This is a genomic window from Carboxylicivirga sp., from assembly GCF_982718395.1.
Genome location: NZ_CEXQWX010000003.1, coordinates 66,220 through 123,884, shown reverse-complemented (window position 1 = coordinate 123,884; position 57,665 = coordinate 66,220). Strand labels below are relative to the sequence as shown.

The 57,665-nt window shown below is 37.3% G+C and carries 37 protein-coding genes and 2 tRNA genes; 5 read left to right on the top strand and 34 right to left on the bottom strand.

Annotated elements, in window-relative coordinates; all coding sequences use genetic code 11:
- On the top strand, positions 1–188 hold a 188-nt coding region (locus AC4MRQ_RS01455; protein WP_491195854.1), incomplete at its 5' end, for a [Fe-Fe] hydrogenase large subunit C-terminal domain-containing protein.
- Between the two features lie 438 nt (positions 189–626).
- On the opposite strand, the gene AC4MRQ_RS01450 is transcribed toward AC4MRQ_RS01455, so the two are convergent.
- Complete coding sequence (locus AC4MRQ_RS01450) at positions 627–2,009, bottom strand: sigma-54-dependent transcriptional regulator (protein WP_491195853.1); 1,383 nt, start codon at positions 2,007–2,009, stop codon at positions 627–629.
- A gap of 22 nt (positions 2,010–2,031) precedes the next feature.
- On the bottom strand, positions 2,032–4,113 hold the full coding sequence (locus tag AC4MRQ_RS01445) for a tetratricopeptide repeat protein (RefSeq protein ID WP_491195852.1): 2,082 nt from the start codon (positions 4,111–4,113) through the stop codon (positions 2,032–2,034).
- Positions 4,114–4,349: 236 nt separating this feature from the next.
- Here AC4MRQ_RS01445 and AC4MRQ_RS01440 point away from each other — a divergent pair, with 236 nt between their 5' ends.
- The gene (locus AC4MRQ_RS01440; protein ID WP_491195851.1) at positions 4,350–5,123 is read left to right on the top strand and encodes a hypothetical protein; all 774 of its coding nucleotides are present in this window, start codon (positions 4,350–4,352) and stop codon (positions 5,121–5,123) included.
- A 74-nt stretch (positions 5,124–5,197) separates the two neighbouring features.
- Here AC4MRQ_RS01440 and folK read toward each other — a convergent pair whose 3' ends face one another.
- The 10 genes from folK to AC4MRQ_RS01390 all read right to left on the bottom strand — a co-directional run bounded on the left by folK (position 5,198) and on the right by AC4MRQ_RS01390 (position 18,058).
- Positions 5,198–5,584, bottom strand: a complete 387-nt coding sequence (gene folK / locus AC4MRQ_RS01435) for a 2-amino-4-hydroxy-6-hydroxymethyldihydropteridine diphosphokinase (protein ID WP_491195850.1) — start codon at positions 5,582–5,584, stop codon at positions 5,198–5,200.
- A complete protein-coding gene (locus AC4MRQ_RS01430; RefSeq protein WP_491195849.1) occupies positions 5,581–5,931 on the bottom strand; it encodes a FolB domain-containing protein in 351 nt (116 codons plus the stop codon). Before AC4MRQ_RS01430 ends, folK begins: the two co-directional genes overlap by 4 nt.
- 34 nt (positions 5,932–5,965) lie before the next feature.
- Entirely contained in the window at positions 5,966–6,685 is a 720-nt protein-coding gene (locus tag AC4MRQ_RS01425) for an SDR family oxidoreductase (protein ID WP_491195848.1), read from the bottom strand.
- Positions 6,685–7,143, bottom strand: coding sequence for a GAF domain-containing protein (locus AC4MRQ_RS01420; RefSeq protein WP_491195847.1), 459 nt, complete (start codon positions 7,141–7,143; stop codon positions 6,685–6,687). Before AC4MRQ_RS01420 ends, AC4MRQ_RS01425 begins: the two co-directional genes overlap by 1 nt.
- Positions 7,144–7,219: 76 nt before the next feature.
- Complete coding sequence (locus AC4MRQ_RS01415; RefSeq protein ID WP_491195846.1) at positions 7,220–7,720, bottom strand: RNA polymerase sigma factor; 501 nt, start codon at positions 7,718–7,720, stop codon at positions 7,220–7,222.
- A 258-nt stretch (positions 7,721–7,978) separates the two neighbouring features.
- The gene (locus tag AC4MRQ_RS01410; RefSeq protein WP_491195845.1) at positions 7,979–11,893 is read right to left on the bottom strand and encodes a T9SS type A sorting domain-containing protein; all 3,915 of its coding nucleotides are present in this window, start codon (positions 11,891–11,893) and stop codon (positions 7,979–7,981) included.
- A 17-nt stretch (positions 11,894–11,910) separates the two neighbouring features.
- Complete coding sequence (locus AC4MRQ_RS01405) at positions 11,911–12,321, bottom strand: hypothetical protein (RefSeq protein ID WP_491195844.1); 411 nt, start codon at positions 12,319–12,321, stop codon at positions 11,911–11,913.
- Between the two features lie 121 nt (positions 12,322–12,442).
- A complete protein-coding gene (locus tag AC4MRQ_RS01400; RefSeq protein ID WP_491195843.1) occupies positions 12,443–13,222 on the bottom strand; it encodes a hypothetical protein in 780 nt (259 codons plus the stop codon).
- A 27-nt stretch (positions 13,223–13,249) separates the two neighbouring features.
- A complete protein-coding gene (locus tag AC4MRQ_RS01395) occupies positions 13,250–14,869 on the bottom strand; it encodes a RagB/SusD family nutrient uptake outer membrane protein (protein WP_491195842.1) in 1,620 nt (539 codons plus the stop codon).
- A gap of 18 nt (positions 14,870–14,887) precedes the next feature.
- Positions 14,888–18,058, bottom strand: coding sequence for a SusC/RagA family TonB-linked outer membrane protein (locus AC4MRQ_RS01390; protein WP_491195841.1), 3,171 nt, complete (start codon positions 18,056–18,058; stop codon positions 14,888–14,890).
- Between the two features lie 523 nt (positions 18,059–18,581).
- Between AC4MRQ_RS01390 and mutS the strand changes: the two genes are divergently transcribed.
- The 3 genes from mutS to AC4MRQ_RS01375 all read left to right on the top strand — a co-directional run bounded on the left by mutS (position 18,582) and on the right by AC4MRQ_RS01375 (position 21,536).
- Complete coding sequence (gene mutS / locus AC4MRQ_RS01385; protein WP_491195840.1) at positions 18,582–21,203, top strand: DNA mismatch repair protein MutS; 2,622 nt, start codon at positions 18,582–18,584, stop codon at positions 21,201–21,203.
- Between the two features lie 165 nt (positions 21,204–21,368).
- Positions 21,369–21,444 (top strand) — tRNA-Gly (locus tag AC4MRQ_RS01380).
- Between the two features lie 5 nt (positions 21,445–21,449).
- Positions 21,450–21,536 (top strand) — tRNA-Leu (locus AC4MRQ_RS01375).
- 325 nt (positions 21,537–21,861) lie between these two features.
- On the opposite strand, the gene AC4MRQ_RS01370 is transcribed toward AC4MRQ_RS01375, so the two are convergent.
- The 22 genes from AC4MRQ_RS01370 to AC4MRQ_RS01265 all read right to left on the bottom strand — a co-directional run bounded on the left by AC4MRQ_RS01370 (position 21,862) and on the right by AC4MRQ_RS01265 (position 57,626).
- Positions 21,862–23,004 carry a type II secretion system F family protein gene (locus AC4MRQ_RS01370; protein ID WP_491195839.1) on the bottom strand — a complete coding sequence of 381 codons (1,143 nt, stop codon included), beginning with the start codon at positions 23,002–23,004 and terminating at the stop codon, positions 21,862–21,864.
- A gap of 17 nt (positions 23,005–23,021) precedes the next feature.
- The gene (locus AC4MRQ_RS01365) at positions 23,022–23,507 is read right to left on the bottom strand and encodes a hypothetical protein (RefSeq protein ID WP_491195838.1); all 486 of its coding nucleotides are present in this window, start codon (positions 23,505–23,507) and stop codon (positions 23,022–23,024) included.
- A gap of 1 nt (position 23,508) precedes the next feature.
- Positions 23,509–23,853, bottom strand: coding sequence for a type IV pilus modification PilV family protein (locus tag AC4MRQ_RS01360; RefSeq protein WP_491195837.1), 345 nt, complete (start codon positions 23,851–23,853; stop codon positions 23,509–23,511).
- Complete coding sequence (locus AC4MRQ_RS01355; protein ID WP_491195836.1) at positions 23,837–25,084, bottom strand: hypothetical protein; 1,248 nt, start codon at positions 25,082–25,084, stop codon at positions 23,837–23,839. Before AC4MRQ_RS01355 ends, AC4MRQ_RS01360 begins: the two co-directional genes overlap by 17 nt.
- Positions 25,081–25,986, bottom strand: a complete 906-nt coding sequence (locus AC4MRQ_RS01350; protein ID WP_491195835.1) for a toxin-antitoxin system YwqK family antitoxin — start codon at positions 25,984–25,986, stop codon at positions 25,081–25,083. The genes AC4MRQ_RS01355 and AC4MRQ_RS01350 overlap by 4 nt, the downstream gene beginning before the upstream one ends.
- Positions 25,987–25,988: 2 nt before the next feature.
- On the bottom strand, positions 25,989–26,510 hold the full coding sequence (locus AC4MRQ_RS01345; protein ID WP_491195834.1) for a hypothetical protein: 522 nt from the start codon (positions 26,508–26,510) through the stop codon (positions 25,989–25,991).
- The gene (locus AC4MRQ_RS01340) at positions 26,497–26,901 is read right to left on the bottom strand and encodes a hypothetical protein (RefSeq protein ID WP_491195833.1); all 405 of its coding nucleotides are present in this window, start codon (positions 26,899–26,901) and stop codon (positions 26,497–26,499) included. The genes AC4MRQ_RS01345 and AC4MRQ_RS01340 overlap by 14 nt, the downstream gene beginning before the upstream one ends.
- Positions 26,898–27,416 carry a hypothetical protein gene (locus tag AC4MRQ_RS01335; protein WP_491195832.1) on the bottom strand — a complete coding sequence of 173 codons (519 nt, stop codon included), beginning with the start codon at positions 27,414–27,416 and terminating at the stop codon, positions 26,898–26,900. Before AC4MRQ_RS01335 ends, AC4MRQ_RS01340 begins: the two co-directional genes overlap by 4 nt.
- The gene (locus AC4MRQ_RS01330) at positions 27,413–28,645 is read right to left on the bottom strand and encodes a PilN domain-containing protein (RefSeq protein ID WP_491195831.1); all 1,233 of its coding nucleotides are present in this window, start codon (positions 28,643–28,645) and stop codon (positions 27,413–27,415) included. The genes AC4MRQ_RS01335 and AC4MRQ_RS01330 overlap by 4 nt, the downstream gene beginning before the upstream one ends.
- 3 nt (positions 28,646–28,648) lie before the next feature.
- Positions 28,649–30,574 carry a type II secretion system protein GspD gene (locus AC4MRQ_RS01325; RefSeq protein WP_491195830.1) on the bottom strand — a complete coding sequence of 642 codons (1,926 nt, stop codon included), beginning with the start codon at positions 30,572–30,574 and terminating at the stop codon, positions 28,649–28,651.
- A gap of 2 nt (positions 30,575–30,576) precedes the next feature.
- Positions 30,577–31,992 carry a GspE/PulE family protein gene (locus tag AC4MRQ_RS01320; RefSeq protein ID WP_491195829.1) on the bottom strand — a complete coding sequence of 472 codons (1,416 nt, stop codon included), beginning with the start codon at positions 31,990–31,992 and terminating at the stop codon, positions 30,577–30,579.
- Positions 31,989–32,516 (bottom strand): hypothetical protein, encoded by a 528-nt coding sequence (locus AC4MRQ_RS01315; RefSeq protein WP_491195828.1) that lies wholly within the window; start codon positions 32,514–32,516, stop codon positions 31,989–31,991. The genes AC4MRQ_RS01320 and AC4MRQ_RS01315 overlap by 4 nt, the downstream gene beginning before the upstream one ends.
- Positions 32,516–32,932 carry a type IV pilin protein gene (locus AC4MRQ_RS01310; RefSeq protein ID WP_491195827.1) on the bottom strand — a complete coding sequence of 139 codons (417 nt, stop codon included), beginning with the start codon at positions 32,930–32,932 and terminating at the stop codon, positions 32,516–32,518. Before AC4MRQ_RS01310 ends, AC4MRQ_RS01315 begins: the two co-directional genes overlap by 1 nt.
- The gene (locus AC4MRQ_RS01305; protein WP_491195826.1) at positions 32,929–33,345 is read right to left on the bottom strand and encodes a PEGA domain-containing protein; all 417 of its coding nucleotides are present in this window, start codon (positions 33,343–33,345) and stop codon (positions 32,929–32,931) included. Before AC4MRQ_RS01305 ends, AC4MRQ_RS01310 begins: the two co-directional genes overlap by 4 nt.
- Before the next feature lie 2 nt (positions 33,346–33,347).
- A complete protein-coding gene (locus tag AC4MRQ_RS01300; RefSeq protein WP_491195825.1) occupies positions 33,348–33,902 on the bottom strand; it encodes a hypothetical protein in 555 nt (184 codons plus the stop codon).
- 106 nt (positions 33,903–34,008) lie between these two features.
- Positions 34,009–34,710 carry an SIMPL domain-containing protein gene (locus tag AC4MRQ_RS01295; protein ID WP_491195824.1) on the bottom strand — a complete coding sequence of 234 codons (702 nt, stop codon included), beginning with the start codon at positions 34,708–34,710 and terminating at the stop codon, positions 34,009–34,011.
- Positions 34,711–34,726: 16 nt separating this feature from the next.
- Positions 34,727–35,431, bottom strand: a complete 705-nt coding sequence (locus AC4MRQ_RS01290; RefSeq protein WP_491195823.1) for a porin family protein — start codon at positions 35,429–35,431, stop codon at positions 34,727–34,729.
- 922 nt (positions 35,432–36,353) lie between these two features.
- Positions 36,354–36,914 (bottom strand): hypothetical protein, encoded by a 561-nt coding sequence (locus AC4MRQ_RS01285; protein ID WP_491195822.1) that lies wholly within the window; start codon positions 36,912–36,914, stop codon positions 36,354–36,356.
- A 1,385-nt stretch (positions 36,915–38,299) separates the two neighbouring features.
- The gene (locus tag AC4MRQ_RS01280) at positions 38,300–38,614 is read right to left on the bottom strand and encodes a transposase (RefSeq protein ID WP_491195821.1); all 315 of its coding nucleotides are present in this window, start codon (positions 38,612–38,614) and stop codon (positions 38,300–38,302) included.
- A 260-nt stretch (positions 38,615–38,874) separates the two neighbouring features.
- Entirely contained in the window at positions 38,875–39,267 is a 393-nt protein-coding gene (locus AC4MRQ_RS01275; RefSeq protein ID WP_491195820.1) for a hypothetical protein, read from the bottom strand.
- A 5-nt stretch (positions 39,268–39,272) separates the two neighbouring features.
- On the bottom strand, positions 39,273–43,169 hold the full coding sequence (locus AC4MRQ_RS01270; protein ID WP_491195819.1) for an RHS repeat domain-containing protein: 3,897 nt from the start codon (positions 43,167–43,169) through the stop codon (positions 39,273–39,275).
- Complete coding sequence (locus AC4MRQ_RS01265; protein ID WP_491195818.1) at positions 43,170–57,626, bottom strand: leucine-rich repeat domain-containing protein; 14,457 nt, start codon at positions 57,624–57,626, stop codon at positions 43,170–43,172.
- Positions 57,627–57,665: the final 39 nt, after the last annotated feature.

Sequence of the window (57,665 nt, the reverse complement as noted above, 5' to 3'; positions counted from 1 at the left end):
AGAAAAGCATACGTCTGTTAAAGTCTTTACTAAAGAAAAAAGCAACGGACGCTTCCTTTTATGAGGTAATGGCTTGCGATGGAGGTTGTATCAATGGTCCAGTTAATATATCTCCGCTTAAAGTGAGTCAAACTAAACTTAAAAAAGCGATTCAGGAAGCCACCACTAAAGAAACTGTTTTAGCATAAGCGACTGGAGTAATTGCTAACGAGCATATTATAACTCCAATCGATTATTTTTTATACATTCCTTTTGGTTATATCGAACCCATCTGTTTTCCACATAACGGGTGGGTTTGATTTTTATAGGTGATCCTTTATAACTGTGAACCCGGAGAAGCTTCATTAATCCGTATAACATGCCAACAAATGTTTAAGGCTTCTTCTATAAATTGACCTTTCATCAAATGATTAAGACCATCTTTTTCGTTGGACAAGCTTTCATTAAATGATTAAAGCCTGTTTTTTCCAAATGTCAGCCTTTCATTAAATGATTAAGACCATTTTTTTCATTGGACAAGCTTTCATCAAATGATTAAAGCTCGTTTTTTCCACGGGCGACCTTTCATTAAACGATTAAGGTCTTTCCTTTACAATTGACGAGTTTACATTAAATGATTGCAGGTATTAAAGCCCCTTAACAATCTCAATACCAAACTTCTTAATCTTCCGTTTCAATGCATCACGGCTGATTCCCAATAAAGTTGCCGCTTTGGTTTGATTAAAATCTGCTTCTTTTAAGGCGGCTTCAATAAGTAACTGCTCGTTCTCATCCATATTCAGACTGCTTATTTCAGGCTTTACAACTGAACCGGAGTCTTCACCCCTCAAAGGAAAATCTTCGGATAAAAGCACATCGTTATCTGACAGAATCATGGCACGTTCGACCATATTACGTAATTCGCGTACGTTGCCAGGGAAACTATACTTCTGCAATTTTTTAACCAGGTCATTGGATAACTCAGGTATAGGCTTTCGTTTTTTGTTAGCAATGCTTTTTACAAAATGCTTTAACAGTGGTAACACATCCTCAGGCCGCTCTCGCAGTGGCGGAATATTTATTTCAATAGTGTTGATACGGTGAAATAAGTCAATCCGGAATTGCTTTTCGCTAATCAAGTCCTCAATATTTTTATTGGTAGCGGAGATAATACGCACATTAACCGGAATTTCTTTATTACTACCTACCCGTTTAATACGGTTCTCCTCAATAGCTCGTAATAACTTAGCTTGCAAAGCATAGGGCATATCGGCAATTTCATCAAGGAATAAAGTTCCCTGGTTAGCCAACTCAAAATAGCCTTTTTTCTCATCGCGAGCATCTGTAAAGGCTCCCTTCACATGACCGAAAAACTCGCTTTCGAGCAAGGACTCAGGAATAGCCGAACTGTTGACCGGTGCAAATACCTGCTTCTTGCGTGGACTTCCAAAGTGTATGATGCGAGATATGATCTCTTTCCCTGTTCCGTTTTCTCCGGTAACCAACACATTTACGTCACCATCTTCAGCCGCTTTTAGGGCCATTTGCAGGATGCGTTTAATTTGTGGACTTTCGCCGACAAAGTCTTTTTCAATCATTCCTTCCAGCTCTTTTGAAACCAGAACACCACGGTTTTCGGCGGCCTCCAGTTTTGACTGCATCATCAAAAACTTTTCAGTTCGCTCAATGGCCAGTTGAATATCCATAATCTGAAAAGGCTTGCGAATAAAGTCAGAAGCACCCTGCCGCATGGCCTGAATCACCATGTCCATATCACCATAACCGCTGATCATGATAATCTCCAGATTGGGATAATCCTGCTTCACCTTCTCCAGAATATCCAAGCCATTCATACCGGGTAACATCACATCTAGTATCAATACCCCAGGCCGCTTCTTTTCTAAAAGCTCAAAGCCCTCATTGGGTGTATTGGCCGTAAAAACTTTAAATTTTCTCTTTTCAAGGTGATATTTTAATTTCTCGGTAATACGAGATTCATCGTCGAGTATTAATACTTTTAAGTCGTTCATTCAATTTTGGTTTCTAGTTAGTTTATGCAACCGGCAATATTACAATCATTGATGTCCCTTTATTGGGTTCACTACTCACTTCGATTCGCCCTCTCATTTCCTTAATTAAACTATAGGAAATAGACAATCCCAATCCGGTCCCTTTACCCAATTGTTTACTGGTCACAAATGGCAGAAAAATATCGGTTTTGCGGGTAGGTGAAATGCCAACCCCGTTATCCTTAATACACAAATAAACATGCTGATCCTTAAAGTAAGTCTCAATGCTGACCTTCATATTTAAGTCTTCATCTTTCTGCTTTTGTTCTTCCACTGCATCTTTAGCATTTGACAACAGGTTATGAATCACCTGTTCAAGCTTATGAGGATTACCTAATACAGCTGGCAAATTGTCCGACAGGTTCATATCCAGATCAATATGATGATTCGCATATTGATTACCGATCATTGAGGTGGCAGCTTTCACACATTCGCTTACATCAAACTCTTCTTCCACTTCATCTTTTTGCCCACTGCTAAATATGCGAATATGATCCACAATTTGACGCACCCGTACAATATCTTCAAAAATTTCATTCACCGATTGATCAAGGAATTCTTTGTTAGCCTCTTCCTCAGCCAATTCATATTTAATACTTTCTGCCGAAAGCGATATATTCTGAACCGGCTGATTAATCTCATGCGCAATTCCAGCCGCCAACTCTCCTAAAGATGTCAAGCTGCTTTGATGCATAATTATCTGTTGTTGCTCTTCTTGTTTCTTAAGGGCTTCTGAAATACGTTCCTCAAGGTTCTTATTCTCCTGCCCTTTTAGATAGTAACGATAATAGATGATGAAAACCAAAAGAGACATGATAATAATCGTAAATCCGAACGATAAGCGCCAACGAACCAGGTTCTCTTTATCCAATTCAAGCAAGTAATTTTTGTTTTTAGCTTGCAGAATCTCATTTTCGCGCTGCTTTTCTTCCAGAGTCTGAAGCGCTAATGCATCCACAAAACTGGCAATGTTCTCTTCCATCACAATGGCTTCTGATAAATCGGAATGCAAAATTCGATACTCATAAGCTTTCTTGAATTCACCAAGTGATTCATAAGCTTCTGATAAAACCAGGTAATTATCGCGAAGCAGGTCATTGGCTTCTGCCACCTTCGCCAAACGTACACTTTTGTTATAGCTTTTAATTGCCTTTCGGAGATTGCCCTTTTGTGCTTCAATCATTCCAATGCGCATCTGGCTCATCGATGCTTCCCAATGGTTATTCTGGTCGATGTGCATCTTCAATGCATCCTGATAATATTTGAAGGATTCTTCCAGATCACCCTTAGAAAAGTAGGCATTGGCTATATTGCTCAATAGTATCGAGATATTTCTTTCGTCACCAAGTTCTTCGAGCATGTGTTGCATCCGGGTAAAATAGATTAAAGCTGTGTCATACTCTTTCTGAAAAAACCAGATCTGTCCGATTTGATCCAACAGGCGTATCACCTCCCCCTTAGACTCATCCCCTTCTCCTTCCTCAACAATCTTCAGCGCTTTTTCATAAAACCTTAAAGCAAGTGGATAATCGGCTATTCCTTTATAAACATCTGCCATGTTTTTATAAGTTTCAGCAATTTTTTCCCAGTTCTTTTCTTTGATATATAGATTCAGTGAGCGCTTGTAGTTTTTTAAGGCTGTTTCTGACTGCTTTAAACGAAAATAGGTAGATGAAAGTGTTGACATGCTCTGGTTATCGCCAATGGCACGATATGTTGATAATGATTTACGATACGATTCCAGCAAACTCTTGTAATCGTTGATGAAATAGTAACCCAAACCAAGGTTATTATAAGCTTCTGCCATACCTCGTTTATCTCCGATTCGATTGGCTATTTGCAGAGCTTGTTCTGCATATTTTATAGCGCGTTGTGGGTCATTATAGATATAAGATTTAGATAAATGGTTATAGATACTAACCTCTTCTTTGGTTGAAGCATTCTGCAGCTTTTGCAACAGTTCTTTCTGACTCTCATCCTGCGCATACATCACATTACTTCCTATCAATATGAAGAACAAAAGGCTAACAATCAAAGAAGATTTAGATACAGGTTGCTGATTCATCTATGTAATATTTGTTGTTTAAAAGTAGAAAAGATTTTATAAACATGATGATCCATCCATCATAAGTTTATCAAAGACAAAAAGTCTTTCCAACACTGGCTCCACGCATTGTTAAATTAGCATTTATTAACACAGCGATTTTAATCATGTTTTTGCCCGTTCAAAGTCATTGTTTTCAGGTTATTTAGCATACTATTTTTGCCGCGATTTTATCATTCATGTAATTAAGGAACGCAATGAAAAGAATAGTATTGATAGCTTTTGTGGTTATCATTGCGCAACATTTAAAAGCACAGGGCAAACTAAGCCTTGACTGGGGTAATACCACAAACTACATTGCTCATGGCCGGACACTAAGTGCCAATCAGGCATGCTTCCAACCTGGAGTTTATTATCACATTGACAAAGGGCCTACTGTGATGGCTTGGTTTAGTATTCCATACGATCGGAAATTTCATGCGTTGGATGAGTGGGATATTATCGTTGATCACAGCGTAAACCTGTATAAAAAGCCTCAAAACTGGAATATTAACCTGCATGGGTACGTCAATTACTGGTATTTGCCGGTCAATGAGGATACAGATAAACAAGATTATTACCAAGGCATGAAATATAATGCTGGTATTCACTTTCCGTTGGTTATTTCAGAAAGTACCGGTTTAAAAATAACAAGTGGCTATGATTTCTATTATTATCACCAACTTGGACGTGATGTAGGTATCAGAGCTGCCGGTATTCATGAATTTTTAATAAAGTTTAACAGAAAATACAAAAAATTAAACATAGAAGCTAAGTCAGTGATTAGCAACAACCAAGGAGCTGTGAGTTACGCTATCGAACCGGGTTGGGGATTCTTTTCACAACATTTGTCATGTTCTTTTGATGTGAAGCTAATAACTTTGTCGACCAGTGTAAACTACCAGAGAACATTAGATGCCCTGCTTCCGGCAGGGATGGATGAAAACCTTGTTTGGTTCTCACTTAATATTGGTAAAAGTATTAAACTGTAATTTCTTTTCATACCTAGCAAAGGTTAGGTTAATAATGGTGATAAAGGTGTAGAGTTGGTTCTGGCGAGCCAACTCTATTTTTTTGTCTGCAACTGATCTACAAGTTCTTGTAGGAAATCGCGAGAATAATAATCGTCATCAACAATTTCTCCATTATAAACCACCACATCTAAATCTATTTCCCGTGGACCAAATTTAGGACGACTACGATCCCGCCCTAACTTATCTTCAATTGCCTTAAGCTTAAAGGTCAAATCCTGCAAAGATAGAGAGACGCTTAACAGCACAGCAGCATTTGAAAAATCTTCCTGATCTGTAATACCAATAGGTTTTGTAACAAGTATTTCAGACATCTTGACCAGTTCCCCAATCATTTTTAGTTCTCTAACTGCAGCCGGAATATATTTCTCCGCCTCAATATTAGAACCAATTCCAATAATTACCTGTTCAATCGAATTCATTTCTCAGCTGATAATGTTATGGATACACTCTCTGAAAAGCGTAAGGCATGAAGTTTATCTATTTCAACCTCGGCTGCTTGCACGCGTTCATATGTCATTATAGTATCAAGAACCATTCGAGCCAATGCCTCTAACAGGTTAAAACGACTGTTCTCAACTTTTCCAATAAGTTCTTTGGTGATTGTCCTGTAATCAAGAGCATCCTCCGGTTTATCACTTTCCTCTTCTTTACCTGAAAGATAATCAATTGATATATTCAGCATGAGATCCTGACGCTTGCCAATCTCGTGAGGATTAAAGCCGACATAGCTTCGCAACAAGAGGTTTTTTATCCTTAATTTTCCCATGGTATTCTGTTTGGTATAAGGATAAAACGAACAATTACAGCAAATGTTGACCAGAGTCACAATAGATTATCTGACCAGTTATGTTTTTATTTGCTAATAAATAATCAATACTTGAAGAAATACTGTTTAATTCAACTTGTGTTTTAAGCGGACTTGAATCTACAACTTTATTAAAATCGCTTTGACTTTTAGTCTCGACAGGTAATACAGGACCAGGTGCAATTGCATTAACTCTTATTTCAGGAGCCCATTCCAATGCGGCCATTTTAGTATACTCAGCCAAAGATTTCTTTGCTAATAAATACATTCCATGATGGCTTGCATTCGAAACGATTGCGGTATCTAGAATTGATATTACTTGTCCTTTCTCACCTTTCTTACGTAACTCTCGGCCAATCACCATTGGTGAAAAGAGATGAATAGCCATCATCGCTTCCATATCCTCTTCTGAGGTATTAATCAAATCTTTCTCCAAATAATAACTTGCATTGTGAATAATTAAGTCTGGCGTACCAATTTGATCAAACAAATCATTAACAGGCTGGCTAAGCACTTTCCAATTCCTTAGATCATACTTAAAAACCTCGAATTGTTGAGCAGGATAGCTATCTTTCAATGAGGCCTGCAACTTGTGTGCTTCATCCTCACTATTATTAACATGCATTATGACGCTGTAACCCAACTTTGCAAAATGATGTGTCAGGTATTGCCCAATTCGCCTTGCAGCTCCTGTTATGAGAACTTCATTATTCATTAATTATATATCAAATTAACAATTTTCTCTAGTCCAACACGATCTGTTTCATCGAAAGAGTTTAACTCTTTACTATCAACATCGAGTACGGCCACAACTTGATCACCGTTAAACACGGGTACAACAATTTCAGAATTACTAGCTGATGAACAAGCAATATGGCCAGGGAAATCGTGAACATTAGGCACCACCACAGTCTCTTTTTGATTGATTCCTGCCCAGCATACTCCAGTATCTTTCTTGAGCTTTAAGCAAGCTACCGGCCCCTGATATGGACCAACTAACAACTTTCCATTAATTAACTCATAAAAACCTGTCCAATAATAATAGTTGAATTTATGGTGTAAAACGGCATTTATGGTTGCCATCCGTGATGCCGGATTATCCGTGGCTTCAATTAATTGCTTTATCTGATCATAAACTCTTAGATATCGATTTGCTTTACTATGCTCTTTCATCAACAATGTATTTAAAAATGAAAACCGGTGCAAATTACAAAATTACACCGGTTAACGTTATCCCTATCAACTAAAACTATTTGTCTTTTAGCATTTCCTGCAACTTCTTTCGAGTGAAAAATATACGGCTTTTTACAGTTCCTATCGGCAAATGCAACTTCTCAGCAATTTCCTTATACTTAAAGCCTTGTGTATGCATTTTAAATGGAATTCTAAATTCATCTTCTAATTTTTCTACTTTAGAATTCATTTCCATCACCGCATATACATTTTCAGGTGTTTCGGATGCATAATTCCTTTTATAGGCCGAACGAATAGCATCTTCAGTACTATCGAAAGTGTTGCGCGTTTTCTGGTCCCTGCGGTAATTGTTAATAAAAGTGTTCTTCATAATTGTGAAAACCCAAGCTTTAAAGTTGGTATTATTTACAAACTGATCGCGATATGTCAAAGCTTTTAACGTGGTTTCTTGTAACAAATCACGGGCATCTTCATCATTAGCAGTTAAGCTCAAAGCAAAGTACAAAAGCTTATCCTGCATACTTAATAATCTTTGGTCAAATTGTACTGCGGTCATATCATTGTGTTTTATTTAATTACAAAATTATTGAACAAATATAGCTTAAAAGTTTGTCCTGTACAATATTTTAAGATATTTTTATCTTTTATTTATTTTAAACTTCTAAATAAGATTATAGATATTCATCTCAAATACAGACTACTAAAACACCACTAATTGTTCATTCTAAATAGTTAGGTAATCATGCCTTAAAAAATATGTTTTAACAAGAAAGGGGGAGCAAATGCTCCCCCTTTCATCAATATTATGATATTACTATTTTATTAAAACTTTCTTTTTAAAAATCTTGTCATTAATTGAGATGGTTAAAATCTTCATGCCTGGCTTCTGATCACCAATTTCTATTCTTTGATTCCAATTCGTTCCTTGCTTATAATAATCTTTCAAAACTAATGTCCGTCCAGACAAATCGTATAATGCAACTCTGATCTCACCTTTATCTGGCGATTCCAGTTGGATATCCATGTATGTCGAAGCCGGATTAGGACTTACTTTAAAAGAATCATTTGACTCATTTTCCAAACCTGTTGATGTACCAGTCTCTTGTATTATTATATCATCTATTATCCATCCCCATCCCACAGTATACATATCTGAATATAAACGGAATCGTACTAAGATTATATCTCCCGCTTCGAAAGTATCATGCAGATTGATCGTGTGCTCTACAAAAAGATCTTCAGAATCTGGCGTTTCTCCAATTTTACTATAGTTATTATCTGCATCCGCAAAATCCCTCCACGCTGATACTTTATCAACATCATACCCATCGGCTAAAGGCAACCACGTTATACCATCTTTTGTTCCTTCTACAATTACATAATCCCAATATTCATCATCACCATACTTGGTACCTTCTTCTCCAGGTTCAACAAGTGCTATATCCCGATACGATAATAAAGCCTCACTCTCATTGTCACCAACAATGATCGGATGCGTTAAGGTATATATGATGTCCTTAGCTTCAGCATATGGATGGTCAGTATGTATGGCCCAATCGCCAAATAACTCTTTTGAAATTCTAAAACCAGAGCCAATAAAATCATACTTTCTTGTTGTGAATGGGTTCATATACTTCTCAATTGGTTCTTCATATGCAGGATTCGCAATCCACATATAATTTGAAATATCAAAAGATTCACCATTAAAAGCCTTAATATAACTTGATAATTCACTTTTCGATGATTCATGCTGAATTTCTATATTTAATACACCAGTTGAAACATCTTCAATATTGCTTTTTAACTGATCATCAATATAGATTTCGACATTGCCATAATCTTTAAAAAATTCTATTTGATAGTTAAAAGAACCTGTAGGCGTTTTCCCAGCATTCTTAATCAAGGGTTTTTTATCTACAACTATCTCCGGAATATCAAGTGTCCAAACACCCAAACCATGCGTTGCAACTACCATCTGTTGACTAACAATTTTCATGTCCCAAATACATACAGCAGGTAATCCATTATTAGCGTAGTGCCATGATTGCCCCCCGTCTGTCGATTCGAAGATACCAATTTCAGTTCCTGCCCAAATAATATCAGTGTTATATGGCATAACTGCCAAAGAATAAACCGCTACATTTGGGAAACCATTCTCACTCTCTCCACTATCAAACTGTGTCAAATCAGACCAGGTATTACCCAGATCATCACTATAAAGAATTTTCGGATGTTGGTTTTGTGCAAATAATACAAAAACAGCATTCTCATTCGTTGGATGGGCAATTATTTCAGAAATAAATGCTCCAATACCAGGTGGTTTTGTCACCGTTCCAAAAGTTTTTCCGCCATCTGATGATAATGCAATATCATTAGCACTTGATATTGCATTACCAGCCCAAACATATTTACTGTTTGCTGAACTTATTGCCACATGCGGATAGCTACTACCATAATTCCATGTATCTGATGGCATAGTAACAAGATTCCAGTTTTTTCCAAAATCAATTGATCGCCACACACCACTTTTTCCTCCAACAAACATTAAATCAGGATTGGAAGGGTCATTAGCAATTCTAGTTACAAAAGGTGCATCTTCTCCAGTATCGCCAATACCAGCAGTACTCCATGTTTGCCCCCCATCATAAGTGATATTAATTTCATTATTATAAATCGACATAGCCATCTTGTCTGGGTCAGCAGCATTCCATGCTGTTTCAAATCCATCACCTCCCCAAGTTTTAATCCAATCACTCATTTTATCGGGATTCTCAGGAGACAGCCAAGTGCCATTATCCTGAGCTCCAGAAAGATAAATATTTTTATCTGGATGTCTCGAAATACCATAAAACTGAGTAGTAACATACCCGCTTATACGTTCTTCCCAATTAATACCTCCATCATCGGAAATAAACACGCCCCCATCATTACAATTAACAATTCGAAACGGTTCTCCTACTCCTTCTATTACAGCCATATTGTGATGGTCGGCATGAGAGTAATTTGAGGCTGTACTTGGATGCCAAACTGTTTGCTTAACTGATGTAATCTTTGTTTTCTTAAGATCGTATTGATCAAACAAAATAGATGCCTCCGGAAGGTTTTCTGGATCCCAGGTATAACCATCAGCTAACACAGGATTCATTCCTAAAACCTTATTAAATTCGATCCCTTCTTCCCCACTTATTTCTATTGAAGCGTCTGTATCATTATAATCAACGATATGAATAAAAACCTGCTCTATTGTTGAAGTACCAATATCAAACTGACCATCTTCGTTCTCATCAATAAATGAAATCATCAGTTGCTGATTGTTTGTTTTATCCATTACTGTAAAAGGAACTTCAACATAATCCTGATAGGTCGGATCTCCTTCCATTGGTTGAGTAAAACGATGAGCCTTTTGTGTTTCCCCATTTCCGAATGTGAGTTCTATATCGGTAAAAAGGCTGGAATTAGCTTCATTCATTAATACTCCACCAGCTAAATACTGCCCATTCATGTCTTTCCATGATAGAAAATCGGTATTAGTTAATGTGATATCATATACTGAAGTTGCTGTTTCATCTTCTTCTGAGCCAAAGGTGACTTTATATTGGTCAACCCCACCGACAAAAAGGATATTCTCATTTATTGGATGAGCCACCATTGTATTATTATACCATCCCTGACTACTCAAGAATTCAACCTTTGTGCCTTGAGAGGTCACCTCCCAATTATCACCACCATCGTGCGAATAGTAAAGATTCGACACTGAAGTCAACGCATACAGATGTTTTGGGAAGTTTTTAGATGTAACTAATTCAATTCGTCCCTGCTTTATGCTTTTAACTAATTTCCAATTTTCTCCAGCATCAACAGATGACAAAATTCCAATGTTATTTTCACTGGCAAATAACTCATTAAAGTTACCCGGCTTAATCACCACATCCTGAATTCGGCCTTCAGGAATATACTTCTGATCCCAGGAAGTACCGCCATCTACGGACTTAAATATGCCACTATTTGTTACAGCGATAACAATATTCTCATTTTCTGGATCAACAACCAAACGATTCACATAAGCAAAGTTTTCAGAAGTAGCCGTCGACTCTAGCTGAATCCAATTGTTTCCACGATCAGTTGTCTTAAATATCCCATTACCTTTAATCGCATCAAGGTTCCCAAAACCTTCACCCGTTCCTGCATACATTACGTCATGGTTTGATTGTGACATCGCAAGAGAACTAACCGACAAATTTGGCCAATCTAACGTCAGGCTTGTCCAATTTACTCCTCCGTCCACAGTTTTCCATACTCCACCACCAACAGGTCCTGTATACCAAGTATTCCCACTTGTATCATCGGGATCAATAATCAAACCACGAGTACGGCCTCCAACATTTCCCGGACCTCTTTGTATCCAGTTTAATGTCTTAGCTGATTTTAAACTTGGCTCAGACAACTTTGCCTTGCTCAATTCTGCTAATGCGTTATTAGTCGCATAATTATTTTCAGGTATGCCTCCTGTTTTTAATGTATGGATATACTCTAGAAATTTATCTGGTTTATCTGGTTTAGCATATCCAGCTTTCCGACGTTCAATCTTATTTTCAATTTGCTTTCGGATCAAGTTTTCTGAAGTCGGTAATTCTTTTCTATTCTGATTCGGTTGTTTACCCTTCCTGGTAATAACAAAACCAAGCACGATACATGCTGTTAAAAAAGTGATAACGTAGTTCTTTCTCATTTTAAAGGTTTAAATTATTAATTGGGTTGTTCTGATGTCTTTTCCAATGTTTGAGTATTTATATAATACTCACGCATCAGTTTATCCTCTTCGGGATTCAACGATTTCACTCCTGGTCTGGAATTAACAACAACATGCGTGTTATTATACCATCCAACGCGAGCATTATACTTTTGTTCGCGATAAACCAAAGCCTTTTTCTCCATATTGAATATCCCAAATTCCAAGGCATTCACCGGGTTTTCCATATCGGGCTTTTTTTCAGTAACAAATATGGCAAATGTCTTTTCTGTATTATACTTGATATTGACATTTTTTCCAAAAACATCTTGGGCTATCTGTTCAATTGATTTCTCATCAGTTGTTTGTTTTATACTCTGACACTGAACAAACAGAAGAGCCAGACAGATTAGGCTTAACACTTTCATAAACATTAATTTGATATATAATAAAGGTGCATAAAGGTAGAAAAAATTAGGAAAGATGAAAGAAACAATAAGATACAAAAAAAGCTGCCCTAAGGCAGCTTTTCTTTATTATTAATTAAATCTAATCTATTGTATAAGTATCATCTCCTGACCCAAAAGAACCTGCATCAACAGTCCATTTTCTGGTAAAAGTAAAGGTCTTCGTTGCTTCGTCATATGTTGCCGCTTCGGTCGTAGCACTCACCATACCATAAGTACTGTGTACATAGCCTGACTCAACTTTTTCAGGTATTGGAGTAATTTCATTAGCTCCATCCCACTCAAATACAAAATGATACCCTTCGGCTAACAAATCACGGAATCGATATTGTTCATTTGCGGGAGAATACTCTAAGTCGTGTGTCCAACTGGTTTCAGTCCACCAACTAGTGTAAGTTCCTGTCTCTGCGGTTTCCCAGTCTGAGATATATACACTCCCGTAATAGGCTGAATATTCGGGTAAATACGGATTGGTTTGTGCATCATCAAACTTAAGGGTAATTGGCAGTGCTTTTCCTTTTGGTGCATCATCAGTCATAACAATTGTAAGACTCGCAGTTGCAGAACCTGCTGCAAAAGATACCTTTTCAGGAACTGCAAAACTATTTTCAGTATTTGTTACAACAATAACAGGAACTTCTAATGCATCAGATTCATTATTACGCTTCACAGTTAAAGTGAATTCTGTTGTTATTGCCGGATCTAATAAGATATCAGAAGAGTTATTTGCATCAAACCTGATTGCTGGATTTCCTTCCGGAACAGTAGGACTAGGTTCCACTGTATCTTCCCAATCACTACATCCTACAAACAAAGTAGTCATAGCAAGCAGAAGAACTATATATAATTTATCAAACTTCATATAATCAAAATTAATGGTAAAACAAAATTATTCTACATCTGGCACTGGTTCTGGCGCCGGTGCAGCTGGGTTATTATCGCTATGACTAAGTGCAGGATTAGCCTCAATCTCTGGTTCTGATATTCTCCATAATAAAATATCCTCTTTAGGTTGGATATTAAATACCATTGTAGCATTAATATATCCAGCTCCACGACGATCAACTCCTTTATTTAGGCGCATAATATCAAACCAGTTTAAACCTTCACCCCACAATTCAATACGACGATGACGCCATACCTCTTCCTGAACATCTTCAGGGCTAGAAACCAAACATGTATAACTTGGATCACGATAAGTCTGAATAAAGTTTTCTAATGTTGCTTTACCATCGCCACCGCTCATTGCTTGCGCCTCTGCCTTGATTAAGTACATTTCCTCAATACGCATCAACGGTACATCATTTGCATTGGTTGTAGTTGCAACCTCATTATTATAAGGTGCAAACTTCACATGCGTATAAGGACGATAACCTACGTCCGCCATTTGAGCTGCTTGCTCAGGTGTTAAATTAGCAGACTCCCCATTACCATCTAAAAACCAACCTTTACGAATATCTGTATCAGGAATTGTATTAAATAGTTTTTTACTAATTTGTCTTCCTCCATTGTAATTACAATATCCCCAGTTTAGTGAACCTAAATGAGAAATCCAATTAACAATACCCGAAGTAACAACACCATCAGTCTCGGCAATTATAATACCCCACATCCAGTTATTCTCAGTTACTGACATAAATGAAGGTTTACCAATATCAGCAATTGAACCAGGATTAGCGTCACTTGCGTCAATAGCACGCTGAGCGTCAGCTGCAGCCTCGGCATAATTATGCATTGTCAAATAAATACGAGCACGTAAACCATAGGCAACTGCTAAACTAATATAACGTTTATCGTCACGAACAACACGTTCTTCTGCCTCCTCAGCAGCTTTTAATAATGTAACTGCTGTATTAATATCTGCTAATATTAGGTCATATACCTCTTGAACAGAAGCCCTTGGTGCACCATTTACTGCAACATCATTAGCATTCTCATGTGTAACAAGAGGTACACATGGTGCTGTTTCGTTACCCTTATAATTAAACTGATATAATTGTGCCAAATTCCAATAACTAAAAGCGCGAGTAGCTAAACCTTGCGCCAGGAAAAATTGCGATGTACTATTATCAGTATCCGGACTAATTGCTCCAACTACAGTATTACAATTGTAAATAATGGAATACATATCGTTCCAAACAATCTGTGCCTCGTCCGAATCAAATTCGCGATCGGAAAAATCAAGGCTGCTATTGGCCCAGTTATAACCAATAACTTCCATCACCATATCTTCACCGTTTGCATCGGTAAACATCATAACAGATGGATATCCAAAGTCATTATGACGCGTTCTATCACCTAATGCCGTATAATTAGGAGTATACTGCGTAAACTGAGCAAATATAGAATTTACACTAGCTTTAGCCTTTGAAGGGTCGTTCGCATAAACCTCTTCCTTTATACCTTGGGTAACTATACCTCCCTCCGGTGCAGTATCAAGGTTATCTTCACACCCGAAGAAAGTCATAAAAACGGGTGCTAATAATATATATAAATATTTCCTTTTCATATCAATCATTTAAAATTGTTAAAACGCCAGATTAAGACCTCCAGAAATTGTACGAATTGGAGTGTAACGCGCTGTAGTAGCTACAGTAAAGCTTTGACGAGGATCCAACCCCTTTCTTTTTGTCCATAAAGCCACATTCTCAGCCGATAAATAAACTCGAACCTTAGAGATATTCAAACTACTCAATAGCTGATTAGGAAGCGTATATCCAATAGTAATGTTATTAAGGCTGAAATAATCAGAACTTGTTAAGAAGCGTGTTGAAGTTGAGCTGGCATATCTATCGTTGGCATTCAAACGTGGAACATCAGTATTTGGGTTTTCTGGTGTCCAGGCATTGTAGATATCCTTATGCCAGTTTTGACCTGCGCTACTAGAATAACCACTATGCATTAAGCGACGGTAGCCTGAATCATAGATTTCTCCTCCTAACTGGTATGAAGCTAGTATAGAAGCATCAAAACCAAAAGCTTCAATAGAAGTTCCGATACCACCATAAACTGTTGGAAGTAAATCATCGCTTGCTTGTTTGTAAGTACTAGCCAAGGCATAATCAGCTGTTTCAAACTCAGCGCCATCCTCATCCAGAGCTACATACATAGCCTCTCCTGTCTCATTATTTACACCAGCATATTCAACCAGGTACATACGATACATCGATTCTCCTTCTTCATATATTCTTGTTCCATCAACAAAATTACCACCTAGATCAGGGTGAAGTTCGTTAATTTTATTCTTAATGAACGTTGCGTTAGCAGTTACATTCCACATTAAGTTGGAATTCTTTATGATAGTGTATGCTAAATCGATCTCTAAACCAGAATTGGTCATCGAACCAACATTCATAGGAATTTCCGGGAATCCTGCACTTGGGTTAACCGGCTTGTAGTATAGCATATCAGACGATTTACGTCCGAAATACTCGACCGTACCTGATAATCTGTTATTTATTAAAGCAAAGTCAACTCCTACATTAGAAGTAGTTGATGTTTCCCAAGTCAAATCTGGGTTACCCTTATAATCTAATGCACCATCTGAGAAAACACCATCGGCACCACCAACTTCAAATTGGTCGATGTATGCATAATAGTTTCCGATAGCATCATTACCTTGTTCACCATACGAAGCTTTCAACTTCAACATATTAATCCAAGGTAGTCCATCCATAAATGGCTCATTGCTGACTAACCATGCTCCACTGGCAGAATAGAAATTACCCCAACGATTATCCGGATGGAAACGAGAAGATGCATCTCGGCGATAAGCTACATTGAAGAAATAGGTATCCCTTAATGAATAATTTACACGAACAAAAAGTCCTTCTGTTGCATATTCATCTTTCTTACCACCACCGCGCAATTGATCAATCGCGTTATTTACGTAATATGATTCAGGATTATACAAATTCTGCCCTGATGCAAAAATGTATTCATATGTGTATTTATAACCATCATAACCAGCTGTGATATCAAATTGATGCTCATCCATTAGAGCAAATTGATAATTTGCCACATATTGTTGGTTAAACCCAACTGTTCTGTATGACTGTTGCCATGCTGTACCTCCATAAGCGGCACTTTGTCCCATATAGGCATTACCAAGATCATTATGGCGCTTATTTTCAACATTTAAGCCATAACGTGCATTAACCTTCAATCCTTCAAGAGGCGAAAGCTCAGCAAACCAACTTGAGTTTACAACATCCGTGATATAGTCTCTCTTATTGTATTTAAGATCCCCAGCCGGGTTAGCAATAGCCATAAACGGACGGTCAAAATTTGTACTTACACCATCTCCATAATCATAAGTATTACGTCCATTATTTTGTATAATCTGCATATCTTCAGCACTACGCACATATAATGGATAAATAGGAGCAATATAATTAGCAATAAAGAAAGCATTACCACTCGAGCTTGTAGATACCTGAGAATCGGGATAATTACTTTCAATACTATTGACATTAACATTAGCACCAACTTTTAGCCAATCTGAAACTTTCTGGTCACCTTTTAAACGTCCCGAGAAACGAGAAAAACCTGAACCATCAACTATACCCTGATCATCCAAATATCCGAATGAAAGATAATATGAGTTCTTGTCCGTACCTGCTGAAATAGATAGGTTATACTCTTGTCTTGGATTCGTTTTAAAAGTTTCATCCGCCCAATTGTCAGGTGTATAGTAATAATCATCATCACTGTAACCCAAGGTTGCATTTGGATTAAGTTTTCCATTGGCACCAATAAACAGCTCACCATCTGGCACTGTATAAACCTGATATCCTAGACCACCATCACCATTTGAAGTAATCGTTGCATTAGCGTAAGCATTTGCCTCGGTAGGTGAAAGCCCTAATTGGTTGACTCCTGCACTATAAATAGCTTTATAAGTAGTCTCATAATAATTCTGAGGGCTGGTTAATACGTCATAGTTCTCAACAGCACGAGAATTCATACCATACTTTGCATCAAAATTAACTACAACTTTACCAGATTTACCTTTCTTAGTTGTAATCATAATGATACCATTAGCACCACGAGAACCATACAATGCTGTAGATGCAGCATCTTTTAATACTGTCATTGACTCAATATCAGACGAACTAATTGAAGACAAATCCCCATCAAATGGAACGCCATCTACCACGTATAAAGGATCAGAGTCGGCATTAATTGATCCAACACCACGAATACGAATCTTTGCATCCTCGCCAGGCTGGCCATTATCGCTTAGTACCTGCACACCTGCTGCAGCACCAGATAAAGCCTGGGAAATATTGGAAACCTGTCGTTTCTCAATAGTCTCCGAATTAACTACAGCTGCTGATCCCGTGTAAGAACCTTTTGTTGAAGTACCATAGGCTACAACAATTACTTCATCCACATCAACAGCATCGCTCTGCATTACAGCATTTATTGTCGTTTGTCCTGTAAAGGGTACTTCCTGAGTTGTCATACCAACAAACGAGAATACAATTGCCGTAGCATCACTTGGAACTGCAAGACTGTAATTCCCATCGGGAGTGGTTACAGTACCAATTGTAGTTCCCTTAACAAAAACTGAAACACCTGGAATGGGACTTCCATCGATTGCATCAGTCACATTACCAGTCACATTCGTGGTTTGCGCGAGTACATGCAAACCAAGCATAACCATAATCGAAAGTGCGAAAAGAACTTTCTTCATAGACTAAAGGTTTAAATTAATAAATAGGACAATTTTTATTTTAACAGCGACAAAAATAACAATCCTCTGTGGATTTTAAAATATTTTAACACTTAAAATTAGACCAAATTGTCGGGCTTGTGATCACCACTGTTAATTTGCAAGATAAACAGCACTTCTCTAAGAAATATCAAGCAAGTACTTTAGATTTTCTTTCATATCAGAAGTTAGATTACATGAATCACAGACCTGCTCTATAACATGTTTTAACAATTTCTTTTAAGTTTAATACTTTTAAAACATATACTTCATGACTCCTTATACCTTCCATCCACATCTTTTTACTTACAAATTTTAATTAAATATTTAACAACTTTGTAATATAACACTTACCGAAGTAATTAAATTTAACAGAAATAACTCAAAGCCTGAAGTCTTTATATTTAAGCCGAATAATTTTACTTTTGCCCTCTTGGTAATGCGGTAAATAAACATCGTAATTTTATACCGCCTGTAAAAAAGCATTAATAAAAACACGATTACATTGGCAAAAAAAGATAAATCTCCGGTACAAACACCATTAATGAAACAATACTATAGTATAAAGGACAAATACCCTGATGCTATATTATTATTTAGAGTAGGTGATTTTTATGAAACTTTCTCAGAAGATGCAATTAAGACATCTGAGATACTTGGCATAACTTTAACACGAAGAGCTAATGGTGCTGCATCATACGTTGAATTGGCCGGATTCCCACACCATGCTCTGGACACCTATTTACCCAAGTTGGTAAGAGCCGGTGAGCGAGTGGCGGTATGCGATCAGTTAGAAGACCCTAAGATGACTAAGAAGATAGTGAAGCGTGGGGTCACAGAATTGGTCACTCCAGGTGTAGCCATTAATGATAATATTCTTGAGCATAAAGAGAATAACTTCCTTGCAAGTATTCACATTGATAAAAAGGTTTCTGGAGTAGCCTTTCTTGATATTTCAACCGGTGAGTTTTTAACAGCAGAAGGATCTTTTGAATATATTGATAAACTTCTTACCAACTTTAAACCGAAAGAAGTATTATTCGAGAAAGGTAAACGCAAGGAATTTGAAGAATATTTTGGGGATAAACATTACACCTATGCTTTTGACGATTGGGCCTTTGCTAGTGACTCGGCGCATGATCGCCTTTTAAAACACTTCGAAACAAATTCTTTGAAAGGCTTTGGCGTACACAATCTTAGCTATGGTATTATCGCGGCAGGAGCGATATTACATTATCTGGACTTGACACAGCACCATAAAGTTCAACACATTACTGCACTGGGGCGAATTGATGAAGACAAGTACGTATGGCTTGATAAATTCACAATTCGTAACCTGGAACTATTTGGATCGCTCAATGAAGGAGGTAAGTCACTTACCGATGTAATAGACTGCACCATTAGTCCAATGGGATCACGCATGTTGAAACGATGGATTGCCCTCCCTCTTAAAGATGTAAAGCCAATTGAGGACCGCTTGAGTGTAGTCGAACATTTATTTAAAGAGCCTGCTCTTAAAAATGATATTGTTGAAGAATTACATTCGGTTGGTGATTTAGAACGATTGGTTGCAAAGGTTGCTGCTGGTCGAATTACGCCTCGGGAACTTATCCAATTAAAGAGAGCTCTATTTGCCATTGAACCAATTAAAGAAAGGTGTTTACAATGTAAAAATGAACATTTGGTGCATATTGGCGATCAGTTGAATGCTTGCTTAACAATTCGCGAACGTATCCATCGCGAGATTGAAAATGAACCTCCGACTCTCGTTGCTAAAGGCGGTGTAATTCAAACTGGTGTTAACTCAGAACTCGACGAACTTCGTAAAATCGCCTTCTCAGGGAAGGACTACCTTGCCAACCTACAACAACGCCTGAGCGAAGAGACTAATATTCCTAGTATCAAAATTGCTTTTAACAATGTATTTGGTTACTACATTGAAGTAAGAAACACGCACAAGGATAAGGTACCTGAAGAATGGATTCGAAAACAAACACTCGTTAATGCAGAACGCTACATCACTGAAGAACTAAAAGATTACGAGTCAAAAATCCTTGGGGCAGAGGAGAAAATTCAAGCCATTGAGACCAAACTCTACAATGAATTAATAATTGCTTTGGCCGAATTTATCCCGGCTATGCAACTTGATGCAGTTTTATTGGCTAAAATAGATGTACTTATTTCCTTTAATAACCTGGCAACTTTTAATAAATACGTACGACCTGTTGTTAATGATGAACTGGAACTTAGTATAACAGCTGGCCGTCATCCGGTTATTGAAAAACAGCTTCCTGCAGGAGAAGAATACATACCCAACAACGTAATCCTGGATAATAACAAACAGCAAATCATTATTATTACAGGCCCAAATATGGCTGGTAAATCAGCTCTGCTGCGCCAAACAGCTCTAATTACCTTAATGGCACAAATTGGATGCTATGTTCCGGCCGAAGCAGCCACCATTGGAGTGGTAGATAAAATATTTACGCGTGTTGGAGCTTCAGACAATATTAGTCTTGGAGAATCAACCTTTATGGTTGAGATGAATGAAGCAGCCAGTATTCTGAATAACTTGACTGAACGAAGCCTGGTTTTATTTGATGAATTAGGGCGAGGTACGAGCACTTATGATGGAATCTCCATCGCCTGGTCTATTGTTGAATATATCCACGAGCACAAGCGCGCCGGAGCCAAAACACTTTTTGCCACTCATTATCATGAACTAAATGAGATGGAAAAAACCCATAAGCGATGCAAAAACTATAATGTGTCGGTTAAAGAGGTAGATAATAAAGTGATTTTCCTTCGAAAACTGGTGCCTGGAGGCAGTAACCATAGCTTTGGGATTCATGTGGCTAAAATGGCCGGAATGCCCAAAAGTGTAGTAAATCGCGCCAATGACATCTTAGGCGAATTAGAGAACTCTAATCGAAAAGGTGAACTTTCAAAACCGATGGATGATATTTCAAATAACCGGGAAGGAATGCAATTAAGTTTTTTCCAATTAGACGATCCAGTTTTGAAGCAAATCCGGGATGAGATCATGACTTTAGATGTGAATAACCTTACACCTGTCGAAGCCCTAAATAAATTAAACGACATAAAAAGGTGGGTTGGAGGCAAATAACTTCTGACCCGCATCTTTTCTGCAAAAAAATGATATTGTTTTGTTTGGAGATAAAAAAAAAGCCTCTATATTTGCATCCGCATTTGAGAAACAAACTCTGATACGCAGGGAGGGCAAATGAGACTGAAAGTAAGACACTGTCTAAGATTGGTGGATTACTAAATTGCGAAAATAGCTCAGTTGGTAGAGCACGACCTTGCCAAGGTCGGGGTCGCGGGTTCGAGTCCCGTTTTTCGCTCCAAGGATGCCCGAGTGGTGGAATTGGTAGACACGCAGGACTTAAAATCCTGTGGCCATTAGGCCGTGCGGGTTCAAGTCCCGCCTCGGGTACCAATCAAAAATGCGTTTAAAACGAAAGTTTTAAGCGCATTTTTATTTTCATAAATTGCGAATCAAGTAAAAATGGGTCACGAATCATGAGTAAATTCTGGAACAAGACATATTTTTACAAGTAATCCTACAACATCAGGTTTGTGATAAAGTATGATTGTAAACATATACTTAAGGTTCTATTTGCTCTAAAACCAAATGAGAATTCCATTTTAATAACGAACAATCTGCTTAGAACAATTACTCTCGGACTAATTTTAAAATATAGCTTAAATTAAGGCACATCGTATACTATCTATATGTAGCAATGTAACAATCTTAATTTGCTTTAAAATACAGATGTGCCAAGCTGAAAAATAGGCAAGTACATAGCTATCAAGATAACAGCAACCAATAATCCAACCATAATAATCAACAAAGGTTCCAGAGTATTTCCAAGGGTAGAAATCAGATGCTCCATTCTGTCAGAAATCTCTGTGTAAAGTTTAGCAAAAATCTCATCCAGCTTATTTACCTCTTCTCCAATTTTTACTAAAACTATTGTTTTTTGTTCAAAGAAACCCGTCTTTTCAATTGCATTTGCTAGTGTTTCGCCACCTAAAACATCATCCATTATGCGTTGTATACTTGCCTGCATCGGCCGAAAATGAATAATATTTTTCACTAAACTTAAAGCTTCATGTACCGGCACTTTCGCATGAATAAGTATAGCGAGAGAATGAAATAATTTCTCCATGAAATACATCTTCAAAGGCTGTCCAATTAATGGAATCTTTAAAAGCCCCATTTCCAGATATTTAGTAAACATTCTATTTCGTTTCATAAGAAAGCCTGCAATAAAAAGGCTCATAAAGGCACCCAAAACGATTATTAAATGTTCTCTAAAAAACTTAGAAACACCGATGATGTATCCAGTAAAAGCAGGCAGTTCATTATTAGATCTAAAAAAAATCTCTTCAAACATTGGCACTACATAACTCAGCATAAATATGAGAGAACTCAGCGCTGTTAGTAATACAAGGACAGGATAACTGATTGCCTTAAATACCAATCGACGTTGTTTAATTTTGCGGTTATAATAGTTTGCAAGTTCTGTAAGTATCTTATGAAGTTGCCCTGTCTCCTCCCCGATTCTTATACTTGCTGAATCATAGGCCGAAAACTTCTCTGAGATTATAAGAGCCTGGAAAAAACTATTACCTTCTAATATTTTCTGAAAGATTAGGTTAATAACTGCTTTCTCATTCTCCTTGGTAAAGCCTTTCTTTATAAGATTCATCGCCGTATGCATATCAATTCCAGACGCTATTAAAAGTGCCAATTCTGAAAAGAACCGCTCTTTAAATTTATCATTGAATTGCTTCGGTTTCTTTGTAAAGAACTTTGTCGAAATACGATTTCCGCCAGAAAGACTTGTTTCCTGATCGTTTTTCATTTCTTGCTCTTTTTTTATATCGCTTAATTTAACCACCTGTTACTGTTTAGCTTTTAATAATCATCAATGACGAGTTCCCTGTTAGTGTAACTTCTGAAAAAGAGTAATGGAATTGTATCTTTACTCAACAATACTTGCAGATATAAATAATCCTTCTCCTTATTTTGTTTTACTTCAGTCCCTACTAACCAATCATTCGTTTGTACAAAGAAAGTATCTGTAAGTTCCTCACAAGTTCTAATGGTATATTCCCTGGAAAACGTATAATTAACTTCGTTTTTAGAAGAAATAATAGTAATACCCTCGTTATAAAAAGGTTTTATTTTTCTTGAAAAATAAATGTCATCCTGCAGGTGCATTGATAAAGCAAATAGATTTTGAGTTGAAGCATTATTCGTAAAAAACACAGAAGTCATTTTATTGCTTATAAGAATAATCGAAATGGCACTAAAAACTATCAGTGAACTAATTAATAAGACAACCAGTAATTCTACAAATGTAAATGCTCTAAGTCGATATGTCCTTGTTTTGTAAGCCATTTTATTTATTCACAATAAAGTTGCTTTCAAGAAGCAATTCTCCATCGTTTCTTAATATCAATACATCGACTGTTTTTATTGAATCATTCTTTTTAAGGTGTTCATCTTCCTTAATGATAAATTTGTCCATACTTTTTTCTTCAAACATATCATCAATCTCAATTTCTCTATTGAGTGTTCTTTTCGTCAAATAGATTGATTTAAAGTAGTCATGAATATTTTGAGTGCTGGTAATCCTAACACCTATTAAAATGAGTGCTGAAAAACCAATCATTATTATGAGCATAGCCACCATTACTTCAACCAGACTTGAAGCTTTTAATCTTATTTTACTCCAACCAATCAATTACTTTAAGCTTTTGAGTGTTATTAAAAATAACAGGCTCGATAAGAGCTTGCCTGTCTTTATCACCATTAATAATTGCATCAACCAAATGATTTTCATAAATACCTGATTGACTTCTGTAAATAAAGTCATTGCAAACAACCTTACCATTCACTCTGCCATTACATTCTACGTATGCATCTGATATAACGGAACCATTAATGATTCCTGATGTTGCAATTATTCCTTGCGGAGTTCTATTGAGATGCTTCTGACGAGTATAAATCAAAGATCCATAGATTTCTGAGCCTTCACCGAAATTTATACATTCTTTCTTTTCCGCATCAACAGCACTAATACAAGCAAGACTTGGATAACCAAGAAAGCAATTATTTCCGATCAAAATCTCCTCAAAGGCGAACATTTGCAACTCTCCGTTAAAATTATCTTCAACACGTATTTGTGGAGCATATAGTTGTATATCACTTAGAAATGCGGATGCTTCTACTCGTATAGAATGCCTGGAACAGATAATGATATTGCCTTTATATTGGATATTTTTCAGAACAATCTCACCTTCTGAATATAATAAAAGTGTAGGCTCAAAAAAGGAACGATGTGTTTTTATTGTATCCCGGAACATCGAAATATGAGACATCTCCACTCCTTTTATATCATTATAATCCATCTTAATCGTTCGATCAATACCATCCAGAAACTCTTTTTTCAAGCGATAGGCTGAAGCTTCAACATCTTTAAAACTTACCTTTTTATTGACAACTGGAGTCTTTCTTTCGAATCTGGTTTCCCTAATAAGGTGTTTATCAAGGTTCACTTCTCCACTTATCATTGTCCTGCCACACAAATTCAGATATGCACTTTTATTCCTCATGATGATGGCCGTTTGAGCATAATCCGCATTGGATTGTCCGGTCAGAAATACCCTCGATCGCTTTTTTTTGTTTTGATAGGCTGTTACTTTAAATAAAAGATATCCTCCCCAACTTTTCTTTTCTATACTGATTGTGTCTTCGGAAGCCTGAAACAAATTAAATTTCTCGCCACTCCATTCCTTTTGACTTTGATTAAGTGCTATTTTAATCCCTGAATCAATGTTATCAATAAGCTTCTGCTCTATAGTCAGGTTGCTAAGACTTTTTTGCTGGTATAGTCTTGCCAGTAAAATGGTACCAAGCATTATCGCTATCAAAAGACACACAAATAAAGCATAATATAGTGCACCGGCTTTCATTCCTTAGTCGGGTTATTACCACCTAAAGAATCTTTCATCCGATTCCACCAACTTTCTTTTTTATCTTTCTTCTTCTTTGTTTTTGTTTCCTTATTATCCTTTTCCTTTTTGCCAGATTGCTTTTCTCTTTTCTCTAACTCCTTATCAGAGCTTTTCTTCCAGAACAACAATACATTATTCTTTTTTTGTTGCTTACTTGTACTAATTACATGGGATGATGCATCTTTATCTTTTTTCTTATTTCCTGAGAACCAACCTTTCCTTTCTTTTTGCTTCGATTCATTTTTCTTCTTCTTTTGGCTTCTCCTTGTTAGTTCCCCTTTATTGTATTTAACACGTATTGGTTTTTCTTTAAGGTGATAGGTGGCTGCTCCATGTTTAAGCCCCTTTTTGTAATTAACCTCTTCCGTTATATGACCTTGAGCTGAATACTTAACTGATAAGCCATGTTTTAAACCACCTTTATACTCGCTCATTGAAAGTAGCACTCCACCAGTACTATATTTCATTATTCTCTGCTCAATTATTCCATCGTCCCAATAATGAACTGATGCAACATTACCATTGGAGAACCACCGTATCCATTTTCCATCCTTAACACCTTCATTAAAACATCCTTTTTCAATAAGTCGTCCTTGCTTATCAAATGCATTATAGTCACCATGAAGTAAATACCCGAAGTAACCTCCTTTATTCGCATTTAACTTCCGCTTACTATACCAGTAATAGCTTTTATCTTCCTCAACATTCTTTGTTATTTTAGTGTGTAGAATATCGAAGTACAATGTAGAATCCACATTACTTATAACAACTTCTCTGGTTCTTTGGACTGCAATATCCTTTTGTCCCCAAGCAAACTCAACACATAAAAATCCAAGTAAAACGAATATAATGCACTTCATATCTATGAATTGTTATTTGTTACATGTATTGTAACTTCTTTATTTTGAAATATGACTACTAAAGAGTCAGTGGCTATCGTTTTTACATATACTTGCTTAATGGTGTCGCCCTCTCTCAATACAAACAATTTATCATTGTACTCAACAAATCCAACTTCATCCGATACCTGATCATTTCCAATTCGTCCGTAGTAAAGAACTTTCTTAAATTCCTCCTCTGGAGATGGTTCTTTCTTAGATACGAAAGTGTTTTTGGGTTTATCCACCACGGGAGTTAACTGATCAAAATTACTAACAGCTTTTCTGATGCTTCTTTCCTTCTTCAAAAACGGATCAGGATAATTCAGCATAAGGGTATAACCATCTTCTATTACCTCTGGACTAAGCTTTGTCACAGCTTTATTTTTTTTGTGTATCTCCTGCAAACCATTGTTAGTTAGTTTCTTTATCCTAAAGGCTATGGAACCCCAGATAAGAAGCAACACTGCAGCCAATATTCCTATGACAAGCTTATTTTGTTTCATTTGTTTCAATAATGATGTTTTCAGTTATAATCTCAATCTGAAAACTAAAAGTATCTGAAACGACTTCGTTTGCATCATTAAAAGCCGTTACCCTCCATTGATAATTGCCCGGATTAACCGTATAATCAAATCTTCCAACCGTTACTGTACTGTCTAACATCACTTTTTCAATCTGCTCAAAACTATTTTTGACTAATTGCAGACGATATCCTCTTACATTGTCCAGCTCATTCCACCAGAAGGTAACATCCTTATCATCTAATTGGGCATTATGATGTGGCGCATATAATGTTACAGTTCCTTCTATTTCTTTCTCAATCAAATCCTCACAAGCAATCGTGACGATAGCAAGTAAAATAACCAGAACCTTTGTTAACTTATTATCTATCATACCTTTCGTATTCCCTGAATATATAATTCGGCCAGTAATTTATGTTTCTTTGTCTTCTTATCCTGTTCTTTATAGAACTCAACGGATACAAGTGAAAAACCGTTCATCTTGTTTTCCAGCTCCCAGATACATTTGACCAAATTCCGGTATCGACCTTCAAGTTTAAATGAATGGGTTTTTATTTCCAGCTGATTATTAACGTACATATGCCACTCTGGTACTTCCCGAATCAACACATCACTTTCAGCAACAATATCACTTAGTTGTACAAATAGGTCCTGCTGTTCATAAACAGATGAACCTCCAAAACCTATATGTCTTTCCAATTCATTAATTTGATAGCTAACCTGATCTATTCTCTCCGGAGCTAGTTCCAGCTTTTTAATTTCCTCCCCCAGATATTGCTTTTGCTGTCGTATCTTAATGCTCTGTTTTACAGGACTACTCCAGCTAAGCACAACAAGTACAATCATAGTTATGACTGCATATATCACTTTTCTTTTATAGTTTTTCATGCTTCTTCTGTCCATTTTGTTTTAATCTGGAGTATAAATGTCACTTGGTGACCTTCATGATAAAAATGTTCTATATTCACATTTTCAATCCACTTATTAGTTTTTAGCTGCTGAATCCATTTGCTCAATGAACCTTCCTTATTTGTTACGCCTTCGATTACTATCAATTCCTTATCGTAAAAGAGTTGCTTATCCTCCCTCATCCGCCCTTTTAATGGGTGTACCTGTAATTTCGTAAGGTGAACATCACTTGGTACAATGCTCCCAACCTGATCGCAATAAAAAGCAATAAGTTTATTATCTGTAATCTGGTTCTCTTTTACAAATTCCTTCTTTGTATTTAATTCTTTTTCAAGAGCACTTAAATGCTCCAGCATTTTTTGGTTTTTATTATACTGAAACTGTAATGCCGGTAATCCATCTGCATAAGATGTGTATAGAATATAGTTACTCAAAAGCACGATAAAGAAGAATAAGATACCTCCAGCTACTAACCTAAAGAAGGTTGTTTTATATTTCCCGGCTATTCTATTTTCTATAAGAAATGGAACCTTATTTCTATCTAATCCCAAATTATTTCCCGTCAGATGATCCAATACAGAACAATAAACAGCAAATACATCACTATCAATTTCTTCACCTGAGAAAGCAATTTTACCAGATTCTTCTTTATCCGTTCTTCTTAACCCATTCAGTCCATCATCGGTTATTTGCAATTCCCATCCGGGAATTATTATGCGATCATTAACAGCCTGAATATGGGAACCAAAAAGATCAATAGCGAATGGTCCAAAATAACAGGCAGCAATCAAAAAACCATTCTCCTGTAATGCGGTTATTAATGACTTTACCTGATCTTTTCGACCGATCGAAACATACTTCTTCTCCTTCTGTAAACTACTGGTCTGCACCCAAAAATCACTTACATCAATTCCTGGGAAAAGTTGTTTTTCAATTGGTTGATTTTCATTATTCGTCAACAAAGACTCCTTATGCAAAATTCCTTTTCCGTCAAGTAAAACTACGACCGGATACTTTCCAGTTACATAGGTTGATAGTTGATCAATTTCACCGTTATACCGAAACGTCTGCTTTATTTTAACTGTATCCTTTTCCTGGCTTATCTCACAACCCGCCAACTCAATTCCATGGTCTGTATAATTTACGGACAAACCAATGTAACGACTGGCGCGAATCTGATGATATATTTCCTGAAAGCTTAAGGACATGAATCAATAAAGTATCGTTGGTTGAATAAAAACATTTAGCCGCGAATCTGATTTAGATTTTGTACGGCTACTAAAAAACCACTTAATGACCGGGATTCTAGCTAATAAGGGTATTCCTTTACCTGTATCTTGTGTTGTCATCCGATCAAGTCCACCAAGCAGTACCATCTCCTGGTTTTTCACCCTAATTAAGGATTTAAAATTTCGACTCACTGAACCCGGAGGCGAATCCTCAAATTCCCTTGGTGTAAATTCTGATTGTTGCACTTCTATTTCAAGTGTTACCTGATCATCGCCTGATACAACCGGTAGTATGTTTACGGACATATCAGCATTAATTGGTTTCCAGGTATATGAATTTGATAAGGCCGGATTTTGAGATCCGTAATAATTACTTTGTTCTTCTTTGTAATATTTGGTCTCACCACTACTTAAGCTGGCTTTGCATCCGTTTAGGGTTGACAATTTGGGTGTCGAACGAACATAGATATAGCCATTATCCTCTAAAGCCTTAATTGCCAGATAAAAATCAGGATTGACCTTTCCTAAGTTTACCCAGCCGAAACTCTCAAATTTTTTAAAAATGCCATTAATTTGTTTGGTACTCAATTGGTAGTCAATCCCAGGCATTATTGTTTGTTTCGAAGGTTCAGGATTATCTCCAAATCCGGCATTTATACCAGTTGTAATTCCCTTGCTTTTATTAACATCAACTATTAACACCTCAATTAACACAACCGGAATTACCTGGTCTATATCTATAATGAAGCTCTCCAAACGATCCACAGCCTCTTTGTTGCCCGACAGAAACAAACTATTTAATTCAGGATATTCAACAATTGCTACACCTTCTTTTAAATTCTCAGGAATGCTATTCAGTATGCTCTCAATGGTTCTGTTCTGCAAGTAAACATGTTTGTCAACTCCAAAATCACTGTTCAGGTCATCAACAAAGTAGTAAACATCCTTCTCTTTTTTACAACTGTATTTTGTTCCTTTTAGCAGTTTCTCAATAAAATCATCGTAGGATTGTGAGTACATATTAATGGTAATGGATTCATCCATTTCTCCAACGAAAGCATAATTAATTTTTAAACTATCCGATACATATTTTATCAAGCCTGCTACAGGTGCCTCATTAGCAGAAACACTTATTTTTGCCCCATCAGTATAGTCAAACTCCACATATCCTACTAACGCTTCACCGGCTGTACTAAAATCAATATTACTGTTTACATTTTTACTAATTGATTTATTCGTTTCCTGAATCTCATTTAATGCGGAAAGCCTCCATACATTAAATCGTTCTTTTTGAGCTTTCAGGTTATTGGATTTCGCAAAATCGGAAACAGCATTATCAAGAGGCATGCAATAGACATAGGCACTTACATCTTGATTTCGTACATCAAAATCCGGTAATACATTAACTCCGGTTTGTGTGGTGATTGATCGGCAAATTTGAAACAATGGCTGTTCCTCAACATCTATAGTAATTAGTGAATCGACATAAACAACTCCTGTTTTCGTCTCTTTTTTCACCTTATTATCCAAATCAATTTGTGATGCTGAAATATGAATAATACTACCCTGAACTTTGAGTTCAAGGTTATACTGGCGACATAAAAATATTAACAGATCATATACTGCAACATCTTTGAAACTATTAGCAACTTTAAAGTTCAGTCCATTATCAACACTAATATTTATACCAGTACTCTTTGCTACACCCCTTAAAAACTCATTTATACTCAGATCTGAAACTGAAATATCAATTTTATCATCAATGTTTGGATGACCTGCTCTGAATAAGTCCAGTTGCTCTTCAACAAATACCATTCTATCCTGAGCCTGAATAGTGGTCATTGACACAATACTCATGATCAGAAAGCACAATCCATATACTGCTATTTGCAATTTATCCTTCCTCATAATCAACTAATAAGCAATGGCATTATTTCTTCAAGTGATGTTTCTCCCTGTCTTAGTAAATTAACAGCTACATCTTTCATTTTCAGAATACCTGACTGAAGCATATATTCATTAATGTTGACTTCCTCTTTTCGAATTAACCCCGCTACTCTCTCATCAACTGGGATAACCTCATATACTGCTATTCGCCCTTTGTATCCTGTGTAGTAGCACTGGCTGCACCCAACAGCTATATTAGTGGCATTAAGTGCTAACTTCTTCACTTCGGGATGCTCTGCATCATTAACATTAATCGGCACCTCTTTACGGCAGCCCGGACATAATTTCCTGACCAATCGTTGGGCCACTGCCAAATTAAGTGTACTTGCCAGCAAATACCCGGGAATACCCATATCAATCAACCGATTGACTATTTCCCAGGCAGAGTTAGTATGAACTGTTGATAAAACAAGGTGGCCGGTCAATGACGCCCTTATAGCCATTTGAGCTGTTTCTTTATCACGGATTTCACCCAACATGATCACATCAGGGTCCTGACGTAAAAATGTGCGCAGTGTTCTCGCAAAAGTGAGCCCGATATCTTCCTTTAACTGTACCTGGTTTATACCTTCTAAAGTATACTCAACCGGATCCTCAATGGTCAGTATATTGGTTTCATTCTTATTAAGAACTTTTAATGTAGAATACAATGTGGTGGTTTTACCAGAACCAGTGGGACCACTTATCAGAACTATTCCATGCGCCTTCTGTATCCCATTTTTATAATCCTGCAACTGCTTATCCGTTAAACCAAGTTTCGCAAGATTAAGCTCTGTTGCATCCTTTTTAAGCAGACGCATTACTATTTTTTCTCCAAACATGGAGGGAAGTACCGATACGCGAATATCAATCTTATTATCCTGACTAAATAAAATTCGTCCATCCTGAGGAAGTCGCTTTTCAGAAATATCAAGGTTGGCTTTTATCTTAATCTTATTAATCAGCGATGGATATTGCTCTTTACTTAGAATATACTTTTCCAGCAACTTACCATCAATCCGAAATCGAACCCTTGCCTTCTCCTCATATATTTCAATATGAATATCACTCGACTTTAATGAAGATGCTTCATCAATTATAGAAGTGAGAAAATCATTCTCCAGGTTGAGCTGTTTTAATTCCCCATTCTGATTATTCTCAATTTTTCTGTAATTTCTGCTTAATAATGTTACCAACTCTTCTTCAGGTATTGGTATTAATGCAATGGTCCGTCCGAGTATTAACTCTAATTCATCTTTGAAGCCTTCAGGTTGATGCCCTTCATTAGCATACAATTCCAAAACACTATCCTCAACACTTTTGGGTACAACTGAGTAAAACCAAGCCTGCTCTGCAGTGATTATTTGTTTTGTAGCTGTATCAATTTCCTGATGCATCATAGAAATAAGCTGAATATAAGCTCTGCCATTAAATCATCGCGATATTGCCAACTATGAATACCAAGTACACTCAATAATTCAAAGCACAAGACTAAAATGGCCTGGCCGCCGGCGAGTGGTATGGTAGTATTGCGATTGCCGGATACGAGTATATACAACCCAAAAATGAGGAGTAATAGCATTATACTGAGCACCTGAAACACAATAAACATAAGTGGTGAAAAATAGATGGCACTGATTAATAAAAACAGTAAATCGCCAGCGCCAAAATATTGATCGAGAATTTTTATAAGACGCCTGTTCTTCATCCAGTAATAAAGATGCACCCCTCCAAGCAAAAACATGATTGACAGAATGTTTACCCCGGTATTAATGGCTAAAAGAGAAGTATCATAAAGGCTGGCTGCCCGCACAATCATTGCAATAATAAGCCCCAGATACATCCATATAGGAATTAAACGGCTTTTTAAATCGGTATAAAACATACCTGCCAAAAATGACATTGTAATAACAGGGATAACCATTAATCCTTTATTATTTCTTTCAATTGCTTTTCTTCATTAATTTCCCAGGTGTTGAAATTACCATCACCATCGAAATCTACCACTGCAGTAGCACGCGCTTTAAATCCTGTTACAGATGCATCAATTATCTCTATACGATAATTAGCATTGCCGCCTTCTGTAACTAATTTTTCATGTTCAAAATCTATTTCAGTCAAGTCATCGGAATAACGTGAGTGCATATAGAAATTATTCTTTTGCAACATATGAACATGTCCTAACTGAATTTGTGCCTCGGTGCTTTTGGCTTTAGAAATAAGTGGCATCAGGTTCGGAAGAGCCAACAACACAAGTATGCCAATAATTACAAGAACGATTAATAGTTCCGTTAAACTAAAGGCATGTAGCTTCTTATTGAGACTAACCTTTACTTTCATTTTGCTAAGCTTAAGTTATTGACATTTAAAGAATCGCTGGCAGTAATTGTTGGTTTTAAATCAATGTCGTAGTAAACTGAATCATACTTAACCAACGAACCTGCAGCCCAGTCAACTATAAAGCCATATAAACCGATAATATTTAGTAAACTAACTTTATCAAAACTGGTCTCCAACTCAATTCTTTCAGTTTCATACCCTTCCTTTACTATTTCCACCTCTTTCTTTTTCATACGGTTCTTAAGTCGTATGTCCTGATTTGTCGAACCTACATGCTCACCATTAACAAAGATCTTAGCATTCTCGGGGCTTGAACTAAAATAAATAGTATTACCCTCGCCCGACAGAAGCGTTGCACATGATGAGCACATTATTATCAGAACAAGAGCAAGAGTGATTTTACAATACTTCATATCTATTTTGTTTTTTCCTCTGTAAATAAATTATGAAACTTATATTTCTTATCGTGTTTTATTCTTTTTATCCATTTTTCGTCGCAGGCAAAGTATTTGGATAAAAGCTCCTTATAATTTTTTCGCTTCAGAATATCAACAAATTTGTTGCCATCGTACAGGTAATAAACATTAGGATAGCTTGTACTTCCTGTGCCATTACTATTAACTGTTGTTTGTTTGTAAGTTCTTTTGTAGATAATACTGCCACATCCTTCTTTCACTATGCTCATCAAGTCATTGTCTGACTTCTTCTTATCTGGAATAATTGCTTTAAGGTAGAATTCTTTATCTTCTAATTTCATATAAGAAATGGTGTCACACCGAAATTTAAGTTTCTTAAACTTCTTATTCTTCAGCTTGTACAAAGCCGATCTTTTGTAGGGACCATAAGTGACTAATTCAATATCTCCCCTTACAGTATCGCCTTTCAGAGTAACAACATAACCAGCTTCCTGAGCCCTCGTAATTCCCACTAACATTAAGCTAATAAGCATTAATAATAATACTTTCCTCATTTTAATATTTATTTATAAAATATACGGGTGCAAACATAAAACAACAGCAGGGTCACCTCGCGACCCTGCTGTTGTTTATATGTCTGAATCAATTAGAACAGGATGATCACATAATAACAAAAGATGCTTCTATTTGAAGGCTAACAGTTATTTTACCCGGATTCAACAGGTATTTCTCATTCAGCATCATACTGTGTTTTACCTCACCCTCTTCATACCAATTATGCAAGTTCGATCCTTTATCCGTAAGCGAATAAAGTCTGCCTAGTTCTACGCCAGCCATAGCCGCATATTCAGCTGCTTTCTTCTTAGCTTCCAAAAAGGCCTGGCTACGCAATTGGCTTGTATATGTTTCCAGGTGCTTATGCCGAAAATAAACATTAGCGATATCGGTAAATCCTCGTTTGACCAATTCAAGGTATATTTTATTCAACAGTTCTATATCCTTAACTGTGACAACAAAGCTTTTGCAAAACATCACTTCACTGGCGTTCAATTTAAGCTGAGCTAATGTATGTTCCAGCCCTTTGTTATCTATAAACTTAATGTCCATATCTTCCTTTGCAAACAGGAACGCCTCATTGATATTAGATACAGTACTGATTGCATTTGCTTTAGTAATATCAACAACAATAATCACTTCGTCGGGCAATACTTCAACTGTTGACGACTCCTCAATAGTAATTAAAGGTGGTAATGGCTGACAAAGATTCTGTGCACTTAATGCCGAACCAAGCCAGGAGATTACAATAACAATACTGAATTTTAAACTGCTAAATAGCTTCAAACCTTTATTATTCCAATTCATAAAACTGCAGAGTTAATTAAAAACAAAACGTGAGGTCCAATGAAATACTCCAGGCCTGCGTGGTAAAATTAAAATCCTCAGTTACTTCGTTTATTTCATAAACACTCTTCAGGTATTTTGTGTAACGCAAGCCAACAGCACTATACTTTTCATCAATAAAACGTGTGTTGATACCCAGCACATAAAAACTATTGTTTTTCCTCACAGCTGCAAACTCATCATTCAATTGGCGATATTCATGTTCTTCCCACCAGCCGTAATCATACTTTAGTACACTTGAATCGGTAAGCATTCGTGAGCGAAGCCCACGACTATAACCAAATCCGCCAACTAAATTCACACTGGTCAGGCCTTTTTTACCATCATATTTAAATAATCGGGTATTAAGCATGAGTGGCAATTCAATCGTATGGATCACAAAATCATGATCACCCAAATCAGAATTCTCATCTTTAAACATCCTGAAGTTATAGGTTAACTCCGATTGTATCGAAAATATGCTGCCTGAAAAAGGCTTGTACAAAGCTAATCCTCCATGAAAGGCACCATGATAATTGGTCAATCCATTATTAGTTAAAGGTTCTGTAAATGAAGAAAACCCTCCCCCGGTTTTAAATCCTAATTTCAGCCGGTTGTCATCTTTATTGTTGCCTCTTGCAATTACCGGGATGCAAAGCATTAAAAGCAATATGAGAGTTGTTAATTTATTCAATTTTCGCATGAATAATTATTTAGTCGATCTTTATTTAAATAAAGCACCAAAATAAACCCTGTTTAGGGTCGCTTCCCGACCCTTAAACAATGTATAAACTCCACCATGATCAACTACATTTTAAACTCTTTCTATCGGATTTGAAACGCAATTATGACTTATACTTTCAATTGTGCAAAGCTGTATTATTTAATCATGCAGGTTTTAATACAACATTTAAGCTGTTAAAATTGCCTTATCAACTCATCGGGTAGAATTTTCAATGATCGAAACTGACATCTTAACCCTGCGACGGCATTAAAATTACTGTTTAGAAGCAACTTACTACTGTTTGTCTTTCACTTAGTACTGTGGGACTTTCACTAATAGCCGTGAATCTTTCACTTACTTACGTATGACTTTCACTTACAATTGTGCAGTCTTAACTTACAGTTGTGTGGTTTCAACTTACACCCGTGTGACCTTGACTTACAACTATGCAGATTCAACTTACTATTGTGTGATGTTGACTTAACGCGTTTGCGCCTTGACTTAAAAGTTTTGGTACCGACTTAATGCTTTTGAGCGCTAACTTAATGGTACTTGGCATTAACTATGATAGCAGAAGGTTCACTTAGTGCTCTTTAATATAAAAATTCCTGATCCCGAGTTTATTCGGGATCAGGATTTCCTAAGTTCGTTTAATGGTTGATACTATTGCCTTGCGGAACGCGAAAGGATTCGCGCACCAGCGGGGGGAGAGGGGGCGAATACGGAAAGAATGCATATAAGATAGCAGGCCCTGCGCGGGCACACTAACAACAAAGCCCTGCGCTTAAAGTACACAGGGCTAAATATTATTTTTGGAGTTACGTTAAAGGTTTTTAGTAAGTGACCTTCACTCATTTTCAATTTCTGTCGAAAACCTTAAAACATAACAGATGTTTACGCTTTATAATATAAATAAACCATACTTTTCATCCTTTTTAAACAGTTTATTGAATTTCAACTTCTTATTATGGTTAATTTCTTTAAGCCATTTTTCGTCACATGCGAAATACTTACTTAGCAATTCTTTATAATTCTTTTTGGAAAGCTTTGCTACAAATCTGTCACCCTCGTACAAATGATAATACGTCATTTGTGTACCACCACCTGGAGTAGTGCTGAGACTATCATATGTCCTGCCCAACACCATATTGTTACAAGCGGATTTAGCGACGAAATACAATGCTTTTTCTGACTTTTTTTTCTCTGGATTTATCAGCTTTAATATATATTCATTGTCCCCTTGCTTCATGTAAGCTACTTCATCCCCGCTAAATTTCAACTTATCATGCTCTGCGTTTTTAAGCTTATATTTACCAGGAAGCACTGAATTTGGTAATTTTACACATTTAATTTCTCCTTTAATGGTATCACCGTTTAACTTCACAATAAAATCGGTGTTTTGTGCCGTTATAATAGTGAACGACAAAGCTAAGATTACACTTGCAACTATTTTTTTCAACATGATTGTAATTCTATTTTAATTATACTTGGGTGCAAAGTAAAAACAATCCGAGGGTCGTGTGGCGACCCTCGGATTGTTTTATAATCTCTGTTCTGAGCAGCATTAAAATGCAATAACGCCCAAAGGCAAAAATACTACCACCGATAAGACTTCCAGCTCTCCTGAATAATATCTGACACTAAATAAACATAAATTTCAGGATTACGCAGATCTGCAGGGCTTTCCAACAACTCATCGGATGAATATAAACAGCTTGTTAATATTCATTCGATGAGTGCTTGCCCGTCACGCACGTTTTACTCTGCAAGGTGAGGTAGCTAAATGCGTAAATCGAATAACAAAGCAATATTTCTACTATTTGTAGTGTCATATACTGTCCTTCTTGATCCTTTATTTGATAACCAGTAGTTATACGCTACAATATAAGCTAATATTATCTGTTAGTTGCAAACTAACTTTTGGGACGAACGAAGTCAGAGACTTCTTCATGACTTTAATATAACACTTCTGATAATAGCAAATCCCCCCAATAAAATAAACAAAACAAGGGTAACAGATACATACATTAAATACGACTTACCTCTTTCATTCTTCTTTATTTGTTTATCGTAAGCAACAGCAATATCTACATATCTTCTTCTTAAAATTAAAAAATAATAATGCACAACAGTTGAAGTAAAAGTCAAGATAATCAACCATAAAAACATATTATAATATTTTGGGAAGAAATGAGGTTCAAGATCCAATAAGCATATCAGTTCATATATAATTAGAACGTTTATAAAGTGACACAAATTTAAAACAAAAATCATAGTTGTCACCTCTTCTTTTTTATTTCTATATTTCACTGAGCATTTATCCAACTTTCCTATTGCACTGATCAGTATTTTCTTGTAAAAATTCATATTTAAACGTAATAAATAAGTTAGATATTTATCTCACTCACATCCAACTTTATCAGATCATTTCTTATCCAATCATTTTGATAAAGTATAATTATTTAATTAGTAATACATTCATTACCAATTCAATAAAAACTAATTAATATAGATCCAATACTAACTATTATAAATTCAGCATATTATTGACCTTTCTCACTATGAACCAAAACCCTCGCTCGGCGAAGTCTCTGACTACTTAAACGTGATTACCGGTAATACCAAAGGTTCGATTTCCAGAACTGCAGATAAAGATGCATAATTTCTTGTGCTGGAGTATAAGTAATCTTCCTCATTCTGTACTATTTTAGCCCGAACCGGATTTTGATGAATGTATTCAATCTTTTCTGCAATAAATTGGTTACTGCATAGATGGATAGCATGATTCTCATGTGTCCATACCTGATACTTGCTATTACGTTTATGCTTAGCGGCATTAAATCGAAATTAGTTGAGTAGCCACTCTCTTCTGCTTTCGGGCATCATTTCAATTGTTTCAAGCATTTTATTAGAGGTGTATTTCTTAAAGTCTCGTATTGTTCCGCTTAAATCACCAATACTGCTTTGTGACACCAAATGCACATGATTACTCATTATAACGTAGGCAAACACTTGCAAACCTTTATTGTGAATGCAATGACGAAGACTATCAATCACGATGTCGCGATATACCGGCCTGGTAAATATATCAACCCAATCGACTATTTGTAGTGTTAGATAATATAGTCCGCTTTGATCCTTTATTTGATATCCGGTAGTCATACATTGCAATGTAGTGAAAAAAGCTAATGCTCGATATACAATGTATCAGGGATTCCCTCAATACGGCTTCACCTGGTGACATATAGGAATTTTTAAATTCCTAATGACAGATCTCAGTTTATGAAAAAGCCTTGCAACATTACAATGCAAGGCTTTATTATTTGCGTTACTATGGTAGTTATAAACTACCTGTTACATACGACGTAGATACATTCTACGCCGAGCTGTGTTCGTCATTTAGTGACTACTGTGAAGCGGAATCAATCTTTTACCAAATAAATATCTCCATCATGGTCTGCCACTATAACATACTTTAATTTTGAATCTATTGGTATTGCCATCATATCTATTCCATCAAAACCAGGGTCAATAATAAACTCCATAAATTCCAGCAGTTCTTTTTTACTTAGTTTAGTTACTTCTCGTTTGTCAATTTGGCTTTTTCCTTTAACAACCCAAGCATCGTGAAATAGATAATACTCACAATCAACAATTAAATCACTACTGTAAATATCTTCATCAATTTCAATCCAGTTATTAATTCTAGTCCTATTTCCATTTAAATCCCTCTGACTAAATATAAACGATTCTATTTCTTTAATAACCTCGCCTTTATGGGGATCAGTTAATTGTACTCCTGGTAATTTTATCATATTCGTTAATTTGGTATATCATAAAAAATATGTCCACCGGCCTTTCCATCTTTCCACTTAACATGATTCAAATCATTAAATCCTCCATTTCCACCTTCTGGCACATTATGCTGTTCATACCCTTTCTTATACTTTAGTCCTTTTTTTCTTCCTACATATTGTTTGTACCTATTCATTAATCCTCTAGTTTCTTTAAGAAACCTTAAGGCATCAGAACTTGTTGGCACTCGCACATGAAACCTACCCTCACCACTATTCTTTACCAATTCTACAGCATCATCCCAAGCTTTTGTACCTGGTTTAATAACTTCCAGCTTTGAAGCTAACTTGTTTATTTTTCCAAGTAATACCGCTCCTTTCAATCTCGCACTTAAACCTGAAGCACCATTTAGACTAAGTCCCTTAGGTTTCTTATACTTTCCTTTTAATAGTATTGCGGCCGTGGTGACGAGTGATACAGATAACTCAACTTTTTGTTCTTCGGTTCCATTTGCATAAGTATCAGCAACTGCACTTGGAAGATTTATAAGATTATTAGGTAATTGTTTTACTTCTTCATATGCTTCAATATACTCACTTTTAACGTCATCCCACGATTCGAAACTACCTTCCCCTCTTTGTATAGGGGCCAAAGCTTTAAGGGTCTCTCCAATATTATTTACAACAATAGGTGCATAACTCTCCTTATAAAGTTGCTCTATGGAGTTCATAGTCAATATTATACTAGACGGTTGTGTTACCATATTAGACGTAGTATTAGCATTGGTTGTCGGAGGGGTAATTTCTTCCCAACCAAGACCTTCACCTCTATTTCTAAACATCCTACCGTTTTTATCAGTGTATGTATCTCCTTTTGCCGCTTTACCTGAATTTGCTGTATTTTGGTCAACAGATTTATCTCCCAATGGATCGATTAGAGCAATTGGATTACAATCCATACTACAATAAGAGCTTTGCCACGGGAACACTTCCGGATCTGGGGTTTGCCAGCGCCCAATACGTGGATCCAAACTTCTAAAGAACGTTGTATAGCCAGTTCCTCCGGCGAGACCGTTGTCGCGCTCACTGCCCTGATACCCGTAACGGTAGGTCTCTGCTACAAAGCTGCGCCCCGGCATATCCATACCATATGGGTAATAGTCGTGTAAAGATATAATTTCTGCCTGATTCTCATCATTTTTCTCTCCACTTACCACAGCACGTACTGTTCCCAAGTGATCGCTTAGTTCGAAACGAAGCTGGCTTAAATTCACACGAGAGGACTCGTGCGATAGCGGTGATTCGTGCGGCAGCAGCGTTGTTATTAGCTGGTTAGCAGCATAACTACCCAGTCGACCGCTGCCGTATAGCATAAAGTCGTTTAGTACGGTTGTACGCTCACCAGCCGTGTGTGTATGGGTATAAATGGCCATTGGCACACCCATAGCATCATAGGCGTAATACGTTTGCGTATAGTCACCGTTAGACTTCAACTCTTTTTTACTGAGTCGCAGTTGCATGGCATCATAGGCATACTCCACAGTAGGCTTGCTGTTATCGGTTGGTACCAGTCGGCATATTTTGCCATAGGCATTGTATTCAATGCGTGCTATGCCATCGTGCCTGTTGCTTACCAATCGTCCCATGGCATCGTAGCTGTAGTTATGGCTGGCTGCATCACCCAGGTTAAAGACTCCCTGGTCTTCCATATCGGTAGCCACAGAAGCGGTTGTTACCGCATCGTTTACATGTAGCAACTGGTTATTCAGCTTCAGTGTAGTACCATCAATTACCTGCGTGGCATACTTATAGGTCATATCATCGAGCATTGCCCCACCTGCCATGGTACGGCTCAGGCTCATAATGTTGCCATTGGCATCGTAGCTAACATTTACAGCATAATCATTGCCTGTCATACCAACAACATCGTCTATGCTATTACCGGTACTTGTTTTACTGCTGATAAAGCGGTTCAGCAGGTCGTACTGGTAGGTTTGTGCCATCACATCGCCATTGTCCATACCCACCTGGCTAAAGGCCGTATTGGTAATGGTACTGCTAATGTTACCGCTGTACAGATTGGTGCTGCCGGTTGGTCTTGGCATTTCTGCATTGGTCAGACCTGTATCCTCACGCGTATAATCACCGTCATAGTAGTGAAGAGCTTCGGCAAACACATCACTGGCAAAGTCAGATCTTTCATCACTTTCGGTCATAATACCAGCCGGGTTGTTAATGGCTTTTAACCAGCCATTAATATTATACACATAGTCCACCTTCTGGATGTAATCGCCCAGCTGTTTGTTCTTCAATGGTCCATGCAGGTAGTATTCGTACTCTGCTACCTGTGTCCAGCTTTTGTTATCACTTGGTGTGCGGCTAACCACTACCTTGCTCAGGCGGTTATCGGCATCATAAAGATAACGGTGCGCAAAGGTTTCGCCTGCCACATCTTTTTGGTAAATGATCTGCTCAACACGGCTGGTTAACGGACTGTAAACGTAATCAACTGTTGTATGTTTTACTTCTCCGTTAATGGTCATCTCCTGCACTGCCCAAATGACACGTCCGTGTACATCGTAGCTAAAGTAGGTAGCACCGGCGTTGTTATACATTTTGGTTAAGCGTCCGCTTGTATATTGCTGCGTATAACCTTCCAGTACTTCAATTGGTTCATCGTAGCTATACCAGGTTTGTTCGTTACGCTGTGCAGCATCACCTGCCCAATTGGTATTATCTACATAGGCCATCAGGTAGTTATTATTCCACGGTACCTTCTTCTGTTCATCTGCCTCCTTCACCTGATCGCTCAGGTAGCGTTTATCAACCTCTGTAATACCTAATATACCCTGCGGTTCATATTTATAGTCAATACGATAGGTGTAATCAATTGAACCATCTGGCTTACGTTTAATCACCTGTGTTATCTCACCGGTTACCGGATCAATTTCATCTACGTATTGTAATACATCCCATACTTTCACCTCGGTAACTTTAACATTACCTACCGGCTCGGTCAATACTCCTACTTCATTTATACGTCCTGTCTCTTCATCGTAAAGTGTGTAGTTCATTTCAAAGGTACCATCTGTTTCACCTGTTTCTGCAGCTATTTGAATAGCATTACGCGAGAAGCGGATACGTCCGGCCTTATCGTAATAGAACTCTGTTTTTCCTTCATCAGGCGACTCGTAGCTGAGTGTGTATAGACTGTTAGACTCATACTTACTCTTCATACCCATATTCTCACCCTCTGCATCATCCTGCATATGCAATGGTATACGTTGCAAGTTGGCTTCATCATCCGGATTGATATAATCAATTCCTTCAGGTGGCACTGTGGCAATCAATCGGTTACCAAAGTCATACTTATAGATGGTGTAATGATAGGTTCGCTGCTCATATGAGATATCGAAGTTTTCGTTCATATTTCCGTAGCAGCTGGTCATATACTCATTACGTATCTCATGTTTAATGTTACGGATAGAGTCAGTGATGTACTGTGTGTAGGCACGTTCAAAGGCCATCTCACAGTTATTCAAACAACTGGCCTCCATTTCCATGTCCATCAGATATCGCTCCAGTTCACCAAGATCCATAGAAGCTGTTTCTATAATAATTTCTTTACAGCGGGTAAGACGCTGTTCCATATCAGCCACATCAGGATAAACAATCTCCATGGTTTCCATTACCCGTACTTCCCTTTCTGCGTAGTCGGGTAATAGTTTACCTGGGTTATTCTCATCTTCGGCTGCTTTCTCCATATTAGCTTTCAACTCCTGGCAATAAGCCAATTGATCATCCCAGGCTTTTATCTCCGCCTCATCTCCACCGTCTGGTCGTGGTCCAAGTGCGTCAATACAGTTCTGTTTTTGTTCCTCCCAAAGCGTATTGGCATATTCTTCGGGATCATTCAGTTTCAATCACCTGTTGTAAGCTTCCTGGGCATCAACAAGCGCTTTTTTGAACTGCGATATTATAATGGTTGGGAACTGACTAACATCATAGGTCATCTTCACCATACACTCTTCGCTTAAAGGCGAGCAATTGGTACAAGCATTGTCAGGGTCGCCCTGTGGTTGCCAGTCCTCCATATTCATCACCGGGCTGGTCACATCCAGTTTAGTAAACAGGAAGTCAACCAGATGATAGCTTAAGGTATCCAGCAACTCCTGATTATATACTACTTTGTCATTTTTATCATAGGTACGTTTACCGGCCTCGTCCAGTTCACACAGCTCATCAGCCGTATATGGGAATCCTTTACCAGCTTCGATGCTTGCCTCCCACTTATTAAGCAAATATTCAACACCGTTCAGTAATGAATCAGCTACCTCATTGGCATTATCCATAAATACACTGTTGCAGCTTTCGCAAGGTGTTGATTTGGCATTATCAGGATCTGTACAACCACGCATGCACATATCGTAGTCAAAGTGTGCATAACGTTCCTTTAAGGTTGCATATTCTTCATATAACAGTACTGCCCTATCATCACTCAGATAGTTATATAGATCCTCGTTTAACGGATAGAAATGGTCTACCAATCGGTAGAAAGGAAATTTAAACAATTTGCCGACATTAAAGGTATAGCCCGAGTTCTTTATCTCTTCCTTCACCTCCAACATCTGCTGTTTGATCTCATGATGATGCTTTTCGCACATTTCTTTACAGTCAACAGTGAAGTCGTCCTCATCAATTTCACAATTCATCATGCAATCGCCATTGATTACCACTTTAATCAATTGGTAACCACTAGTTTGTAATCTATCTATAGGCTCATTATCGCGCAACAATGGCATTGACGAGCTTGTCAGATCAGCACCCTCAACAGCTTGAACAGTGTAACTGTATATTTCAATATTCTCTTCCTTGAGCTGCACCATGTAGTTACGGTCGTAAGCTGCGATAAACGCCTTGTAAAGGTCGGATGAAGTACTCAGCAGATTACCTTCAATCACATCCATCAGCGGATATTCTTCGCGCATAATCTGACGTCCGTACTTGAAATAACCATCCAGATCGGTCATGTAGAGGGTATGATCTCTTTCCTCTAAACGAACTTCATCGGCATATTTTACAATCTTACCATTATTACCGGCTTCACGCGGGTCAACCTGACCTGAACAGACTGTCGTTATCAGGTTCTTGATCTTATGGTTACCGGCGTCGGCCAGCATAATATCACCGTCATTACGTACTAATATGCCTGCAGGATTATTAAAACGGGCAATACCAAGGTTATCTTCGGTGTCATCCACATCGCCTGATGCTCCGCTGGCACTGCCACAGATAACTCCTGCGCTCACCGGCGTCTGACTGTAGTCAATACTGATTATGTTGTGATCTCCGCTGTTGGACACAAATACATGGTTAAATCCGTCAACACCAATGGATACCGGCTTATTAATTCCCTCACTGCTTCCGGCCAGGGAATCCCATGTACCGTCCTGGTATTTCCTGTAGATGGTATTCCCCTGCATATCGGCTATAAACAGGGTTCCATGCTTATCAACCGCCACATCAGTAATACTTGTCAGTGGTAACGCAGCTACATCAATAACTTCCAACTTATTTTGGCTAGTAATGCGGTAAAGACCATTATTTTCACTGGCTACATAGATGTTTCCTTCCATATCGGTACAAAGCCCGGTTGGTGCCGCAAAGTTGCTAACCATTGTTCGATTGAGCACTTCTGTCACCTCACCATCTAAACTCAATCGTACCACCCGGTTTCTGCCTTTATCAGCGACAAATAACATTCCTCTTGCACCATAGGCCGGTGCATTACTATAGACAATATCCGATGGATGATTGAACTGAGTAACCGGACTATTATTCGTTCCCGCCACCGCAGGTTCACCTGCAAACAAACCTACTTCACCAAGTCCCTCAACAATTCGGATAACATGGTTACCTGCGTCAGCTATGTATTGCTTACCATACTTATCGATGGCCACACCCATTGGCATAAAGAACGATGCATCGTCCATCATTCCAGATGAGTAACAACCACCACCATCACCATATAAGCTGAATGCTTCATAACAGTCAATATCCGGTACCCAATCCTGCATATGCTCTTCGGTGTAATTATCCCGCAACAGGTAATAAGCTTCGTGTTTGAAATACTCGCCTCTGAACTGCTCCTTAACATCCGCTGAATTGGCACGCAGCATCAACTCAATATTGTCTGACGCTTCCTGAAGTATATCAACTCCTGATTCAGCATCCTTCAATGGTGTGATGGTTCTTTCAACAGTAAAGCCTGCCGGGCCATTTAAGATTAACTCTTCGTTGAAAACCTCTACCTCTTCATTATTACCTCCACATACACTTTGTGATGGTATCAGTTCATTAGCATACTCATATTCAACAACACCTGTAGCATTATTGGTTATTTTGACCAATACATTGTACTTACACTCCTGGCAAAGATCACCGGTTTCGCTGTTCATAAAGCTGCTTAGCTCCAGTGTATAATGCAGTTTCACTTTCACCTCGCCATAAGGAATATCAAAGCGTGACACGGCTGTCTCGCCCAACGCATTGCCATCGAACATACCTGCCTCCAATGGATTGACATGGATTGTGTAAGCTTCCATTCCCGGCTCATCCAGCTGTTGAAGTCCATCCAGGTAAGCATCTGTCATGGCTGTGGCAATAACTTTACCTTCATTATCCTTGTAAGTAATATAGCCCACCCCGTCAGCATCATAAGTCATCGTTTTGCTGATGGAAGCTAAATCAATGGCATCCACATAGTTTTTACCAAAGGCATGAATCAGTTCTTCTTTGGTTGGTTTACCGTAGAAGTGCTTATTCTCTTTGCCTCCGTTCATCCTGAATACTTCTCCAGCTCCATTGGTACTTAAATAGGTCCGGTTAATCGGACTCTTATAAGCAACATTATAGACGTATGGATAACCATTGGCATTATCTACAAAGTCTTCCACGCTGTTGTTACTGTAGTAGTGTCCCACAGTTCCTTCACTCTCATTCACCTTTGGTGCATCCAGTAAGGCCGTTAATCCAGTTGCCTGATTCTGTACTACTTCCCTGTCGAAATGTTCGGTGCTGAAATCATATAGAGTATTACCTTCTTCGACTTCGAAGAAGTTAACTGCGTAGCCAAATTGCTTCTCTAGTTTTGGTGCCGGTAAGGTTTGAACGGTTCCTCCGCCTTCTTCACTGTAAACCATTTCTGCAGTCAGAATCTTTCCTTCGGTATTATTCAGTCCCTGTACCTGTCTGGTTCTTCCCAGACCATCCATATATACAATTCCCTGACTGGTGATACCATCATCCAGGTAGGTTTCAGAATAAACCCAATTGATATTATTGGTATGGGCATTACTTTGCAGATGGTCGAATGCTGTCATTTTTACCCCCGCCGGTTCGGTATAGAAATGTCCGGTACCTGACCAATCTATGATTTCATCGCCATATTCATCCAGCTCATAAACCAATCCTGTCTGCCAGTGCCAGTACTCTTTTACTTGTCCTGAACCAAGCACATCCTGCATATTATATGAACCGGCACCTCCTGCGGTCACATTAACAGTTGCTATTTCAATGCGCTGACCTGCGGCCCAGTCCGGTACCTGAAAGCCCATTTCGCTTTCCATTGATGGCGCAACACGCAGGTAAACTTTGTAATCCGTCAAACCTTCCTGTAATTCAGGTAGTGCGTCATTGTATGTCCAGCTAAACACTCCTGATGCAGGGATTGTTGTCTCCAATTCAAAAGGCGCGGTCAGGTTAATTAACCTGTTATTTGCGTTTAACTCCAATGCTTCACACGATGTATAAGATTCAATCTGCATGCGACACATAGTAAATGTCACCCCTGGAATTTCAGGGTTAGTGATAACACAGAAATAACTTCCATCTTTGGTTTTATCAACATTCTTTATTAATAAATCACCACCGTCAACCTGATAGTTAATACCATCCGATATTACTTTGTCAAACACAATGCCTTTGACTTTATACCATGTGTAGATATTATCAGGGTGTGGGTCATCTACTATTAGATTAACAGCATAATCTTCACCTTGAATAACCTGATGTTTACCACAAGTATATCCTCCATCCAGACGTTGATCATCAAATTCAAAGCGATCATCATTACAAATACTGATAAAGTTGAATATTTTCCAGAAGCTGAAACGGTTACCACCAAACTTAAATCGCTTAATAGCTGGTAAGTCACATAATCCATCCGGAATATCTCCTGATATATCGTTATCGCCCAAATCGACTTCTTCCAGTTCTTTCAAATCCGTTAAACAATCGGGTAGACTTCCGGTAATAAAATTCTTAAACAGGTTTAAGAACCTCAATTTGTTTAAAGTACATATGTCATCCGGTAAATCACCGCTTAGATCGTTGTCAGATAAATCAAGACCAATCACGTTACAATTATCATCTAATTGAACACCATACCAACGTGAGACATCTGGGTTTCTTGAAATATCCCAATCGTTTGTAAGATCATTATCATTTTCCGACTTCCAGTTTTCTCCTCCCAATGCATCGTAAACAGATAATAATGCCATTAATTGCTCATCAGGAACTTCACACGGTTCACTTATGCTTAAGTTAAAATCGCAACTTCTTATTACAATATCTGCTACACTGCTATTGCTTACTTTGCAATAGTACAAACCTGTATCTTCTTCTGATACCCTGCTAATGGTCAAATTACCATTTGTTACCACGTATTTGTCATCGTCTATATCTATCACCAAATCATTATGGTACCATGTGTAAACATTGGATGGATGTTGTTCTGTATCATCCAGTCGAATTGTAAAATCAACATTTTCAGTTGCATTTAACTCTCCACAATCCGACGAATCAGGTAAACGTTGTGGCTCCCAGTTGATATCGATGTTATCGCATTGCAACATTACCTTTATAATGTCCATAAAGCTAAAGCGATTACCACCCAGGTTAACTTTGCGTAGCCTTCTTAATTCACATAAACCATCAGGGATATCACCATCCAAATCATTATCTGACAGATCTAACTCTCTAAGGCCTTCTAAATCAGAAGTACATTCAGGAACTGATCCTTGCAGGCTATTATTACACAGTCGCAACCATTTTATATAACGCAAGCCACAAATTTCGTCACTAATAACTCCTTTTAAGTTATTGTCACATAAATTTAACCCAACAATATTACAGCTTTCATCTACTTCAACTCCGTACCAGTTTCTCACATCAGGATTATTTTCTATATCCCAATCGTTGGACTCATCTCCATCTTTTTCAGAGTTCCATGACGGACCTCCTGCCGCATTATAGAACGCTATAAGGGAGTTAATTTGCTCCTGTGGAATCACACAAGTATTCTGAACTATCACCGTTATTGGTTCACTAAGCAGTACAAAACCCGGCAATTCAGGATTACTTACGTATATGGTATATTTTTTCTGTCCGGTTTCTGTAAAAGTTGTACTAAAATCATTGGTATTATTATCGGCGTAAGTGTAGCTAAAGTCAGGTGCACCTCTTCCCGGACGGTTTCTTCCGCTATACCATTCGTATACATTACCTTCTTCTGCTTCATCAATTTTTATTTCGTAGGTAAATTCTTCCCCTACATTGACATATTTACGTTCCGCTTTACCAAAGCGTTGCTGAGGTGAATATATTGGATACTTAGTATCTAAACTGTTTAAATAATCAGCATGCGGAAGTAAGTCTTCAAAGGTAAATTTATTGTCGCGTATATTAGTTCTATCCACATTACTTAAAATATTTAATGGAATTGACGCATCCATATCATTTAAGCGAGCATAGAATCTGGATAGCATTGGTAAATTACCTAATTCAGGATCAATCTTCTCAGTTAAAAAGTTATCCTGAACATATAAGTATTTAAGCGTGCTTAATGTACTAAATGATGCCGGTACTCCACCTGTAAATTCATTGGATTGCAGGTTAAGCGTTTGAATAGAACTCATGGTTTCGCCCATATATGAAGGTATATCTCCTTTTAAGATATTTCCTTTCACATTTAGTGAAATCAAACTACTCAACCGACCTAGTTCCGCCGGAAGCTGTCCTGTAAAATCATTTACCGATAAATCAATATGCGTCAGCGTTGTTACATCTCCTAAAGCACCTGGTATCTCTCCATCCAGGTAATTCTTTTGCAGGTATAGTTTCTTTAAGCTATTAGATTCTGATAAATCTTCCGGAATATTACCTTCTAAGTCGTTATCATCCAGGCGTAGCTCCGTAAAGTTTTCTAATTCTCCAAAACCGACAGGTATCTCCCCTATAAGTTTAAGCGATCCTAAGTCAAGTACCTGGAGTGTAGGTATTCGTGCAAGTCCCTCAGGAATAGACTGAACCTCAAATGCATTGTTTTGCAAATAGATATGCGTAATGCTTCTGGAGTCTTCTAAGTCTAATGGTATGCTACCTGTAAACTGATTATCGCCTAAATTCAACTCCTTAAATCCTTCTTTGTCTCCAAACCCAAATGGAATATCTCCTTTTAATCCATTTTTAAATAATCTAAGTTTTTCTAAATGCTCTAATTCAACTATAGATTCGTAAACCTGACCTTCCAACTGGTTAGAGTTTAGATATAAATATCTTAAGTAAGGTAATTGAGCCCAAATATCAGGCAGAGTACCTGTAAGGTTATTGGATGCCAGATTTAAGCCAACAACATGACAATTCTCTATATCAACACCTTTCCAATCGGTTATATCATTTTCATCCTTCCATGTTTCATGAGGCTTGTGTTTATCCCTATTTACGTCTTCTGACTTCCAGCCTTCACCATTGGTTAAAGTAAAGAGTGTTTTTAAAGCCTCCAATTCGCTATCTTCTATACAGTTGTTGTTAACTGTAACTGTAACTGTTTTACTCATTAAAGTAAGCTCCGGGAACATTGGGTTTGTTACATAAGCCGTAAATCTGCTTCCCTCACCCTCTAAGAATTGAGCTTTGAAATCATTATCCAATGCTTCGTTGGTAGTTGTATAAGTAAAAGATGGGTCATCAACTCCCGGTTTTTTACCACGTCTATACCACTCGTAAGTACTTCCGGCAACACTTTCATCTATTGATACTTCATGTACAAAGTCTTCATCAGGGTGTACATCATAACTTACATCATCTCCAAAACGCTGTTGTGGCGCATATATTAATCCCCCATCGGTACGACCATTAATGGTGCTTTCATGGTTTTCTAAATCCTCAAAAGTGTATTTATTTCCATTTAATTTACTTGAGGAGCATTCAATGATTGCAACCGGTATATTGCCATGCAAATTGTTTTTAGATAGGTCAACTCTTTCCAGTAAATTATTGGTTCCTAACGATGCTGGTATAGTTCCATCAATATCGTTATTAGCTAAATAAAGCTCTGTTAAATAAACTAAGTCTGCAAGTGATTCCGGTATTGATCCGCCTAGCTTATTATTTGATAAGTTTATAACTTTTAAGTGACTTAACTCGCTGATATAAACTGGCAATTCGCCTTTTACATCTACACCTGAAAGGCTTAGTTTGGTTACATGGCAATTTTCGATGGTTACACCATACCAATTGTTAACCGGATTATCACGATTCCACGTTTTAGATTCATCATATTTATTCCATTTGTCATCTTCAGACTTCCATGTTGCACCTTCTAAATCTTCAAATAACCTTTCCAGAATCAACACTTCATCCTCAATAGAACATTCCGAATTAATAGTAACTGTAACCGGATTACTCTTCAACACTAAATCCGGGAACACAGGATTAGTAACGTAAGCTGTAAACTTACCTCCTTCTCCTTCTAAAAACTGAGTTATAAAGTCATTGTCCGGTTTATCTAACGTAGTGGTGAAGGTGAACGATGGGTCCCCTTTACCTGGTTTCTTGTTATTTTTATACCATTCGTAAGTACTTCCTACAACACTTTCATCAATCAATACTTCATGCACAAAATGATCATTAGGATGCACTTCATAATCTGTTTCCTTACCAAAAGTTTGTTGTGGACTATAAATAAAACCGTCATCAGTACGGTTATTTATAGCTTCGGCATGCGGTTTAAAATCTTCAAAGGTGTATTTATTACCTTTAATATTAACAGAGGGACAATTGATTATTGAAGCAGGAATAGCACCTTCAAAGTTATTATCAGAAAAGTCAACCATGGTCAGCTTCTCAAAATTCTCATATCCTACAGGGATTTCACTTTCTAGACTATTTCCACTAAAGTCTATTACTTCAAGTTTCTCTAATATGTGAAGTTCTTCTGGTAACTGACCTGTAAGCTCGTTATTATGTAATTTAAGTATTCTTAAATGCTCTAACTCTCCAAACTCGCTAAATCGAGGTATTTCACCTTTTAATTCATTATCTCCCAGGTTTAACTCCTCGAGGCTGGTAAATTCACACATAACTTCAGGAATAATACCTGAAAAATTATTACCTGATAACCTCAGTACACGAAGAAATTTCAGATCCTGAAGGTATTCGGGAAGCTCTCCTTCCAAATCATTGCCCGACAATCTTAATTCCGTTACATGACAATCTTCTACAGTTACTCCATACCAGTCACCTACCGGATTATCATCGCTCCATGTTTTTTTATCATTGAATTTTTTTGAACCAACGTTCTCACTCTTCCATCCCGGTCCGTTAGTATCGGTAAAGAATCTCTTCAGTATCTGAACTTCTGTATCAGGCACACAGTTATTCCTATCCGTCACCTGTATGATAAATTGCTGATTTGCTTTAGCATTGTGGTTATCCACAACCTCAATATTAACATCAAAATCAAGGCCTTTATGTTCTTTGCTTGGTGTTCCTGTTAATAAGTAAGTGTTATCTCCTGTCTTGGATAAGCTTAGCCAACTTTCTTCCGGTGTTACTAATCGCACGGTTAACTCATCATCTAGATCTTTATCTGTAACACAAACCGTATAGTTATAGCTGACATTAGGAGCTGCAAGTGACATTTGTGGTTCACTACAGAAAGAAGGTGTATGGTTGATTGAGATAGTAACCGGTTCGCTTTGCAAAGTTAATAGTGCATTACCATCTGCATCTTTAAACTGATTATTGGTCACGTAAACTACATAAGTACCAGCCTGATCTTCTGATAAAGTAACTTCTAAATCATTATTCTTCGTACCATCTGTAGTGTATTCGAATGCCAGTGATTCAGTGCCATTTTCTATATCTTGCTTGTACCATGAATAAGTACTACCTATTATATTTTCGTCAATTTGGATATTGTAGACAAAGGGTTGGCCGGCAATCGCTACCACAGACTCAACCTCACCAAAAGGCTTTTGTGGTGCGTACATAAAATTATCACCTTCCTTATCAGTGTAGTAAGATATTAAATCCTCAAAAGTCATTTGGTTATCATATGACTTTAGCATATTAATCTTTGTCAGGCTTCTATAATCTGCGTTTATGCCTCCCGTTAAGAAGTTCCCCTCAACCTGCATCTGCGTAAGGTTGGCATTAGAAGAAAGGGATTTTGGTAAGTCTCCGGTTAGTCTATTATTTTTCAGTCGTACATGTGTTAGTGACGACATACCATCGAAAATATCTGGCACTTCACCTTCTACTTGAGTATCATAAATATAGAAGTGACGTATACTTTTCAAGCCACTCAATGATGGTGGAATAGTTCCCGAAACATCAGGTAAAAGACAAATAAATAAATCCTGCAAATTTGATAGCTCTCCAATGCTTTCTGGAATTGTTCCGTGAAAGTCATTGTCCCAGAGGGCAAGGGTGATAAGGTTTGAAAGCTTACCCCAAATTGGCGGTATCTCTCCATTCAACTGACAACGCGATACATCAAAATATTGTACACTACTTAAACCTTCAAGTTCGGCAGGCAAAGGTCCTGTCAGTTCATTCATACATAAATAAAACCTTTCCACCTTTGATAATTTACCATATTCAGGTGGGATCGAACCTGTAAACTTATTATTCCAAAGCCATAACTCTGTCAGTTCTGTCAGTTCTCCAATTCTAACAGGTAATGGCCCCCCAATATAATTATGATGAAGTCCAAGACGTTTAAGCCCTTTTAAATCTCCTATTGATTCATTAATGTGCCCACTTAAATTATTTGACTTTAATAAAATTTGAGATACAGAACCACATGTTTCATCAACGGTTACACCATACCAAAAACGAACTGGTAATTCACTTAACCAGTTGGTATTATTCTTCCAGTTATCTCCACCGGTACTATTATATAGATCAATTAATGCTTGTCGTTCTTCAGCAGGTACGTCACAGTGTGAAACATTAATCGTAATCGGTTCACTTTGTAACGTTAATAGTGCATTACCATCTGCATCTTTAAACTGGTCATTGGTTACATAAACAACATAAGTACCAGCTTGATCTTCTGTTAAGGTGACTTCTAAATCATTATTCTTCGTACCATCTGTAGTATATTCGAAAACTGGTGATCCACTATCAGGTGTAGTGCCTTCTCTATACCAAGAGTAGGTACTGCCTACCATCTCTTCATCTATAGTTATATTGAATACAAAAGATTCTCCCGATATCGCATTGACACTTTCCTCTTTACCAAACTTCTTTTGTGGAGGATAATACATTCCAACACCAACCATTTTATAAGCATCGCGGGCATCTATAATTTCGCTAAATGTGAAATTATTGTTACTTACATATAAAACAGCTCCTGTTTCTGACAATTCTGGTGGAATTATACCATTCAAATTATTGAATGAAAAATGAAATATACTTCCATTAATAAGTTTACTTAACGTACCTGGGATAGGACCTCTTAAGAGATTGTTTGAAAGCTTTAAACTCCTCAAGTTAACAAGTAAACTTATTTCATCAGGAATAAACTCAGTGATGTCATTAAAAGATAGGTTTAAGTCTTCTAACTTAGTTAAAGAACCTATTGAGGCAGGTATAGGACCACTAATACTATTATTAGAAAAATCTAAATATTGCAAACTGGATAATAAGCCCAGCTCAGGTGGAATGGCATCAGTTAAATAATTATCAAATAAATACAATTTTTCTAACTTAGATAAACCACCTAATTCTCCAGGTATTGGGCCAGTTAATGAATTAAACGCTAACGATAAGTATTCCAATTTTGTTAATTTCCCAAGCTCCGGGGGAATATGACCAATTAAATCGTCGTTAAATGCAAATCGCAGAAAATTCAAGTTCGAAAGCTGACTTAACCCAGCTGGTATTGAACCATTTAATTCATTTCGTACCAGCGATAATTTGGTAACAGAACAACTACCATCAGCTATATTTTCTTCAACGGTTACTCCATACCACTCACTCACAGGGGTATCAGTTCCCCAGTTTGTATTATTTTTCCAGTTGGGGCCATCTGTCGCATTATATAATGCCATTAAAGCATCACGTTCTGATTGTGGAACACAATCTGCCGGATTAACTACATTAATTGTAATTGGCTCACTTTGTAACGTTAATAGTGCATTACCATCTGCATCTTTAAACTGATCATTGGTCACATAAACGACATAAGTACCAGCTTGATCTTCTGTTAAGGTAACTTCTAAATCATTATTCTTAGTACCATTTGTTGTGTATTCAAATGCCAATGATTCAGTGCCATTTTCTATATCTTGCTTATACCATGAGTAAGTACTTCCTATGACGTTTTCATCTATTGCTATACTATAAGTGAATGGTTCGCCGGATATTGCTTCGTCCGTTGTTGATTGACCAAATTTACGTTGAGGACTGTAACGTAGAGTTTTGCCACTAGGATTATTTAAAGCTATTTGATGCGGAACAAAATCTTCAAATGTATATTTATTATGATTTAAAAGACTATATTCAACTATTGCTCCACCTGGAATTTCCCCTTCCAGATAGTTATTAGAAACATATAAATATTTTAAACCTGAAAGTGAGCCTATATCACCAGGTAACTGACCTGTAAATTCGTTACTTCTTAAATCCAAGGTTTTCAAGTTAGACAACTTTCCTAATCCTGTTGGAATTGTACCTGAGAATGAATTATAAGCCAATATCAGATCCTCCAAAAGGCTCATATCTTCAAATGAGGAAGGAAGGACCCCACTTAAATTATTTACAGATAAATCAATAAACCTTAGTTTTTTTAGATTACCTAGAGACTGAGGTAAATCACCTGAAAATTGATTCCAAGATAAATTAAGATATTCTAAGTTTATCAATTGACAAATACTTTCAGGAATTTTTCCGTCAACGTTATTCTCTAATAAGTCAATTTCTTTCAATTGATTCAAAAAACCAATGTTAGAAGGTAACGAACCTGTAAACATATTTGAATTCAGATATAAAATCTCTAGCGACTCTATTGTTGTTATTTCTGGTGGGATATTCCCTGTTAATGCATTTAAGTTAAAATTTAAGTATCTTAAATAAGGTAGATTTTTAATTTCAGAAGGAATACTCCCTCGCAAGTTATTTCCATTTAATTGTAGCTTTGTTACTCTGCATAGGTCTTTATCTACAGTCACCCCAAACCACTCACTAACTGGCTCTTTAGATCCCCAATTTGTATTATTCTTCCAGTTTGGGCCACCTGTTGAATTGTACAATGCCATTAATGCTTCGCGTTCTGATTGCGGAACACAGTCTACAGGTTGAGTAACATTAATGGTAATCGGTTCACTTTGCAATGTTAATAATGCATTACCATCGGCATCTTTAAACTGGTTATTAGTCACATAAACCACATAAGTGCCAGCCTGATCTTCCGTTAAAGTAACTTCTAAATCATTATTTTTAGTACCATCTGTGGTATACTCAAATGCTAAGGTGCCTTTACCTCCAGTTCCATTCTGTTTATACCACGAGTAGGTACTTCCATCTATGGTTTCATCGATATCAATATCGTAAACAAATGGTTTGCCGGCTATAGCTTCAACTGTTTTTGCTTGACCAAAAGTTCGTTGAGAATTATAAATTAGCACCTTACCATCTTGAACAACCAGCTGTTGTCTATGAGGAATCAAGTCTTCAAACGTATATTTATTAGTACTAATACTGGTTCTGTCTGGCCAGTTTTGAAATGGAATAATACCCTCAAAGAAATTATCACCTAATTCTAAGATGCTTATTTCAGGTAAGCTACCAAGATCTTCCTGAATAGAATGTGTTAATAAATTGTCACTAAGATATAATTCTTTCAGTTTGATTAATTTATTTAAACCTAGAGGAATAGGGCCAGTTAAATTATTATAATTTAACCATAGGTATTCTAATTTTGATAAATCACCTATCCAAAGCGGTATTTCCTCAGACAGATTATTAAAGTTAAGCCACAAAATCTGTAATTCACTTAGATTCTTTAATTGCTCTGGAATACCTCCATGTAATTCATTTGACCTTAAACTTAACCATTTTAAGTTACTAAGATTTCCAAGTGAAGTAGGGATGGGTCCGGACAAGTTGTTCATCCCCAACATTAAATACTCTAGGTTGTATAGTTCTCCTATGGTATTCGGAATTTCTTCGGATAGGTCATTTGATTTTAAATCAATAGAGACTAAAGCATCCAATTGCTTAATGGAATTGGGCAATTGTCCAATTAGATTATTCTTAGATAAGTATAAATATTTGACCCGCTGAGTATTCTCGTCAACTTGTATTCCATACCAATTACATACAGGATTTTCATCACTCCATGTTTTATTCGGATCATATTTTGCATGACCTGGAGTTTCTGAAAACCAATTTTTTCCTCCTGTTGACTGATAGAATTCTCTAAGAGCATCTATATCACTTTGCAAAACAGGACAAATATTCTCAACAACTGTAATAACAAAATCATGAGTCACTTCTACTTTACCGTCCGTTAAGATAAGGTCTATCGGGTACGAACCAACTTGTTCATTCGTAGGAGTACCTGATAAAATTGCTGTCCCATTATCAATAGCCTCAAGTTTTAACCAGGAAGGTAACTCTGTTTTTGAGGAAAGGGTGAGTTGATCAGCTAAATCATCATCCTCAAAGGTTATTTCGTAGCGATATTCCTGATCATTGTTAACACTCTCTTTAGGTGAACTTGTGATTCTTGGTTGATTATTATTAATGACAGAAATTGTAAAAGATTGTGATACATCCACGGTGCCATCATTCACAATCAATTCAACCATATGATCTGCAATATGCTCAACCGCTGGTTCTCCTGATAATTTGTAATTACCCAGCGTTCCTGAAAAATCTAACCAGGTTGGTTTATTCTTTACAGTAACAGTTAATACATCATTTTCATCAACATCATTTACCTGAATATTATAGGTATACTCTGATCCAACATAGGCACTAAGATCAGGAGATGAAATAAATTCCGGCGCATGGTTGGGCTCGGACACAACAAGCTCATAGGTTTGTGTATCAGCTTCGGGACCATC

What these genes read in the sequence shown, in the direction of transcription:
- AC4MRQ_RS01340 (WP_491195833.1), bottom strand. Translation starts at nt 26,901, where the DNA reads ATGATAGATAATAAGTTAACAAAGGTTCTGGTTATTTTACTTGCTATC.
- AC4MRQ_RS01295 (WP_491195824.1), bottom strand. Translation starts at nt 34,710, where the DNA reads ATGAATTGGAATAATAAAGGTTTGAAGCTATTTAGCAGTTTAAAATTC.
- AC4MRQ_RS01395 (WP_491195842.1), bottom strand. Translation starts at nt 14,869, where the DNA reads ATGAAAAGGAAATATTTATATATATTATTAGCACCCGTTTTTATGACT.
- AC4MRQ_RS01410 (WP_491195845.1), bottom strand. Translation starts at nt 11,893, where the DNA reads ATGAGAAAGAACTACGTTATCACTTTTTTAACAGCATGTATCGTGCTT.
- AC4MRQ_RS01320 (WP_491195829.1), bottom strand. Translation starts at nt 31,992, where the DNA reads ATGATGCATCAGGAAATTGATACAGCTACAAAACAAATAATCACTGCA.
- AC4MRQ_RS01355 (WP_491195836.1), bottom strand. Translation starts at nt 25,084, where the DNA reads ATGAAAGCCGGTGCACTATATTATGCTTTATTTGTGTGTCTTTTGATA.
- AC4MRQ_RS01315 (WP_491195828.1), bottom strand. Translation starts at nt 32,516, where the DNA reads ATGGTTATCCCTGTTATTACAATGTCATTTTTGGCAGGTATGTTTTAT.
- AC4MRQ_RS01420 (WP_491195847.1), bottom strand. Translation starts at nt 7,143, where the DNA reads ATGAAAGAGCATAGTAAAGCAAATCGATATCTAAGAGTTTATGATCAG.
- AC4MRQ_RS01275 (WP_491195820.1), bottom strand. Translation starts at nt 39,267, where the DNA reads ATGATAAAATTACCAGGAGTACAATTAACTGATCCCCATAAAGGCGAG.
- AC4MRQ_RS01280 (WP_491195821.1), bottom strand. Translation starts at nt 38,614, where the DNA reads ATGACTACCGGATATCAAATAAAGGATCAAAGCGGACTATATTATCTA.
- AC4MRQ_RS01305 (WP_491195826.1), bottom strand. Translation starts at nt 33,345, where the DNA reads ATGAAGTATTGTAAAATCACTCTTGCTCTTGTTCTGATAATAATGTGC.
- AC4MRQ_RS01335 (WP_491195832.1), bottom strand. Translation starts at nt 27,416, where the DNA reads ATGAAAAACTATAAAAGAAAAGTGATATATGCAGTCATAACTATGATT.
- AC4MRQ_RS01300 (WP_491195825.1), bottom strand. Translation starts at nt 33,902, where the DNA reads ATGAGGAAAGTATTATTATTAATGCTTATTAGCTTAATGTTAGTGGGA.
- AC4MRQ_RS01330 (WP_491195831.1), bottom strand. Translation starts at nt 28,645, where the DNA reads ATGTCCTTAAGCTTTCAGGAAATATATCATCAGATTCGCGCCAGTCGT.
- AC4MRQ_RS01405 (WP_491195844.1), bottom strand. Translation starts at nt 12,321, where the DNA reads ATGAAAGTGTTAAGCCTAATCTGTCTGGCTCTTCTGTTTGTTCAGTGT.
- AC4MRQ_RS01350 (WP_491195835.1), bottom strand. Translation starts at nt 25,986, where the DNA reads ATGAAGTGCATTATATTCGTTTTACTTGGATTTTTATGTGTTGAGTTT.
- AC4MRQ_RS01445 (WP_491195852.1), bottom strand. Translation starts at nt 4,113, where the DNA reads ATGAATCAGCAACCTGTATCTAAATCTTCTTTGATTGTTAGCCTTTTG.
- AC4MRQ_RS01390 (WP_491195841.1), bottom strand. Translation starts at nt 18,058, where the DNA reads ATGAAGAAAGTTCTTTTCGCACTTTCGATTATGGTTATGCTTGGTTTG.
- folK (WP_491195850.1), bottom strand. Translation starts at nt 5,584, where the DNA reads ATGAATTCGATTGAACAGGTAATTATTGGAATTGGTTCTAATATTGAG.
- AC4MRQ_RS01310 (WP_491195827.1), bottom strand. Translation starts at nt 32,932, where the DNA reads ATGAAAGTAAAGGTTAGTCTCAATAAGAAGCTACATGCCTTTAGTTTA.
- AC4MRQ_RS01430 (WP_491195849.1), bottom strand. Translation starts at nt 5,931, where the DNA reads ATGGGAAAATTAAGGATAAAAAACCTCTTGTTGCGAAGCTATGTCGGC.
- AC4MRQ_RS01285 (WP_491195822.1), bottom strand. Translation starts at nt 36,914, where the DNA reads ATGTTGAAAAAAATAGTTGCAAGTGTAATCTTAGCTTTGTCGTTCACT.
- AC4MRQ_RS01325 (WP_491195830.1), bottom strand. Translation starts at nt 30,574, where the DNA reads ATGAGGAAGGATAAATTGCAAATAGCAGTATATGGATTGTGCTTTCTG.
- AC4MRQ_RS01365 (WP_491195838.1), bottom strand. Translation starts at nt 23,507, where the DNA reads ATGGCTTACAAAACAAGGACATATCGACTTAGAGCATTTACATTTGTA.
- AC4MRQ_RS01290 (WP_491195823.1), bottom strand. Translation starts at nt 35,431, where the DNA reads ATGCGAAAATTGAATAAATTAACAACTCTCATATTGCTTTTAATGCTT.
- AC4MRQ_RS01450 (WP_491195853.1), bottom strand. Translation starts at nt 2,009, where the DNA reads ATGAACGACTTAAAAGTATTAATACTCGACGATGAATCTCGTATTACC.
- AC4MRQ_RS01400 (WP_491195843.1), bottom strand. Translation starts at nt 13,222, where the DNA reads ATGAAGTTTGATAAATTATATATAGTTCTTCTGCTTGCTATGACTACT.
- AC4MRQ_RS01345 (WP_491195834.1), bottom strand. Translation starts at nt 26,510, where the DNA reads ATGAAACAAAATAAGCTTGTCATAGGAATATTGGCTGCAGTGTTGCTT.
- AC4MRQ_RS01425 (WP_491195848.1), bottom strand. Translation starts at nt 6,685, where the DNA reads ATGAATAATGAAGTTCTCATAACAGGAGCTGCAAGGCGAATTGGGCAA.
- AC4MRQ_RS01415 (WP_491195846.1), bottom strand. Translation starts at nt 7,720, where the DNA reads ATGACCGCAGTACAATTTGACCAAAGATTATTAAGTATGCAGGATAAG.
- AC4MRQ_RS01440 (WP_491195851.1), top strand. Translation starts at nt 4,350, where the DNA reads ATGAAAAGAATAGTATTGATAGCTTTTGTGGTTATCATTGCGCAACAT.